Origin of the sequence: Ornithinimicrobium cryptoxanthini, assembly GCF_023923205.1 — a bacterium.
Taxonomy (GTDB): domain Bacteria; phylum Actinomycetota; class Actinomycetes; order Actinomycetales; family Dermatophilaceae; genus Ornithinicoccus; species Ornithinicoccus cryptoxanthini.
Genome location: NZ_CP099490.1, coordinates 285320 through 342990 on the forward strand (window position 1 = coordinate 285320; position 57671 = coordinate 342990).

General features: G+C 69.8%; 52 protein-coding genes (2 of these 52 running past the window's edge). 31 read left to right on the forward strand and 21 right to left on the reverse strand.

Annotated elements, in window-relative coordinates; genetic code table 11:
- The 5 genes from def to NF557_RS01365 all read right to left on the reverse strand — a co-directional run.
- Positions 1–217, reverse strand: partial view of a peptide deformylase gene (gene def, locus NF557_RS01345; RefSeq protein WP_252621309.1) — the start only. The gene continues 353 nt to the left of window position 1, outside the view; only the first 217 of its 570 coding nucleotides appear in the window; it begins with the start codon at positions 215–217; its stop codon lies beyond the left edge, outside the window.
- 84 nt (positions 218–301) lie between these two features.
- Positions 302–991, reverse strand: coding sequence for a PH domain-containing protein (locus tag NF557_RS01350; RefSeq protein WP_252621310.1), 690 nt, complete (start codon positions 989–991; stop codon positions 302–304).
- A gap of 55 nt (positions 992–1046) precedes the next feature.
- Complete coding sequence (locus tag NF557_RS01355) at positions 1047–1214, reverse strand: hypothetical protein (protein WP_252621311.1); 168 nt, start codon at positions 1212–1214, stop codon at positions 1047–1049.
- Positions 1215–1400: 186 nt separating this feature from the next.
- Complete coding sequence (locus NF557_RS01360; protein WP_252621312.1) at positions 1401–2060, reverse strand: response regulator; 660 nt, start codon at positions 2058–2060, stop codon at positions 1401–1403.
- Positions 2057–3214 (reverse strand): sensor histidine kinase, encoded by a 1158-nt coding sequence (locus NF557_RS01365; RefSeq protein WP_252621313.1) that lies wholly within the window; start codon positions 3212–3214, stop codon positions 2057–2059. The genes NF557_RS01360 and NF557_RS01365 overlap by 4 nt, the downstream gene beginning before the upstream one ends.
- A gap of 204 nt (positions 3215–3418) precedes the next feature.
- Here NF557_RS01365 and NF557_RS01370 point away from each other — a divergent pair, with 204 nt between their 5' ends.
- The 9 genes from NF557_RS01370 (at position 3419) to NF557_RS01410 (ending at position 10758) form a co-directional block, all read left to right on the forward strand.
- The gene (locus tag NF557_RS01370; RefSeq protein WP_252621314.1) at positions 3419–4114 is read left to right on the forward strand and encodes a hypothetical protein; all 696 of its coding nucleotides are present in this window, start codon (positions 3419–3421) and stop codon (positions 4112–4114) included.
- Positions 4115–4171: 57 nt separating this feature from the next.
- Positions 4172–4675, forward strand: coding sequence for an RNA polymerase sigma factor (locus NF557_RS01375; RefSeq protein ID WP_252621315.1), 504 nt, complete (start codon positions 4172–4174; stop codon positions 4673–4675).
- On the forward strand, positions 4668–5678 hold the full coding sequence (locus NF557_RS01380; protein ID WP_252621316.1) for a hypothetical protein: 1011 nt from the start codon (positions 4668–4670) through the stop codon (positions 5676–5678). The genes NF557_RS01375 and NF557_RS01380 overlap by 8 nt, the downstream gene beginning before the upstream one ends.
- Before the next feature lie 196 nt (positions 5679–5874).
- Positions 5875–6513: a DedA family protein gene (locus NF557_RS01385; RefSeq protein WP_252621317.1), complete on the forward strand. Its 639-nt coding sequence runs from the start codon at positions 5875–5877 to the stop codon at positions 6511–6513.
- Complete coding sequence (locus NF557_RS01390; RefSeq protein ID WP_252621318.1) at positions 6506–7150, forward strand: TrmH family RNA methyltransferase; 645 nt, start codon at positions 6506–6508, stop codon at positions 7148–7150. The genes NF557_RS01385 and NF557_RS01390 overlap by 8 nt, the downstream gene beginning before the upstream one ends.
- A gap of 71 nt (positions 7151–7221) precedes the next feature.
- Entirely contained in the window at positions 7222–8250 is a 1029-nt protein-coding gene (gene fbaA / locus NF557_RS01395) for a class II fructose-bisphosphate aldolase (protein ID WP_252621319.1), read from the forward strand.
- Between the two features lie 20 nt (positions 8251–8270).
- Positions 8271–8678 carry a DUF3151 domain-containing protein gene (locus NF557_RS01400; RefSeq protein WP_252624297.1) on the forward strand — a complete coding sequence of 136 codons (408 nt, stop codon included), beginning with the start codon at positions 8271–8273 and terminating at the stop codon, positions 8676–8678.
- Between the two features lie 10 nt (positions 8679–8688).
- Positions 8689–9636 (forward strand): DMT family transporter, encoded by a 948-nt coding sequence (locus NF557_RS01405; protein WP_252621320.1) that lies wholly within the window; start codon positions 8689–8691, stop codon positions 9634–9636.
- Between the two features lie 144 nt (positions 9637–9780).
- The gene (locus NF557_RS01410) at positions 9781–10758 is read left to right on the forward strand and encodes a helix-turn-helix domain-containing protein (protein WP_252621321.1); all 978 of its coding nucleotides are present in this window, start codon (positions 9781–9783) and stop codon (positions 10756–10758) included.
- 217 nt (positions 10759–10975) lie between these two features.
- On the opposite strand, the gene NF557_RS01415 is transcribed toward NF557_RS01410, so the two are convergent.
- Positions 10976–12061 carry an IS630 family transposase gene (locus NF557_RS01415; protein ID WP_252621322.1) on the reverse strand — a complete coding sequence of 362 codons (1086 nt, stop codon included), beginning with the start codon at positions 12059–12061 and terminating at the stop codon, positions 10976–10978.
- 316 nt (positions 12062–12377) lie between these two features.
- Here NF557_RS01415 and NF557_RS01420 point away from each other — a divergent pair, with 316 nt between their 5' ends.
- Entirely contained in the window at positions 12378–12932 is a 555-nt protein-coding gene (locus NF557_RS01420; protein WP_252621323.1) for a hypothetical protein, read from the forward strand.
- A gap of 108 nt (positions 12933–13040) precedes the next feature.
- Here the strand turns inward: NF557_RS01420 and NF557_RS01425 are convergent, their stop codons facing one another.
- The gene (locus NF557_RS01425) at positions 13041–15125 is read right to left on the reverse strand and encodes a hypothetical protein (protein ID WP_252621324.1); all 2085 of its coding nucleotides are present in this window, start codon (positions 15123–15125) and stop codon (positions 13041–13043) included.
- Positions 15122–15652, reverse strand: a complete 531-nt coding sequence (locus tag NF557_RS01430; RefSeq protein ID WP_252621325.1) for a SigE family RNA polymerase sigma factor — start codon at positions 15650–15652, stop codon at positions 15122–15124. Before NF557_RS01430 ends, NF557_RS01425 begins: the two co-directional genes overlap by 4 nt.
- 121 nt (positions 15653–15773) lie before the next feature.
- Between NF557_RS01430 and NF557_RS01435 the strand changes: the two genes are divergently transcribed.
- The 4 genes from NF557_RS01435 to NF557_RS01450 are packed head-to-tail and all read left to right on the forward strand — an operon-like array spanning position 15774 to position 20518.
- Complete coding sequence (locus tag NF557_RS01435; RefSeq protein WP_252624300.1) at positions 15774–17069, forward strand: adenylosuccinate synthase; 1296 nt, start codon at positions 15774–15776, stop codon at positions 17067–17069.
- A 43-nt stretch (positions 17070–17112) separates the two neighbouring features.
- Entirely contained in the window at positions 17113–17661 is a 549-nt protein-coding gene (locus tag NF557_RS01440; RefSeq protein WP_252621326.1) for a pyridoxamine 5'-phosphate oxidase family protein, read from the forward strand.
- 8 nt (positions 17662–17669) lie between these two features.
- Complete coding sequence (gene lhpI, locus NF557_RS01445; protein WP_252621327.1) at positions 17670–18635, forward strand: bifunctional Delta(1)-pyrroline-2-carboxylate/Delta(1)-piperideine-2-carboxylate reductase; 966 nt, start codon at positions 17670–17672, stop codon at positions 18633–18635.
- Complete coding sequence (locus tag NF557_RS01450) at positions 18632–20518, forward strand: helix-turn-helix domain-containing protein (RefSeq protein WP_252621328.1); 1887 nt, start codon at positions 18632–18634, stop codon at positions 20516–20518. Before lhpI ends, NF557_RS01450 begins: the two co-directional genes overlap by 4 nt.
- 133 nt (positions 20519–20651) lie before the next feature.
- Here the strand turns inward: NF557_RS01450 and NF557_RS01455 are convergent, their stop codons facing one another.
- The 5 genes from NF557_RS01455 to NF557_RS01475 all read right to left on the reverse strand — a co-directional run bounded on the left by NF557_RS01455 (position 20652) and on the right by NF557_RS01475 (position 25479).
- A complete protein-coding gene (locus tag NF557_RS01455; RefSeq protein WP_252621329.1) occupies positions 20652–21716 on the reverse strand; it encodes a branched-chain amino acid ABC transporter permease in 1065 nt (354 codons plus the stop codon).
- On the reverse strand, positions 21713–22582 hold the full coding sequence (locus NF557_RS01460) for a branched-chain amino acid ABC transporter permease (RefSeq protein WP_252621330.1): 870 nt from the start codon (positions 22580–22582) through the stop codon (positions 21713–21715). The genes NF557_RS01455 and NF557_RS01460 overlap by 4 nt, the downstream gene beginning before the upstream one ends.
- A gap of 69 nt (positions 22583–22651) precedes the next feature.
- The gene (locus NF557_RS01465) at positions 22652–23914 is read right to left on the reverse strand and encodes an ABC transporter substrate-binding protein (RefSeq protein WP_252621331.1); all 1263 of its coding nucleotides are present in this window, start codon (positions 23912–23914) and stop codon (positions 22652–22654) included.
- 70 nt (positions 23915–23984) lie between these two features.
- A complete protein-coding gene (locus NF557_RS01470; RefSeq protein WP_252621332.1) occupies positions 23985–24680 on the reverse strand; it encodes an ABC transporter ATP-binding protein in 696 nt (231 codons plus the stop codon).
- Positions 24673–25479, reverse strand: coding sequence for an ABC transporter ATP-binding protein (locus tag NF557_RS01475; protein ID WP_252621333.1), 807 nt, complete (start codon positions 25477–25479; stop codon positions 24673–24675). Before NF557_RS01475 ends, NF557_RS01470 begins: the two co-directional genes overlap by 8 nt.
- 190 nt (positions 25480–25669) lie before the next feature.
- On the opposite strand from NF557_RS01475, the gene NF557_RS01480 reads away from it, so the two are divergent.
- Entirely contained in the window at positions 25670–26407 is a 738-nt protein-coding gene (locus NF557_RS01480) for a 3-hydroxybutyrate dehydrogenase (RefSeq protein WP_252621334.1), read from the forward strand.
- Between the two features lie 257 nt (positions 26408–26664).
- Positions 26665–27651, forward strand: a complete 987-nt coding sequence (locus NF557_RS01485) for a VOC family protein (RefSeq protein WP_252621335.1) — start codon at positions 26665–26667, stop codon at positions 27649–27651.
- A 29-nt stretch (positions 27652–27680) separates the two neighbouring features.
- Here the strand turns inward: NF557_RS01485 and purL are convergent, their stop codons facing one another.
- From purL to purD, 3 genes are read right to left on the reverse strand one after another with little or no spacing between them, the layout of a single operon-like run.
- Positions 27681–31688 carry a phosphoribosylformylglycinamidine synthase gene (gene purL, locus NF557_RS01490; RefSeq protein WP_252621336.1) on the reverse strand — a complete coding sequence of 1336 codons (4008 nt, stop codon included), beginning with the start codon at positions 31686–31688 and terminating at the stop codon, positions 27681–27683.
- A gap of 39 nt (positions 31689–31727) precedes the next feature.
- Positions 31728–32789 carry a phosphoribosylaminoimidazolesuccinocarboxamide synthase gene (locus NF557_RS01495; protein WP_252621337.1) on the reverse strand — a complete coding sequence of 354 codons (1062 nt, stop codon included), beginning with the start codon at positions 32787–32789 and terminating at the stop codon, positions 31728–31730.
- Positions 32786–34060 (reverse strand): phosphoribosylamine--glycine ligase, encoded by a 1275-nt coding sequence (gene purD / locus NF557_RS01500; protein WP_252621338.1) that lies wholly within the window; start codon positions 34058–34060, stop codon positions 32786–32788. Before purD ends, NF557_RS01495 begins: the two co-directional genes overlap by 4 nt.
- A gap of 323 nt (positions 34061–34383) precedes the next feature.
- Here purD and NF557_RS01505 point away from each other — a divergent pair, with 323 nt between their 5' ends.
- The 7 genes from NF557_RS01505 to NF557_RS01535 all read left to right on the forward strand — a co-directional run bounded on the left by NF557_RS01505 (position 34384) and on the right by NF557_RS01535 (position 43043).
- Entirely contained in the window at positions 34384–35379 is a 996-nt protein-coding gene (locus NF557_RS01505; protein ID WP_252621339.1) for a helix-turn-helix transcriptional regulator, read from the forward strand.
- A 107-nt stretch (positions 35380–35486) separates the two neighbouring features.
- The gene (locus NF557_RS01510; RefSeq protein ID WP_252621340.1) at positions 35487–37772 is read left to right on the forward strand and encodes a HelD family protein; all 2286 of its coding nucleotides are present in this window, start codon (positions 35487–35489) and stop codon (positions 37770–37772) included.
- Positions 37773–37865: 93 nt separating this feature from the next.
- A complete protein-coding gene (locus tag NF557_RS01515; RefSeq protein ID WP_252621341.1) occupies positions 37866–40355 on the forward strand; it encodes a DNA polymerase III subunit gamma and tau in 2490 nt (829 codons plus the stop codon).
- A gap of 28 nt (positions 40356–40383) precedes the next feature.
- Positions 40384–41061 carry a lysophospholipid acyltransferase family protein gene (locus tag NF557_RS01520; protein ID WP_252621342.1) on the forward strand — a complete coding sequence of 226 codons (678 nt, stop codon included), beginning with the start codon at positions 40384–40386 and terminating at the stop codon, positions 41059–41061.
- Positions 41058–41729, forward strand: a complete 672-nt coding sequence (locus NF557_RS01525) for an HAD-IA family hydrolase (protein ID WP_252621343.1) — start codon at positions 41058–41060, stop codon at positions 41727–41729. Before NF557_RS01520 ends, NF557_RS01525 begins: the two co-directional genes overlap by 4 nt.
- 50 nt (positions 41730–41779) lie before the next feature.
- Positions 41780–42379, forward strand: coding sequence for a recombination mediator RecR (recR, locus tag NF557_RS01530; protein WP_252621344.1), 600 nt, complete (start codon positions 41780–41782; stop codon positions 42377–42379).
- 40 nt (positions 42380–42419) lie between these two features.
- On the forward strand, positions 42420–43043 hold the full coding sequence (locus NF557_RS01535) for a DUF5063 domain-containing protein (RefSeq protein WP_252621345.1): 624 nt from the start codon (positions 42420–42422) through the stop codon (positions 43041–43043).
- Here the strand turns inward: NF557_RS01535 and NF557_RS01540 are convergent.
- Both NF557_RS01540 and NF557_RS01545 read right to left on the reverse strand, forming a co-directional pair.
- Positions 43040–44446 carry a sodium:proton antiporter gene (locus tag NF557_RS01540; RefSeq protein ID WP_252621346.1) on the reverse strand — a complete coding sequence of 469 codons (1407 nt, stop codon included), beginning with the start codon at positions 44444–44446 and terminating at the stop codon, positions 43040–43042. The genes NF557_RS01535 and NF557_RS01540 overlap by 4 nt on opposite strands.
- A gap of 93 nt (positions 44447–44539) precedes the next feature.
- Complete coding sequence (locus NF557_RS01545) at positions 44540–45127, reverse strand: 4'-phosphopantetheinyl transferase family protein (protein ID WP_252621347.1); 588 nt, start codon at positions 45125–45127, stop codon at positions 44540–44542.
- Between the two features lie 51 nt (positions 45128–45178).
- Between NF557_RS01545 and NF557_RS01550 the strand changes: the two genes are divergently transcribed.
- The 6 genes from NF557_RS01550 (at position 45179) to NF557_RS01575 (ending at position 54164) form a co-directional block, all read left to right on the forward strand.
- Positions 45179–47854: an AMP-binding protein gene (locus tag NF557_RS01550; protein WP_252621348.1), complete on the forward strand. Its 2676-nt coding sequence runs from the start codon at positions 45179–45181 to the stop codon at positions 47852–47854.
- 5 nt (positions 47855–47859) lie between these two features.
- Complete coding sequence (locus NF557_RS01555; RefSeq protein ID WP_252621349.1) at positions 47860–48891, forward strand: iron ABC transporter substrate-binding protein; 1032 nt, start codon at positions 47860–47862, stop codon at positions 48889–48891.
- On the forward strand, positions 48875–50392 hold the full coding sequence (locus NF557_RS01560) for an ABC transporter permease (protein ID WP_252621350.1): 1518 nt from the start codon (positions 48875–48877) through the stop codon (positions 50390–50392). The genes NF557_RS01555 and NF557_RS01560 overlap by 17 nt, the downstream gene beginning before the upstream one ends.
- Positions 50389–51462 (forward strand): ABC transporter ATP-binding protein, encoded by a 1074-nt coding sequence (locus NF557_RS01565; RefSeq protein WP_252621351.1) that lies wholly within the window; start codon positions 50389–50391, stop codon positions 51460–51462. Before NF557_RS01560 ends, NF557_RS01565 begins: the two co-directional genes overlap by 4 nt.
- A gap of 90 nt (positions 51463–51552) precedes the next feature.
- Positions 51553–53508 (forward strand): sensor histidine kinase, encoded by a 1956-nt coding sequence (locus tag NF557_RS01570; RefSeq protein ID WP_252621352.1) that lies wholly within the window; start codon positions 51553–51555, stop codon positions 53506–53508.
- Complete coding sequence (locus NF557_RS01575; protein WP_252621353.1) at positions 53505–54164, forward strand: response regulator; 660 nt, start codon at positions 53505–53507, stop codon at positions 54162–54164. Before NF557_RS01570 ends, NF557_RS01575 begins: the two co-directional genes overlap by 4 nt.
- Positions 54165–54174: 10 nt before the next feature.
- Here the strand turns inward: NF557_RS01575 and focA are convergent, their stop codons facing one another.
- Positions 54175–55044, reverse strand: a complete 870-nt coding sequence (gene focA, locus NF557_RS01580; RefSeq protein ID WP_252621354.1) for a formate transporter FocA — start codon at positions 55042–55044, stop codon at positions 54175–54177.
- A 278-nt stretch (positions 55045–55322) separates the two neighbouring features.
- Between focA and NF557_RS17925 the strand changes: the two genes are divergently transcribed.
- Positions 55323–55610 carry a hypothetical protein gene (locus NF557_RS17925; RefSeq protein WP_483414319.1) on the forward strand — a complete coding sequence of 96 codons (288 nt, stop codon included), beginning with the start codon at positions 55323–55325 and terminating at the stop codon, positions 55608–55610.
- 170 nt (positions 55611–55780) lie between these two features.
- On the forward strand, positions 55781–56302 hold the full coding sequence (locus NF557_RS01585; RefSeq protein ID WP_252621355.1) for a tyrosine-type recombinase/integrase: 522 nt from the start codon (positions 55781–55783) through the stop codon (positions 56300–56302).
- A gap of 142 nt (positions 56303–56444) precedes the next feature.
- On the opposite strand, the gene NF557_RS01590 is transcribed toward NF557_RS01585, so the two are convergent.
- Together NF557_RS01590 and NF557_RS01595 are read right to left on the reverse strand one after the other, a co-directional pair.
- Positions 56445–57476, reverse strand: a complete 1032-nt coding sequence (locus NF557_RS01590; protein ID WP_252621356.1) for an ArsO family NAD(P)H-dependent flavin-containing monooxygenase — start codon at positions 57474–57476, stop codon at positions 56445–56447.
- Positions 57473–57671, reverse strand: partial view of an arsenate-mycothiol transferase ArsC gene (locus NF557_RS01595; RefSeq protein WP_252621357.1) — the final stretch only. Its footprint extends 221 nt past the window's final position; 199 of the gene's 420 nt are visible here — the last part of the coding sequence; the start codon falls outside the window, past its right edge — the gene reads right to left on this strand; the stop codon is at positions 57473–57475. The genes NF557_RS01590 and NF557_RS01595 overlap by 4 nt, the downstream gene beginning before the upstream one ends.

The following is a 57671-nucleotide window of genomic DNA, read 5'->3' on the forward strand; positions in this document are numbered from 1 at the left end:
CGCGCACGTTTGGCCCGTCTGGGACGGGACAGTCATAGACAAAGATGCGCAGGCGCACGCCGACCTGGTTCGCGGCCAGCCCCACGCCGTCGGCGGCCTCCATGGTGTGGAACATGTCCGCCACGAGCTCGCGCACCTCGTCGGTCACCTCGCGCACCTTCTTGGTGGGTTGGTGCAGGGCGCGGTGGCCGATGACGGTGATGTCGCGGACGGTCACGGTGGTTTGACTCCTCTGGTCCAAGGACGGACCTGTGCGGGACGGCGGTGCGGGTCGATCCTAAGCCGAGGAGCGGCTGCAGCTTTAGTCGCGCGGCATCCGGGGGATCGGCCCGGTGATGTCCGAGTCGTCCCAGTAGCCGACCGGGGCATAACTGGGCTCGTCGTCGTGCGAGACCTCCCAGGCGGCCTCGTCGTGGCCCGATGGCTGACTGCGCTCGTCCTGATAGCCGCCCGCACGGTCGGCGCGGCCGCCCTCAGGGCCGATGTCCTCGTCAGGGTCCCGCCCCTCGGGACCGAAGATCGTGTCGCAGATCCGCCGATAGGTCTCATCAGGCTCCGGCACCCAGTTGATCTCACGCATCGCCTGGTCCTGGCCGGCTGACTCCATGATGAACTGCCCATAGCCGAAGATCCGCCCGAACGGTGACCTCGCATAGTTCATGTCGGTCACCTTGCGCAGCGGCATCATCGCCACCTTGTGCGTGATCAGGCCATACGTCATCAGCAGCCGCTTGTCGGTGGCGACGAACCACTCGTTGCGCCACTCCAGCAGCTTCCACGCCAGACGCAGCACCAACGCGAACCAGAGCCACCACGCCACGAGCGCCAGGACGCTCGCTTCCGGTGGTGCGTTGGAGGCGAGCCAGACCGCGAGCGCCAGGCCGACGACGGCGGAGAAGACCGGCTCGATCATCTTGGCCCAGTGGTGCCGGATCGCGACGACGACCCGCTCATCACCTAGGACATAGCGGTCCAGGATGCGGCTGTGCACACGCCCGCTCAGCACCGGTCTCACCGGCCCTGGGAACCGTGGGTCATGGCCATGGTCACTCCATGAGCGAGGAGAAGAACCGCCCGATGTTGCGGAAGCCCTCGGCGATGATGTCCCACGTTGCCTGCACGATGTCCGCAGCGCGGTCCGGACTGGTGATGATGGCGTAGATGATGAACCCGAAGAGCAGCCAGGTCAGGATCTGCTTGATGTTCCTCGGCATCTCATCTCCTCAGGTTGTGGACGCGACGCAGTCACGGGTCGTGCAGCATCATGGCAGAGCCCGGACCGCTGCTGGCTGTGCCACGCCGCGCGATGGGCGGCCAGCGTGAAGTCCGCCGTGTCCCTGATGGGGGGGTCTGCCTCGGCCAGGTGGCGCAGCAGACAGGACGGGAGCGCCGTCACCGCTTCAGTCGGCCTCACCCGCGCGGACCAGGCCGGACTGATAGGCCAGCACCGCGATCTGCAGCCGGTCGCGCAGGTCGAGCTTGGTCAGCAACCGGGAGACATAGGTCTTGACGGTGGCCTCGCTGAGGAAGAGCCGCGCGCCGATCTCTGCGTTGGACAGGCCCCGGGCGACCAGACGCGCCACCTCCAGCTCGCGCTCGGTCAGGCCGGCCATCGCCTCGGGCGGCCCACCAGCGGGCGGACGCGAGGTGAACTGCCCGAGCAGCCGCGCGATCAGCGCCGGGGCCAGCATCGACTCACCCCGGGCGACCACCCGCACCGCGTGCACCAGATCATCGGGCGTGACGTCCTTGAGCAGGAAGCCGGCGGCCCCGGCGCGGACCGCCTGATAGACGAACTCGTCCTGGTCAAAGGTGGTGAGCACCAGCACCTTGGGCACCGGCCCGACCAGCTGGCCGATCCGCCGGGTCGCCTCGACCCCGTCGAGCCGCGGCATCCGGATGTCCATCAGCACGACGTCGGGGCGCAGCTCGCGCACGGCCTCGACCGCCTCGAGCCCGTCACCTGCCTCGCCGAGAACGTCAAACCCGGCCCGCTCCAGGATGAGCCGGAAGCCCATCCGCACCAGCTCCTGGTCGTCCACGACGATGACCGACGTCATGCTCGCTCCAGCGGCAGCACCGCGCGCACCGTGAAGACACCACCGGTCGTGTCCGTCTCCACCTGCCCGCCGAAGAGCGCCACCCGCTCGCGCATCCCGAGCAGTCCATGGCCCGGCGTGTCGTCCGACCCCCGCGAGGGCCCGGCGTCGCTCACCTCGATCTCCAGCGCGCCGGGCAGGAACGCCATCGCCACCTGCGCACGGGTCGCCTCGGAGTGGCGGCGCACGTTGGTCAGGGCCTCCTGGACGACGCGGTATGCCGTGAGGTCCAGACCGGCGGGCAGTGGCGGTCGCTCGCCGGTGACCTCGAGGTCGACGTGCAGCCCCGCGTCGCGTGCGGAGGTGACGAGGTCGGGCAGTGCTGCGATGCCCGGCTGCGGAGCGAGGTCGTGGCCGAGGTCGGGATCGCGCAGCATCGTCACCACCCGGCGCATCTCGACGAGCGCCCCCGATCCGGTCGAGCGGATGGTGGCCAGGGCGCGACGCGCGAACTCGGGATCCTCCTCCACCACCTGCTCGGCCGCGCCGGCCTGCACGACGATCACGCCGACCGAGTGGGCCACGATGTCGTGCAGCTCGCGGGCGATCCGGGCCCGTTCGTCGGAGATCGCCCGCAGCGCCGCCTCGCGCGAGGTCGTCTCGGCCAGGTGGGCGCGCACCGCCTCGGCGGCAGCGCGGTCGGCCGAGACGCGCAGACCGTGCCCGGTGAGCCAGACCAGGGTGAGGGCGCTCCAGTGGAAGATGAGCTCGCTGGGCTCGGCGAGGAGCGGCACAAAGAGGTCAGCGAAGGTGATGAAGCCAGCCACTGCCGCCGTCCCCACCCAGCGATAGGAACCCTGGCCGTGCCGGGCGATCGTGAAGGTGAGCACGAGCAGGGGCACCAGCTGCCCAAAGAAGAGCAGGTGCATGTGCTCGGCGCCCACGGCCGCGCCCAGCGCGGGCCAGACCAGGACGCCGGTCAGAGCCACCCACGGACGGGCGCGCCGCTGGCTGAGGAAGGCAGCAAACAGGACGACGCCGACCGAGCTGACGGTGCGTGACCCCTCGCCCATGACTGACTCGAACGGCGCCCAGATCTCGAGCAGGCCGACGCCCGCGAGCAGCACGGCGACACAGATGTCGACCACCCACTGCCGCCGACGCTGACGCTCCACGGCCTCAACCTAGAGGTTCCCGCACCGCGCCGTCATCACTCTTGAGTCGTCCCCGGTCATCCTGCAGTCGCTGCCGGTCTCTGTCACGAGCGACGTCGGGAGCCACAGGTCAGTCCGGGCGGCCGACCCGCAGCGACCCGCGCCGCTCCTAGCGTCGGGCCAGGTCGACCACCTGGGTCGTCCCAGACCGCAAGGAGCAACACTATGAAACCCGCCCAGCTCACCCGCACCGCCGTCGCCATCTCACTGGTCGTGGGCGCCGCCCTGATCGTCGTCAGCGTCCTGCTGATGCCCGACTTCTCCGGTGGGCACCGCGAACGCCTGGAGGCCATCGCCGCAGCCCAGGGCACTGCCACGATCTCCGCGCTGAGCTTCACCGCCTCTCAGCTCTTCCTGGCCGTGGGCCTGGTCGGGGTCGCCCACCTGGTCCGGTCCCGCGTGCCGCTGCTCGCCACCCTCGGCGGGGTGCTCGCGGTCCTCGGAACCTTCGGCCACGCGGTCTATGGCGGTGTGAACGTCCTGATGCTGGCGATGGCCCAGGACCTGGCCGCCCTCGACGCCCACGCGGCAGTCCTCGCCCGTGGCGAGGGGGGCATCGGGATCCCGTTCATGGCGGCCGGGCTGCTCGGCACCGTCCTCGGCTTCATCCTCCTCGGCGTCGCTGTCTGGCGCGGTGGCCTGGGCCCACGCTGGGTCGGGCCGGCCATGCTCGTCTGGGTGGTCGTGGAGTTCGTCGGGTCCGGCTTCTCGCAGTGGGCGGGCTATGCCTCCGGTGCCCTCTATGCGGTGATCTTCGGGGCGCTGGCCCACGCCGTCTGGCAGTCCTCGATCAGCCACTGGCAGACGGCGGCCGAGGTGGGCGTCGACACAGGGAGCAGGTCGGAGCGGGTCGGCGTCTAGGCAGGCGCCGCAGGTGTCCTAGGCTCCAGGGAACCAACTGCGAGGCTGGCGGGTGTCATGGGCATGGGACTGGAGCAGGACGCTGCGCTCGGGGACTACTACCCCCTGGCCTACCGGCGTCTGATCGGCACGCTGCAGGTGATGGGTGTGCCGGCCGCCGACGCGGGCGAGGTCGCGCAGGAGGCGTTCGTCCGGCTCATCCCGCGCTGGGACACGATCCGCACCTATGAGAGCCCCGACGGCTGGCTGCGCACGGTCGCCTGGCGGGTCTGGCTCAACCGGCGGCGAAAGCACGCGCGGGTGTCGCTCGTCGACGAGGTGCCCGAGCCCGCCCAGGTGCCCGGCATCAGCCGCGAGGACCGGACCAGCCTGCTGGCGGCGCTGGAAGAGCTCCCCGAGGGGCACCGCGAGGTTGTCGTGCTGCACTACCTCGTCGACCTGCCCGTCGCGCGCATCGCTGACGAGCTCGGCGTCGCGCCCGGCACGGTCAAGTCCCGCCTCTCCCGCGCCAGGTCCGCCCTGGCCGCCACACTCGCACCCCTGGAGGTCGACGATGTCTGAGCGAGACGACGCCGACGAGCTGATCACCACCGTCCTGCGCGAGGAGGCAGATCGCCTGGGCGCCGGCATACCCCCGCCGTTGGAGGACCTCCAGCACAGCGCGACCAGACGGCGTCAGAGTCGCTGGGTTGCCGCCGGACTGGGTGGCTTTGCCGCAGCGTTGATGGTCGGTGCGCTGGTCTGGGCCTATCTGCCGTCCGCGGAGGACACGTCTGTTGCCCCGGCTGGCGGGCCGATCACTGACACCTTCGACGTCCCGACCTATGCGTGGGACGAGGGCGGCGGCGACGCCGCTCAGGTGTCCGGCACCCTGGCGTTCACCGACGCGGGCTGTCCGCTGCTGGTCGAGGGCGAGCGGGCCACGGCGCTGATGCTGCCCAACGCGACCGGCGTGACCTATGACAACGGGGTGCGCGGCGTGGTGGACGGCAAGGGCCGCGTCTATGCGACCGAGGGCCAGACGATGGAGTATGCCGGGGGCTGGCAGCAGCCGGCCGCCGGCGAGTTCGCGCAGAGCTGGGCAGCGTTGTGCGGTGACACGCCCGCCCGCGACATCGTCTATGTCAACGACGTCGCGGCGCACGAGACCCTGAGCGAGGTGCCGCCAAGGCCGGCTGATGACCTGCCGACGGCTCCCGCCACCGCGCAGGAGCTCGGGTGGTTCGAGGTGCCGACCTTCCCGTTCGACGCCGACGGTCCGCGGGAGGACGCGCTGATCGAGGGGGTCGTGGAGTTCACCGACGAGGGGTGTCCCTATGTCGAGACCGATGGGTTCCGCACCGGTCTGGTCTTCCCCAACGCAGAGGGTTTTGACAACCCGGACGTGGAGGAGCCACGCATGGTCTATGCCTATTTCGACAGCGGCACCAGCGGCATGATGGCCATGGAGGGCGAGGCGATTTCGTATGGCGGTGGGGGCGGCGCGGCCGACGACGAGCGCTGGACCTCGGTGTGTGCGCAGTCGCCCGTCGACGGGATCTTTATCGTGCAGGACACTCTCTAGGCGTGGGTCGCCACCCACCAAATCGCCACCCACCAACCTGTGCACGGAAAACTCACCTGTGGGCCAGATATTTCCCGCTCACAAGTGCGTTAACCGTGCCCAGCCGGACAGGGAGGGCGGGGTCGCCGAGGTTTGTTTGCGAGAATGACCCGGCACAGTCACTGACGAGGGCGGGCCCCTCGAGCGAGGAGCCTTGATGAGCGGCGAAGAGCTGACCGGTGTCGCCGGGTGGGCCGTCAACCTGATGGAGACCCTCGGCGGCCCCGGGGCGGGTCTGGCGATCGCCGCGGAGAACCTCTTTCCGCCGATCCCCAGCGAGGTGATCCTGCCGCTGGCCGGCTTCACCGCGAGCCGTGGCTCGTTCACCCTCGCCGAGGCCCTGATCTGGACCACGGCTGGTTCGGTGATCGGGGCGCTCGCGCTCTATGCGTTGGGCGTGGCACTGGGGCGCGACCGGATGCGGGCGATCTGGGACAGGCTGCCGCTGGTCAAGATGAGCGACCTGGACAAGACCGAGGCGTGGTTCGAGCGGCACGGCAGGAAGGCCGTCTTCTTTGGCCGGATGATCCCGATCTTCCGCAGCCTGATCTCGATCCCGGCCGGCGTGGAGCGCATGCCCGTGCACATCTTTGGTCTGCTCACCCTGGCGGGCAGCGCCATCTGGAACACGATCTTTGTGCTGGCCGGCTACTACCTGGGCGAGAACTGGCACCGGGTCGAGCCCTATGCCGACACGTTCCAGAAGGTCGTCATCGTCGTGGTGGTCGCACTGGTCGTGTGGTGGGTGGTGCGCCGGGCGCTGGAGAACAACCGGGCCCGCAGCGCCGGTGTCTGAGTCGGGCGAGGCCCCGGAAGTCGGCGTCGGGCCCCTGGAGCGGCCGTGGCCGACCGGGCCGGACGGCAGCCTCCCTCAGCACCTGGACCCAGAGCTGCTTCGCGAGGGGGACCGCCGCAACGTCGTCGACGGCTACCGCTACTGGCGGCACGAGGCGATCGTGGCCGACCTGGACACCCGGCGGCACGGCTTCCACGTGGCCGTCGAGAACTGGGGCCACGACTTCAACATCGGCTCCGTGATCCGCACCGCCAACGCGTTCAACGCCGAGGCCTTCCACATCGTCGGACGACGTCGCTGGAACAGGCGCGGCGCCATGGTCACCGACCGCTATCAGCACGAGCACCACCACCGTGACGTGCAGCACCTGCTCGACTGGGCGGCCACCCAGGACGACGGGCGCGGCATCCCGGTGATCGGGCTGGACAACGTGCCGGGGGCGGTGCCGCTGGAGAGCTACCGGCTGCCGCAGCGGTGCGTGCTGCTCCTCGGCCAGGAGGGGCCGGGCCTCAGCCCTGAGGCGGTCGCCGGCTGCGAAGCGCTCCTGGAGATCACCCAGCACGGCTCGACCCGCTCGATCAATGCGGGCGCCGCCGCCGCGATCGTGATGTACCACTGGGCCCTGCAGCACGCCTGAGCCCACGGCATACCCATGTGGAACGATGGACGGCAAGGACGCTCACCGCCCCCTTACCCAGGAGGACCCCCATGCCCATCGCGACCCCCGAGGTCTACGCCGACATGATCGACCGGGCGCAGGCCGAGAACTTCGCCTACCCGGCCATCAACGTCACCTCCAGCCAGACGCTCAACGCCGCCATCAAGGGCTTCGCCGACGCCGGCAGTGACGGCATCATCCAGGTCTCGACCGGTGGTGCGGAGTACTTCTCCGGCCAGGCCGTGAAGGACATGGTGACCGGGTCGCTGGCGTTCAGCGCCTTCGCCCACGAGGTCGCCAAGAAGTATGACGTGAACATCGCCCTGCACACCGACCACTGCCCCAAGGACAAGCTGGACGGCTTCGTGCGCCCCCTGATCGCGGCGTCGCTCGAGCGGGTCAAGGGCGGCGGGCTGCCCTACTTCCAGTCGCACATGTGGGACGGGTCCGCAACGCCCCTGGACGAGAACCTGCAGATCGCCGTGGAGCTGTTCGACCTGTGCCAGCAGGCGCGCATCATCCTCGAGGTCGAGATCGGCGTCGTCGGTGGCGAAGAAGACGGGGTCGCCAACGAGATCAACGACAAGCTCTACACCACCCCCCAGGACGCGATCGCCACGATGAAGGCGCTCGGCCCCCGCGAGGAGGGGCGCTACCTGACCGCCCTGACCTTCGGCAACGTGCACGGCGTCTACAAGCCGGGCAACGTCAAGCTGCGCCCGGAGATCCTCAAGGCCGCCCAGGCCGCCGCGGCCAAGGAGCTGGGCCTGGACGAGGGGTCGCTGCCGTTCGACCTGGTCTTCCACGGCGGGTCCGGCTCCAGCGCGCAGGAGATCTCCGACGCGGTGGACTACGGCGTGGTGAAGATGAACGTCGACACGGACACGCAGTACGCCTTCACCCGTCCGGTCGCCGGTTTCATGATGAGCAACTACGACGGCGTGCTCAAGGTCGACGGCGAGGTCGGCAACAAGAAGCTCTATGACCCGCGCACCTGGGGCAAGGAGGCCGAGGCCAGCATGACGGCCCGGGTGGTCGAGGCCTGCGAGAACCTGCGCTCGGCGGGGAAGCACCAGTGACCCTCGGCAGCGGAGCCGTCATGGGCGGCGGCAACCTGATGGGCATCCCCGAGACGCTGCTGCCCGAGGACGGTGCGGCGGCCCGCCTGGCGGAGGGCGTCGACCCCCGCGAGGTGGCCGCCGGACAACCCACGTCGAGTATGGCGTGGGCCGTGCTGGCCGAGACCGCCCTGGGCCAGGGTGCCGACCTGGAGGCGTATGCCTTCGCGCGCACCGGCTATCACCGCGGTCTCGACTCCCTGCGCCGGTCGGGGTGGAAGGGCCAGGGGCCGGTTCCGTGGAGCCATGAGCCCAACCGCGGGTTCCTGCGCGCACTGGCCGCGCTGGCCAAGGCTGCCGGTCGCATCGGCGAGGTCGACGAGGAGGCGCGCTGCGCCAACTTCCTGCGTGACTCCTCGGCCGAGGCGGCCCGCGAGCTCGGTCTCTGAGCCGATCTCGGTGAGCAGGTCGCTGGTGCGGGACCGCACGTGGCTGGTGGCCGTCGCGGCCTCCCTGTGGGGACTCTCGGCGCTGTGGCGCGAGCCGCTGGCCCGGGACTACCCCGCGCTCGCGATCGTCTTCTGGGAGCACCTTCTGCTGACCCTGCTGGTCAGTCCGTGGCTGGTGGGCGCGGTCCGGGCGGTGTGGCTCGCGAGCACCCGGACCAAGGTGAGCGTGCTGGTGATCGGGGCCGGCTCCTCAGCCTTGGCGACCACATTGTTCACCGCGGCCTTCCGGCTCGGTGACCCGATCACACCGCAGGTGCTGCAGAAGCTCCAGCCGCTCATCGCGCTGCTGCTGGCGGCGCTGATCCTGGGGGAGCGGCTGCGAGCCCGGTTTGCCGTGTTCGCCCTGCCGGCGATTGTCGGGGCCTGGCTGCTGGCCTTCGCCGACCCGCTCGGGGTGAGCGTGTCCAGCGCCGCCGCGGCGGGGCTGGCGGTCGGTGCTGCCGCGTTGTGGGCCGCTGGCACCGTGCTCGGCCGGGCGGCGAGTGCCGAACTGCGTTTCGCGGACATCACGGCGCTGCGCTTCGGCGTCGGTCTGCTGACGCTCGTGGTGCTGAGCGCGGTGACCTCGACGCCGCTGGCCATCGGGCTCGATGCCGCCCCCAACATCCTGCTGCTCGCGATCTTCCCGGGGCTGCTCGCCCTGCTCCTCTACTATCGCGCCCTGGGGCACACCCCGGCCTCGCGCGCCACGCTGGCCGAGCTGGCCTTCCCCCTGACAGCGGCGCTCGTCGGCGTGGTCGCCCTCGGCGCCTCACTGGAAGTCTCGCAGTGGACCGGTTTCGTGATCGTGCTGGCGTCGGTCGTGGGCCTGGCCGTCCATGAGCAGCGATCCGGGCGACCTGCCGTCGACACACCTGGCCCCGCGGCATACTCCCTCGGGCATGGAGGCGGCCGGTAGCCTCCGTCGCAGACGGCGGCTCCGGCCGCATCCCCCGTGTCAAGGCTCCGTGTCCCCGTGACGTTGTGCCTGACAAGACATATCTTGCCGCACGATTTCCGCTAAACCTGGCACTATGTGGCCAGTGGCCTTAACCTGCCATCTATGAACGCTCAACAATCCGTGGGACAGCTGGACGACGACACGCAGGTGCTCTTCCGGCACATCCTGCGGGGCGAGCCGGCCACGATCGAGGGGCATGCCGCCGAGCTCGGGTGGACCCGCACCAAGGCGGCGCGGCACCTGGCCGAGCTCGAGGCCTTGCGCCTGATCCACCTGACCGAGGGTGCGCTGGTCCGGGCGGAGGACCCGCGGCTGACGCTGGGCCGCCTGCTGGACGTAGAGGAGGCCGAGCTGGCCGAACGGCGCCAGGAGCTGCTGGGTGTGCGCCAGTCGATCGGCACCTATGAGGCCGACTACCAACGTGGCCTGCAGCTCGGCGGCAACCCGACGCCGGCGTGGCAGCGGATCCCGGCGTCCGAGGTGCCCGAGGCGATCGAGCGGCTCGCGCGCACCTCGGAGGGCGTCCTGCGCCAGGTGGCGTCAACGCTGGCTCGCGGCCCGGGACACCTGGAGAGAGTCAAGCGGCTGCGCGCCGAGGTGATGGCCAGCGGTCGTGAGCAGCAGTCCATCTTTCCGTTGAGCGTCCTCGACGACCCGAGCTGGCGGGTGCTGGCCGAGGCGCGGGCGTTGGCCGGCGAGCGGCAGCGCTTCCTTGAGGACGTGCCGCTGGACTTCATCATCTTCGGAGACCGCGGGGTGCTCCTCTCGGAGGACGACGATCCGGTCGAGGCGCCTGACATGCTGCTGGTGCACTCGCAGAACGTGCGGTCGACGTTCGTGGCCCTGTTTGAGGAACTGTGGCGCAGGGCTGCTCCCTTCCACGACGGAGGTGCCGCCGCGGCAGACGTGCGGGTGCTGGAGCTGTTGGGACTCGGCTTCAAGGACGAGGCCATCGCCCGCCACGTCGGTCTGAGCCTGCGGACCGTGCGACGTCGCATCTCGGCCCTGATGGACGAGCACGGGGTCGACACCCGGTTCCAGCTCGGCATGGCCGCCTGCCGACGTGGCTTACTGGACTAGGGGGACTCCCGGTGCGGGGAGTCGCCCTGAGCAGGAGGCCTGGGGTCCGTTGTGGGGCTTCACGTATGCCGGGGTGCGAGGGTGGGAGCGCGGCACCCGCGCCAGGTGTCACGAGTCCTTGTCACCGAACTATCTTGCAGCAACTCATGCATTTCGTGATGTGGAGAGCAAGACTGAGACTGGCGTCACATCGAGGCCTCAGGTCAGCCGCCACATCCTAGTGGCTCGTGTTTGAAGTAGTCTGACGGTTGGCTTTCTTGAGGATCTCGTCGGCGGTCTTTGTCCAGACGAAGGGGTGGCAGCGGTCGTTCCAGCCGTCGACGAAGGCGCGGATCTTGGCGTTGAGGTCTTTAACTGATCTGAAGGTGCCGCGGTGGATCGCCTGGCGCTCGATGATGCCGAACCAGACTTCGACGAGGTTGAGCCAGGAGCCCGAGGTCGGGGTGAAGTGGACGTGGATGCGGGGGTTCTTGGCTAACCAGTCGCGGACCTCGACGCGCTTGTGGGCGGCGTAGTTGTCCATTACCAGGTGCAGTTCCTGGCCTGTGCCGTCGTCGGGGTAGGCGCGGGCAACCTGCTTGAGGAAGGCGAGGAACTCCTGGTGGCGGTGCCGGGGCTTGCAGGCGCCGGTGACCTTGCCGGTGGCGATCTCCAGCGCCGCAAACAGCGTCGTGGTGCCGTTGCGCTTGTAGTCGTGGGTGCGTCGCTCGGGCAGTCCGGGTTGCATCGGCAGCATCGGGGCGGTCCGGTCCAGGGCCTGGATCTGGGACTTCTCGTCCACGCACAGCACGATCGCGTTCTCCGGAGGTGCCAGGTAGAGCCCGACGACGTCGGTGACCTTGGCGACCAGCTCGGGGTCGGTGGAGAACTTGAACGTCTCGCTCCGCCACGGCGCGACACCGTAGTCGCGCCACGCCTTGGCCACCGTTCCGTTGCTGATGCCCAGGTGCCGGCCCAGCAGCCGGGAGGACCAGTGCGTCACCCCGTACTTCTTCGGTGGCGGCTTGAGCGTCTGCGCGACGATCTCGCGGTGGTCGATGGTCCGCGGCCGGCCCGACCGGGCTTCGTCGTCCAGCCCGACGATCCCCTGGGCCGTGTACCTGTTGCGCCAGTCGATCACCGTCGGCCGAGAGACCCCTACCTTCGCCGAGATCGAGGTGTTCGACTCCCCGTCCGCGGCCAGCAGCACGATCCGTGCCCGTTGGGCCAGGCCCGCCCGAGCAGAGGAGGACCGAGTCAACCGGCCCAGTTCCTCGCGGTCACCATCACGCAACCCCAGCGCCGGGGCAGGTCGATTCGCCATACCCCATCGTCGCAGCCGAGCAACTGTAAATCAACTAACTACACGCTCCACTAGTTCGAAGCGGACGTCTCGGCTCAGCGGAAAGTTCGACTCCTGTCAAGATGCAAATTTACGATTCACGTCGCATGTGCTTGTTTGTGGAACGTCGCGGCGATAGTCTTCGAGGTGCGATCGGAGAGGCGACCTCGAATGAGAGAGGGGTGAGCGCGAGTTGGTCCGCGCGGCCGTGCCTACAGTGCGACTACTACGGATAACCCTGCCTGCCTGGGTTGCAGTGACGGTGATCCTATTTTCCTCATGCTCGTCTCAGCCTGACGTGGAACAAAGAACAGGTTCACACGAGCGCTGGGAACGGAATCTAGCGGAACTTGCCGAGGCCGCAGGAATCACTGATCCGCCCGTTGTCGAGCCAATCCGGACGATTTCGCCCGAAGAATCGAAAGGCGTTGTTGATCGATGCCTTGTGGAACGCGGCTGGACGCTCAATTCAGACGAATCTTTCTCCATGCACAAGTCGCAACGTGAGCAATTTCAATTGGATCGATACGTTTGTATTGCATCCTATCCGATAGGAGGTCATTTCCTTGAGTCCTATCAAGCCGAGCAGTGGGAGGCGCTCTACGAATATTGGACTCACGTCTTTATCCCTTGTTTGCGGACCGCTGGATTTGAGGTGGCCGATGCGCCTACGCGTGAAACCTTTCTCGCCGCCCCAGAACGTTGGCACCCAGTCGACGATCAGGCTCTGCGCAGACAATTGACTGCCGCCGAGGCCGACGGTCGGATCGAGTCCTCCAACGTATTCCTGGCAGATGTCTGCCCGGTGAGTCCGGGCGAAGAAGTGCTCTACGGATTCTCCGGCGCGCCGTAGTTCCCGCCAAACGCACGAGTCAGAAGGCAACGAACGCTCGTGTCGTGAGACAAGACGATGTTGGCCGCGTGTCAAGGGTCATCTACTCCTGTTCAGCGCCACAGGCCCTCAGGATGTGGCCACCGGAGCGAGGGACGGGTCGGCCCAGGCGTCGAGGATGACGTAGTCGCCGAAGTGGTGCAGGAAGGCCCCGTGCGCCAACATCTGGCGCCACAGCTCGGCGTCGGCGGCCCCAGCACCGGTGCAGTCCGGCTCGGTGGGCAGGACTGCGGTGAGCCGCCAGGGGGCGTTGTCCGGACCGACCTGCGAGAACCACGCGGGTCCCCGAAGGGGCTCGGTGCACCCGACGTCGACAGTCACGACCCCCTCCTCGAGAGACAGCCGTGCGGTGTGCTCCGGCTGCAGGTCGCGGACGTCGGAGACCCCGACGTCCTGCACCGCCACGTCCCCGCGGACCTCCACCAGACCAGCGGCCAGATCGTCGAGGGTGACCGGCGCGGTCGGGCCGCCTTGGGGATCGTCGACACCATCGGCGAGCAGGGCGAGGCCCACGGGCTCCAGCTGCGTGTCGTCAGCGCCTCCGGCGATCACCAGGATCTCGCCGTCGGTGCTCATCCGTGGCTCGCTGGTCAGGATCTGCACCCACTCGTCGGTATACACCGGGACCGGGCAGTCGGAACCCGGGTCCGGATCGTCCACCCACTGCGGCTCCCCGGTCGCCACGAAGACCCCGTCACGCAGATGCCCCGGCACGCTGACGTCGACCGAGCACTCCCGCACGTGCACCGCCGAGCCGTCGAAGGTGAGCCCGTAGTCGCTCCAGGGCTGGTCCACCACACCAGAGTCGTCGATGACCTGGACCATCAGCCAGTGCCGGTTCACCGCCGTCGCGTCGGTCAGTGGCGTCAACTCGCCGGTGGGTGCCCAGCCGCCCTCGGACATCAGCACCACGGTGGGTGTGCCGACGACCAGAGGTATGTCGTCACGGTAGGACGGCGTCTCCGCGCCGGTCTCGTCGTCGGTCGGGCCCGCAGACCCGTCGTCGGGTGGTTCGCTGGTCGGTGTCGCGTCGACCGGTGGCGTGGGCTGCTCCAGGAGCGACTCCGGGATCGTGCCGCTGATGATCATGGTGCCGTCGTCGAAGCCGACGGTCGGCCCGCTGCGCAGCAGGGCCACCACCGCGGGCGAGGGCTCAGCCGGGGGCAGGTAGCTGTCACTGCCCTCGGCGCAGGCCGAGAACTGCGCAGGTGCGCCCACGAGCAGGACATCGTCCGAGCGCAGCGAGCTCTGCATCTCCAGCGGGCAGGTCCCCGGGTCACCAATGAGCTCGATCTCATAGCCCTGTGCACTTTGCGCGGCACCCGGGCGGTCCTCCAGCAGGAGCTCGTGGATGCTGTCTAGCCGCGTGCCGTCACCTCCGCCGCCCGTGAGGAGCGCGAAGTCCCGACCCAGGGCGATGGGGGTGATGCCGGTCCGGGCGGGAACGTCCGCCCAGGTCCCGCCGAAGTCATCAACCAGTCCAAGGGTCAGCGCCACGTGGACGCGGGGCTCGTCGCTCGTGCCGTCGAGGCCGGTGACGAGGAGCGTCTCGCCGTCCAGGCTGAGCAGCGGGCTCTGCATGAGGGCGCTCGTCCAATTCGTCATCGCAGCGTCCCGCTGCTCGCAGTCGGGGCCGTCGGCGGTGCTGAAACTCCACTCCGAGGCGGAGAGCTGTCCATCCACCGAGACGGTGCCTGAGGATCTGGCTGACTCACAGTTGGTGATCGTGAGGATGACCTGGTCCTCCTCGACCACGAGGCGCTCTCCGTCAGGGCCGTGCCACGTGCCCTGCAGGTCCTCCAGCGTTGCGGGCGTGGAGGTGCCGCTGAGCTGTGCCGGAGGTTCGGTCTCCGCGCGGTGGAACATCGCCAGGTAGGGCTCACCCCGGGAGCCGGGGTCGGCTGCCTCGGTCGGGCCGGGCGTCGTGTCCGCAGGTGGCGGCGGCGCGGCGTCACCGCCGGCCAGTCCTTGCGCCCAGACGATGCCGAGGATGCCAGCGGCAGCCGCTGCGGCGCCCAGTCCGCCGAGCCACGCACGGCCCCGGCTCCGCTGGCGCCGACCAGCCGTCCAGAGCTGCTCGGCAGTCAGCTCCTCGCGGGGGTCGGGCTCCTCGACACCGAGGTCGAGCAGGTCGCGGATCTCGTCGTCGCTCATGGTCTCTCCTCCGATCTGACCAGCGCCTCGGCGGCCTCCGGGAGGAGCTCCCGCAGCCGTTTGAGCGCGGCGTGCGCCTGGCTCTTGACCGTGCCGTTGCTGACCCCCAGGGTCTGCGCGATCTGGGTCTCGCTCAGGTCGTCGTAGTAGCGCAGGACCAGCACCGCGCGCTGCTTGTCGGTGAGCTCCCCGAGGGCGCGACGCACGTCCAGGCCGGTCACGACCCGAGCGGGGTCGACCGGCTCGGACCCACCCAGCGGCCGCGCCGACTCAGCGATCTCACGAACCGGCACCTCGCGCCTGGTGCGCCGCCAGCGCGAGATGTTGTCGTGGAACATGATCCGGCGCACATAGGCGTCGGGGCTGCCCTCACCGACCCGCTCCCACCGCGCGGCGAGCTTGATGAGGGCGTCCTGCAGGAGGTCCTGGGCCGTGTGCGGATCCCCGGTGATCAGCATGGCCGAGCGCAGCAGCGCACCGCGCCGCGCGTTGACATAGGCGACGAACTCTGCTTCAGGATCGGTCATCAGCACCTCCTACCCCTCCAACGCGGTCGGGACCTCCCATGGTTGGCACCTGTCGGCATACTGCCCGATGTCAGTGACCGATAACCTGAACCCTGACATTCTCGACAACAAGGTGGGCAGCATGCCGGCAGTGGTCCTGGTAGGAGCCCAGTGGGGCGATGAGGGCAAGGGCAAGGCGACCGACCTGCTCGGCAGCCGCGTCGACTACGTCGTGAAGTTCAACGGCGGCAACAACGCCGGGCACACGGTGGTGATCGGCGACCAGAAGTATGCGCTGCACCTGCTGCCCTCTGGCATCCTCAGCCCCGGGGTCGTGCCAGTGATCGCCAACGGTGTCGTCGTCGACCTGAGTGTGCTGATCGAGGAGCTCGATGGCCTCGAGGCGCGTGGCGTCGACACCTCCCGCCTCCGGCTCAGCGCCAACGCGCACGTGATCCCGCCCTACAACCGCACGCTGGACAAGGTGACTGAGCGCTTCCTCGGCAGCCGCAAGCTCGGGACGACCGGCCGCGGGATCGGCCCGACCTATGCCGACAAGATGAACCGCGTCGGCATCCGCGTGCAGGACCTGTATGACGAGTCCATCCTCCGCCAGAAGGTCACCGCCGCGCTGGACACCAAGAACCAGCTGCTGCTCAAGATCTACAACCGGCGCGCCGTCGAGGTGGAGGAGGTCATGGAGGAGCTGCTGCGGCACGCCGAGCGGATCCGCCCGATGGTCTGCGACACCGCGCTGGAGCTCAACGAGGCCCTGGACGCGGGCAAGACGGTGCTGTTCGAGGCGGGCCAGGCGACGTTGCTCGACGTCGACCACGGCACCTATCCGTTCGTCACGTCGTCCAACGCCACCTCGGGTGGGGCCTGCACCGGCTCCGGTGTGGCGCCGACCCGGATCGACAGCGTGATCGGCATCCTCAAGGCCTACACGAGCCGGGTCGGGGAGGGCCCGTTCCCGACCGAGCTGCACGACGACATGGGCGAGTTCCTGCGCAAGACGGGCGCGGAGTACGGCACGACCACCGGTCGCCCGCGCCGCTGTGGCTGGGTCGATGCGGTGATGGGTCGCTATGCCCAGCGGATCAACGGGGTCACCGACTTCGTCATCACCAAGCTCGACATCCTGACCGGCCTGGAGAAGGTGCCGGTCTGTGTCGCCTACGAGGTGCAGGGCATCCGCCACGACTCGATGCCGGTCAACCAGTCCGACTTCCACCACGCCACGCCGATCTATGAGGAGCTGCCCGGCTGGTGGGAGGAGATCAGTCACTGCCGCACCTTCGAGGAGCTGCCGGTCAACGCGCAGAACTATGTGCTGCGGCTGGAGGAGCTGATCGGGGCGCGCGTCTCGGCCATCGGTGTCGGCCCGGGCCGGGAGGAGACGATCCAGCGGTTCGACCTGCTGGGCGGGGACGTCTGAGCCTCGGTCGGCGGGTGTCAGAGCTCGGGTCTACCGTGAGGTGATGGAGCCAGAGCAGTCGGTGAGTCCCTACGTCGGTCGTCCCGAGATGCCTGAGGGGTATGGCGTCCCGGAGACCTCCGAGGGTCTGTTGAGCTGGGCCGAGATCGAGACCCGCCTCGAGCGCGCGAAGCACTACTGGCTCAGCAGCGTGCGGCCCGACGGGACGCCGCACTCGGTGCCCCGTTGGGGCGTCTGGCTCGAGGGTCGGTTCTGGTATGACGGTGCTCCCACCACCCGGCACACGCGCAACGTGGAGCAGAACCCGGCCGTCACGCTGACCCTGGAGAGCGGGACCGAGGCCGTCATCGTCGAGGGCGGGTCGGTGGCCACCCGGGCCGAGGCGGACGGGCTCGGGGCACGCCTGGCCGAGGCCTTCGGGAAATATCACGACCTGGACTACTCGCCCGGTCCTGACTCGTGGTCGGGAGAGGACGGCGGCGGCCTGCGCGTCATCACACCCCGCCGCGTGCTGGCGTGGTTCGACTTCCCCAAGGACGTCACGCGCTTCAAATTCGCGGGGGTTGAGGCCAACGGCACGCCGGATGGTTGAGTGTGGGCATGGAGTTCGTCGATGCCCACACGATCCGCCAAGTCCTGGACCCCTCGGCCCTGGTCGCGGCCCTGCGGGAAGCGTTCGCCGCACCGGACACAGCCGTTGTGCCCGAGCGTGCCCACCACCGGATCGACGACGCCCTGGACGCCACCCTGCTGGTGATGCCCGCGTGGCAGCGGGGCGCCTGGCTGGGAGTCAAGGTCGTCGGTCACTTCCCGCAGAACCGCGCGCAGGGGCTGCCCGGTCTCTACGGTTCCTATCTGCTCAGCAGCGCGAGGACCGGCCAGCCCGTCGCGGTGCTTGACGGCACCGAGCTCACGCGCTGGCGCACCGCCGCGGCCAGCGCCCTGGCCGCGGACTACCTGGCGCCGGCCGAGGTGCGCGAGCACCTGCTGATCGGTGCCGGCAACGTGGCTTCGGCGATCCCGTCCTGCTATGCCGGGGTCCGTGACGTCGGGCTGACACGGGTCTGGAGCCGCTCCCCGGAGGGAGCGCAGACCCTCGTGGAACAGCTGCGTGGAGCGGGCGTTGCCGCCGAGGTCGCACCTGACCTGCGCGAGGCCGTGCGGACCGCCGACGTGATCACCGCCGCCACCTCCGCCACTAGTCCGCTCGTGCTCGCGCAGGACGTGCGCCCCGGCGCCCACGTGGACCTCATCGGGGCGTTCACCCCGGCAATGGTGGAGGCGGACGAGGCGCTGGTTACCTCGGCGAGCCTCTTCGTCGACGTGCGCGAGGCGCTGCACGAGGCCGGTGACCTGACCGGCCCCCTGGCCCGCGGCATACTGCAGGAGTCTGACGTCGTGGCCACCCTCACGGACCTGGCTGGCGGGGCCCATCCGGGTCGACGCGAGGACAGTGAGGTGACCGTCTTCAAGTCGGTGGGCACAGCACTGGAGGACCTCGTGGCGGCGGGGCTCGTCTGGCAGGCGCGGACCGCGGCTCGGGCGGCCGACCATGAGGCGTCATGACTGAGCAGGACCTCGCTGAGCACTTCCTCGCGCTGCTGGCTGACGACCGCCCGCTGAGCGACTACGAGGAGCTGCGCAAGGGGGCAGGACCAGACGAGCAGGCCGCGGCAGACCGGGTCCACGCCCTCGCGCTGCGGGCGAGAGGCCTGCGCGAGCAGGACCGGCGCCGAGAGGCCGAGCTGAGCGCCCTGTTCGACACGGTCGCCGACCTGGCGGCGCTGAAGGACCTCGACGACGTGCTCGAGGCGATCGTGCGTCGGGTCCGCACGCTGCTCGGCTGCGACGTCTCCTATCTCTCGCTCAACGACGACGAGCTGGGCGCGACCTACATGAGGGTCACGCAGGGCATCCACACCGAGGAGTTCCGCAACGTGCGGCTCGGTTTTGGTGAGGGGCTGGGCGGGCTGGTGGCCCAGACGGCGCGGCCCTACATGACCGACGACTACTTCGCCGACGAGCGGTTCAACCACACCCGACCCATCGACAGCGCGGTCGACGGGGAGGAGCTCCGGGCGATCCTGGGCGTGCCGCTGCTGCTCGGGCGCACGGTGATCGGGGTGCTGTATGCCGCCAACCACGACGCGCGTCCGTTCAGTCGGGCGGACGTCGGGCTGCTCACCAGCTTTGCCGGTCACGCCGCGGTGGCGCTGGACAACGCCCGGCGGATCCGCGAGACGCAGGCCGCACTCGCTGACCTGAAGCAGACCAGTGAGCTGCTCCAGCGCAACGTCGAGGGCGTCCAGCTGGCCAGTGTGGCGCACGAGCGGCTCACCGGCGTCGTCCTGCAGGGAGGGTCACTGGACGACATGGTCCATGAGCTGCACCAGGTGCTGCAGGAGCCGGTCCACGTCATCGACGCGCACGGCGCGACGCTGGCCAGCAGCGCTCCCGACGACCCGCCGGCCGGGCCGGAGCTGGAGCTGGTGTCGATCGCCTTCGGTGACAGCGGGACCCATGTCGAGGGCGGGGTGAGCATCGCGCCCGTCTTTGCCGGCGGGACACCGCTGGCGGCGGTGCTGACCCGCAGCGAGCTGGACGACGTGTCCCGCCGGATCCTGGAACGCGCCGCGACGACGGCGGCGCTGATCATGGTGGTGCAGCGCAGCGTCTCCGAGGCGCAGACACGGCGGCGTGCGGACCTGCTCGTGGACCTGCTCGTGGGTCGGTCCGGGGCTGGGTCGCTGACCGCGCGGGCGAGCCTGCTGGGGACGGACCTGGCCCAGCCGCATGCGGTGCTGGTCGTGGACGGCGCCGACGCACAGCTCAAGCAGTCGGCGGTGGACCTGACGACCAACACCAACGGTCTCAGCGCTGACGTGGGGGAGCGCCTCGTGCTCGTCCTCCCGGACGTCGTTCCGCTCGAGGCCGGTCGCCGGCTCGCGCGCCGGGCCACCAGTGCGTCGAACGTCCCGGTGGGCCGGGCCGTGCCGACGGTGGGCGCTGCTGGTCCGGTCACGGGGGTGGACGGGGTCCGGGCGGCATATGAAGAGTCCTCCCGGTGCCTGGACGCCCTGCTGGCCCTCGGTCGCCGCGGCGACGTCGCCGACGCCGCGACGCTGGGCTTCGTCGGTCTGCTGATGGGGCGGCACGATCCGGGCGAGCACGTCCATGCCCGGCTTGGCGCGTTGCTCGACTACGACGAGGAGAGGGGCACCGAGCTGGTGCAGACGCTGGCGCTGTGGCTGGCTGAGGACCGGCACCTGGCCCGCACCGGCGAGCGGCTGCACGTCCACCCCAACACGGTCACCCAGCGCCTCGACCGGATCGGACGACTGCTCGGTGACGGGTGGCAGAGCCCGGAGAACCTGCTTGAGCTCGGGCTGGCGCTGCGGTTGCGCAGCGTGCTCCCGCACTCGCACGGCGCGCCGACGGACGGCTCGTGAGGCCCGAAGACGCCTGATAGCCCGATGGCGGCCCATGGCCACCAGGCGCAGAGATGGCCCGCAGACGCAGAGATGGCCCGGACCGACTGGTCCGGGCCATCTCTGCGCCTTGCTGAGCGAGTCTGCGGTCGAGCTAGGGCTGGTGCTCCTCGTCGGCGATGCCGACATCATCTCCCTCGACCTCTCGACCCTTTCGTCGGGCCAGGAAGTCGGCGACGGTGCCCCAGATGCCGCGGCGGAAGAGCAGGACCACCACGACAAAGACGGTGCCGGTGATGATGCCGATCCCCTCGAAGCCGGAGGAGGCGAGCTGGTCCTCGAGGACGACGATGACGATCGCGCCGAGGATGCCGCCCCACAGGGTGCCGATGCCGCCGAGCACGGTGATCAGCACGACCTTGCCGGAGGTGTTCCAGATGACCTCCTGCAGTGACACGAAGCCGTGGCTGATGGCGAACAGGCCACCGGCCAGCCCGGCGAGCCCGGCCGAGATGACGAAGACCGTGATGCGATAGCCCTCGACGTTGTAGCCCAGTGCCCGTGCCCGGGGGGCGTTGTCGCGGGTGGCGACGAGGACCCGGCCGAACGGTGAGTGCACGACCCGCCACGCGATCCACATGCCGAGGATGATCATCGGCAGGGCGGCGTAGTAGAACCAGAACGAGTCGGTCTCGACCGCCTCGATGCCGAAGAAGTTGGTCGGCACCGACTGCAGCCCGTTCTCACCACCCGTCACGTCGTTCCACTGGTTGGCGATGAAGTAGATCATCTGCGCAAAGGCCAGGGTGACCATGGCGAAGTAGATGCCGGTGCTGCGGACCGAGAGGTAGCCGATCGGCAGGGCGAGCAGCATGGCGGCCACCGCGCCAACCAGCACGGCCAGCGGGAAGGGCAGCCCGTAGTTGATGGCCACGAGGCCGGTGACGTAGGCCGAGCCGCCCCAGAAGGCCGCGTGCCCGAAGGACAACAGCCCACCGAAGCCGAGCAGCAGGTCCAGGGCGACCGCGAAGAGGGCCCAGGCCGCGATGTCCATGGCGACCGGAGGATAGATGATCCGGGGCAGCGCCAGGGCCAGCACCAGGCCCGCGGCGAGCAGCGCCAGGTGGCGCCAGGAGCGACCTGTTGCGTGGGTGACCCGCTCGACCCCCGAGGGCCCGGGGGCCGTGGTCGCGTCGGAGTGGGCAGTGTGGGTGCTCATGCGGACTCCTCGCGGCCGAACAGCCCGTTGGGCTTGAACAGGATGACCAGGGCCATCAGGACAAAGATCGCGACCTGGGAGAAGGTCGGCGCGTAGGCCTGCCCGAACGCCTCGACCAGCCCCACCAGGAAGCCGGCGACGACCGCGCCCACGATGGACCCGAGCCCGCCGATGACGACGACGGCAAACAGGATGATGATGAAGCTGCTGCCCATGTCTGCGGTGATCGCGCGCATCGGTGCGGCCAGGACTCCGGCCAGGCCCGCCAGGGCGATGCCGAAGCCGAAGACCGGGGTGACCCAGCGGCCGACGTCGATGCCGAGGGCCCGGGTCAGCTCGGAGCGCTCGGTGGCGGCGCGCACGATCATGCCCAGTCGGGTGCGGGTCATCAGCATCCAGACGGCGAGACAGACGAGCAGCGAGGCAACAAACACAAAGACGTGGTAGGTCGGCAGCCGCAGGCTGCCCATGATGATCTGCCCGGTCAGCACGTCAGGGATGGTGTAGGGCAGGCCAGACACGCCATACTGCCGCTTGATCAGGTCGACCAGGAAGAGCGAGAGGCCGAAGGTCAGCAGGAAGTTGTAGAGCGGATCTAGCTGCAGGAGCCACCGGACCAGGCCGCGCTCGAGGATCACCCCAAAGATGAACAGCAGGATCGGCACCACGATGAGGGCCGCCCAGAAGTTCAGGCCGATCACATCGAGCAGCACGGCGGCGACCACGGCTCCGAGCATGTAGCAGGCTCCGTGGGCGAAGTTCACCACGCCCAGCACGCCGAAGATGATGGCGAGCCCGAGAGCGGCGATGGCATAGAAGCTGCCGGTCGCCAGTCCCTGGATCGTGTACTGCAACACCGAGTTCATGCGTTTTGTCCTCGCAGTTGGGTGGACAGCCCCGGGGGCCGGCTCGTGGCCGGCCCCCGGAGCCAGTGGTCAGTCGCCGAGGTTGCAGCCGGCGGCGATGGAGTCCTCGACCGGGCGGAAGGCCTCAGCAGCCGGGATGGTGCTGACGATCTCCTCGTAGTCCCACTCCTCCGTGACGTCCGCAGCGTCCTTGACCTTGGCCAGGTAGACGTCGTGGATCACGCGGTGGTCCTCGGCGCGGAACTTGCCGTCGCGCAGGAAGACGTCGTCGACCTCCTTGCCCTCAAGGTGTCCGACCACGGTGTCAGCGTCGTCGCTGCCCTCCTGCTGGACGGCCTCGAGGTACTGCTTGGCGGCGGAGTAGTTGGCGGCGTGCGCGAAGGACGGACGGCCGCCGGTCTCCTCCATGAACTCGTCGGCCCAGGCGCGCGACTCGTCGTCCATGTCCCAGTACCAGGCGTCGGTGAAGGTGACGCCCTTGAACGGCTCGACACCCAGGCTGTGGATGTCGGTGATGAACATCAGGCCCACTGCAAGGCTGATGCCCTGGTCGGCGAGGCCGGCCTGGCCGTACTGCTTGACCAGGTTGATCAGGTCACCGCCGGCCTGCATTGTGCCGATGACGTCCGGCTTCTCAGCGGCTGCCTTGGTCAGGAAGGTGGCGAAGTTGTCGTTCGGGAACGGGGTGGCGATGTGCCCACCGACGGTGCCGCCCGCGGCCTCGATGGCAGCGGTGAACGACTTGTCCATGTCCTGACCGAAGGCGTAGTCCGGGTAGATGATCTGCCAGTTGGTGTCGCCGTTCTCGGTGACGGTCTTGCCGGTGCCGTTGGCCAGTTGGTAGGTGTCGTAGGCGTAGTGGAACGTGTAGGGGTTGCACTGTGCGCCAGTGAGCTCGGTGGTCGCTGCTCCGATGTTGAAGTGCAGCTTCTTGTGCGAGTTGGCCTGGTCCGCGACGGCGAGGGCGGCCGAGGAGGTCGGCACGTCCAGGATGATGTCGGCGCCCTGACGCTCATACATCTCCTGGGCCTTGGTGTTGGCGACGTCCGGCTTGTTCTGGTGGTCGGCGTCGATGACCTCGATCTCGGGGATCACGGCGTCGTCGCCGTACTCCTCCTCGTAGTCCGCGACCGCCATCTCCACGGCTATGACGCTGTTGGGCCCGGACAGGTCCTTGTAGACACCTGACTGGTCGTTGAGGACGCCGATGACGACCTTGCCGTCGGTGAACTCTCCCTCGCCGTCGCCGCCGGGTCCGGCGTTGCCGCAGGCCGACAGGAGCAGGGCGCTGGCTGACACGACCGCGGTCGCGACGAGCTTCTTGTGGGTCATTTGCTTGATCTCTCCTTTGAGGGGTGCCGCCGTGGTGGAGGCGTGGTGGAGTTGGGGACAGTGGTGGGGGCTACATGCCGAGGTAGGTGAGCAGCTCGTCCTGGCGCTGGGTGAACTCGCTGTTGTCCAGGTTGGCCGCGACCGCACCCTCGGCGAGGACGTAGTGGCGGTCGGCGACTGTCGAGGCGAACTTCACGTTCTGCTCGACCAGTAGGACCGTCGTGCCCTGCTCCTTGACGCGCAGCAGGATGTCGCGGATCTGCTGGACGATGACGGGTGCCAGGCCCTCACTCGGCTCGTCCATCAGCAGGAGTCGCGCGCCGGTGAGCAGCACCCGCGCCACGGCGAGCATCTGCTGCTCACCGCCAGAGAGGGTGGTGCCGGGTGCCCTGCGGCGGTCGGCCAGGACAGGAAAGGCTTCGTAGACCTCGCTGAGGGACCAGGCGGAGTCGGGGTGGGTCACCGTGGGAAGGGTGAGGTTCTCCTCCACGGTCAGGGAGGCATAGATCCCGCGGTCGTCCTGCACCCAGCCCAGTCCCTGTCGGGCGCGCTTGTGCGACGCGAGGGTGGTGATCTCCGCACCGTTCAGCGTGATGCTGCCCCGGACGTCGCGGTGCAGACCCATGATCGAGCGGAGCAGCGTCGTCTTGCCGGCGCCGTTGCGGCCCACCAGCGTGACGACCTCACCCTCGTCGACCCGAAGGTCCACGCCATGGAGTGCCTGGGCCTCGCCATAGAAGGCCTGCAGGCCGGTGATCTCAAGCATTGCTCTCCTCGCCGAGATAGGCGTTGATCACGCGCTGGTCGGCGCGGACGGTCTCGTAGGTGCCGCGGGCCAGCACCTCACCGGCCATGAGCACGGTGACGTGGTGGGCGAGGCTGCCGACAACATGCATGTTGTGGTCGACGAAGACGACGGTGCGGCCCTTGGCAATCTGCTGGACCAGCTCGATAGTGCGGTCGACGTCCTCGCGCCCCATGCCGGCCGTCGGCTCGTCGAGCAGCAGCACCGTCGGGTCCAACGAGATGACCAGGGCCATCTCCAGGGCCCGCTTCTGCCCGTAGGCGAGCTCTCCCGCAGGCCGGTCGGCGAGGGCGGACAGGCCCACCTCGTCGACCAGCTGGTCGGCGCGCTCGCGATACTGACGCAGCTGCTTGTCCGAGCGCCAGAAGCGCATCCCGCCGCCGGCCATGCCCTGCAGTCCCAGCTCCACGTGCTCGCGGGGAGTCAGGTTGTCAAACAGGCTGGTGATCTGGAAGGAGCGGGCCACGCCCTCATGGGCGATCTGCTCGGGCTCGCGGCCCGTGATGTCCTTGCCGTGCACGGTGATCGTGCCCGAGGTCGGCTTGATGTAGCCGGTCAGCAGGTTGAACAGGGTCGTCTTGCCGGCGCCGTTGGGGCCGACCAGCGCGTGGATCTGACCCTCGACGACGTCCAGGTCCACGTTGTTGACGGCGCGGAAGCCCCGGAAGTCCTTGCTGAGGCCCTTGGCCGACAGCGCCACGGTCTGACCCGTGCTGCGCTCACCCTGCTGCGGGGCGTCGTGGTGTTCTGCGGCGTTCATGGTTCCACAACCTAGGCGCGAACCCGGCGGCGGCCGATGTGAGGAATCCACACAAATCGCGGTCAAGGCATGTTGGCTCCACACATAGACCAGGGGTGGGGTTGCCACGGAGGATGCGGCGTAGTGGATGAGAGCCCGCAACTGGCGCCCCTGTCCCGTCAGACCAGCCAATGATTGAGGAGCGAGGACGATGACGATGCGGACGGTGCTGGTCACCGGCGGGGCCAGCGGGATCGGTGAGGCCATCGCACGGCGGGGGGCCCGGGAAGGTCACCGAGTGATCGTGGCCGACCGGGACAAGGGCGGTGCAGACCGGGTCGCGGGCGAGATCGGCGGCGAGGCATGGCACGTGGACCTGTCGGACACGGCCGCGCTCGGTGAGCTGCGCCTGGAGTGCGACGTCCTGGTGAACAACGCCGGGGTGCAGCGGGTTGCACCGATCCACGAGTTCGACCCCGAGGACTTTCGGCTCATCCACCGACTCATGCTCGAGGCGCCGTTCCTGCTCGTCCGGGCTGCGCTGCCGCACATGTATGCCCAGGGCTGGGGGCGGGTCATCAACATCTCCTCGGCCCACGGCCTGCGGGCCTCGGCCTTCAAGTCGGCCTATGTCTCGGCCAAGCACGGGCTGGAGGGTCTGTCCAAGGTCACCGCGCTCGAGGGCGCTCCGCACGGGGTGACGTCCAACTGCATCAACCCTGGCTATGTGCGCACTCCGTTGGTCGAGCAGCAGATCGCCGACCAGTCGGCCACCCACGGGATCCCCGAGAGCGAGGTGGTCGAGAAGATCATGCTGACGCGCTCGGCCATCAAGCGACTGTGCGAGCCCGACGAAGTGGCGGCGCTGGCGGCGTTCCTGATGACGGATGACGCCGGCATGGTCACCGGGACCTCGCACACCATGGACGGTGGCTGGACCGCCCAGTAGGGCACCCTCGCGACAATATGCCCTGCCCCACCAGAGGGGGCAGAGTAGTTGCGCACGGGGTGTCCCTGCCCCACCAGGAGGGGCAGAGTAGGTGCGCACCGGTTGTCCTTGCCCCACCAGAGGGGGCAGGGCATATCCTGCGGCAGGTGGGGCCCCTGCGGCCTTTGTCTGCGCCTGACTGCCTGTCTGCGCCGTCGACCTTCCCCGTTATCCACAGGCCGTCAGGGCGGCGCGCGCCGACCGGGCACACTCGTGCGATGCGCACGCCCAGAGCACAGGTTGTCAGGGGAGCCGGGCCACTGCGTCCGACCCTGGCGCGAGAGCTGCTGCAGGCGCGTGCCCGGCTCGAGACAGCCACGGGGGTCGTGGAGACGATCGCTCTGGTCATGCGCCGGCTCCGGCACGACGAGGGCCTGAGTCAACGGGCCTATGCACTCCGGCGTGGTTGGTCGAAGTCCTTCCAGGCGCGCCTGGAGTCGTGCGCGCAAAATCTGATGCTGCGTGACGTCGTGGACGCGCTGACCGGCACAGGCTTCGTCCTGGCCCTGCTCCCGGACGGAGATCCGTCGGTCGGCGCTGTCGATGGCTGGAGCACCCCCGAGCTGATCGCACGGGACCGCGGCGGTCGGCGATTCCCGGCTGCTCGTGAGGTGCAACGGGCGACACGGCCCCCGACCTGGTGGTGGTGGAAGCACAGCACCAACAGCATGGTGGGCCAGCCGGAGTGGACCACTGCGGTGGAGGCGCACGTCAGGGGAGTGACCGCTACGGTGATGACGATGAACGAGATCCGAGTCCGACCAAAGCTCGCGGTCGAGGGTGCTGAGCGCGCGATCGAGTTCTATCAAGAGGTGCTCGGGGCGAGACTGCAGAGTCGGCACACCATGGGTGAGGCAGTGGTCTTCGCCCAGCTGGAGCTCCCGAGCGGAGACGTGCTGCAGGTCAAGGATGCCGACCACGTCGATCGCGCACCCGGGCCAGACGGCGCAGGGGTCATCATCGACGTCCTCTGCGACGATCCGGACACGGTCGTGGCCGCCGCCGTCGAGCGGGGGGCCGAGGTCATCTTCGAGGTTGCCGACCAGCCGTATGGCGCGCGCCAGGGCCGGATCCGCGACCCCTTCGGGCATCAGTGGATCGTGGGCACGGAGCTGACCAAGAGCGACGCCGAGGTCCAGGCAGCCCTGGACGACTGGGCCGCCGCTGAGGGGACGTCTCGGAAGGGCGCTGAGGGGAACGCCTGAGGAAGGCGAGGGGAACTCCTGACCGCAGGTCAGTCCACCCAGACACGGGCGTTGCGGAACATCCGGAGCCAGGGGCTGGCCTCGTCGATGTTGCCCGGTGTCCACGACAGCTGCGCGTTGCGCTGCACCCGCTCGGGGTGCGGCATCATCGCGGTGAAGCGTCCGTCCGGGGTCGTCACCGCTGTCAGCCCGCCAGGGGAGCCGTTCGGGTTGGCTGGATAGGTCGTAGCAGGTTGGCCGTGGTTGTCGACATAGCGGGCCGCCGCCAGCACCGCCTGCTCGTCGCCGCGGGCCGCGAAGTTTGCGCGGCCCTCACCGTGCGCGACCGCGATCGGGATCCGCGAGCCGGCCATCCCGGTGAAGAACAGCGACGGGCTGTCGAGCACCTCGACGGCGCTGAGGCGGGCTTCATACTGCTCGCTGCGGTTGCGGGTGAACCGCGGCCAGGCCTCGGCGCCGGGGATGAGGTCGGCCAGCGCCGCAAACATCTGACACCCGTTGCAGATGCCCAGCGCGAAGGTGTCCGGCCGGGTGAAGAACGTCCCGAAGGCGTCGGTCAGCGAAGCGTTGAACAGGATCGAGCGGGCCCAGCCCTCCCCGGCGCCGAGCGTGTCGCCATAGGAGAAGCCGCCGCACGCGACCAGGCCCACGACGTCGGCCAGGTCAAAGCGGCCGGCCTGCAGGTCGGTCATGTGCACGTCGAAGGTGTCGAAGCCGGCCCGGTCGAAGGCGAAGGCGGTCTCGACGTGGGAGTTGACCCCTTGTTCACGCAGGATCGCCACCGCAGGTCGCACCCCCGCGTTGAGGTAGGGCGCGGTGATGTCATCAGCCGGGTCGAACGTGGTCCGCAGCGGCAGACCCGGGTCACCGTCGGCGCCGAAGGCCTCGTGCTCCTCGGCGGCTGACTCGGGGTTGTCGCGCAGGGTCGAGATGCGCCAGGAGACCTCGTCCCAGGCCTGCGCGAGGTCGCGCACCGTCTCGTCGAGCCTGCTCGTGCCGACGCTGATGCGCACGCGTCTGTCGCTGCGGACCTGACCCACCTGGTGGGTGAGCTCACCCAGGCCGTGCTCGGCGAGCACCGCGACGGCCTGCTCGGCGCACCCTTCGGAGACCCCCAGGAGCACACCGAGCTCCTCGGCAAAAAGCGCGGCCACGTCCGGGACCGTGGCGTCCAGGCCCACCGCCCCCGCAAAGGCCATCTCGCACAGGGTCGCCCACAGCCCGCCATCGGACCGGTCGTGGTAGGCCGTGACGAGGCCGGCCTCGCGCAGCGCACCGAGGGCTGCGGCCAGGTTGGTCATCTGCTGCGGGTCGTCCAGGTCGGGGACGCTCCCGCCAAACTCGCCGCGGACCTGCGCCAGGATCGAGCCGCCGAGGCGGTTCCGTCCCGCGCCGAGGTCGATGAGGATCAGCTCGTCACCCGGGTGGACCTGTGGCGTGAGGGTGCCACGCACATCGGGCAGCGAGGCGAACGCCGTGGTCACGAGGGAGACCGGCGAGATGACCTGCTTGCGGATCTCGCCGCCGCCGATGTCAGCGCTCGCGGATGGCTCGGTCCAGGTCGTGCGCATCGACAGCGAGTCCTTGCCGACGGGGACCCCGATGCCGAGGGCCGGGCACAGCTCCATGGCGACGGCGTGCACCGTGTCATAGAGCGCAGCGTCCTCACCAGGCTCGCCGCAGGCGGCCATCCAGTTGAGCGAGAGCTTGACCTCGCGCAGCGTGACAGGGGCTGCGAGCAGGTTGGTCAGCGCCTCACCGACGGCCATCCGACCCGAGGCCGGTGCGTCCACGGACGCCAGCGGCGTGCGCTCGCCGGAGGCCATCGCCTGACCGGACAGGCTGAGGTGGTCCGAGAGAGTCACCGCGACGTCGGCCACCGGCACCTGCCAGGGACCGACCATCTGGTCACGGTGGCTGAGCCCGCCGACCGTGCGGTCACCGATGGTGATTAGGAACCTCTTGGACGCCACGCTCGGGTGGCGCAGCACGGAGTAGGCCGCGTCGCGCAGCGTGGAATCGTCCAGGCCGGCCAGCTCCAGGTCGGGGGCGGAACGCTGGAGCCGTTGCACGTCACGCGTCATCTTCGGTGGCTTGCCGAGCAGCACCTCCAAGGGCATGTCGACAGCTCGGTCGGCAGGTCTGCCCCCGGCGCGGTCGCCGTCCGTGGGTGATGGGGCCACGTCGGAGATGTCCGACAGCACCAGCTGACCGCCGTCCTGCGCCACTCCGACGACGGCAAAGGGACAGCGCTCGCGCTCGCACAGCGCCGCGAAGTCGGCCAGCGACTCCGGCGCGATCGCCAGGACATAACGCTCCTGGCTCTCGTTGGACCAGATCTCCTTGGGCGCCAGCCCGGACTCCTCCAGTGGGACGGCGCCGAGGTCGAAGCGAGCACCCAGCCCGGCGTCGTCCACGAGCTCGGGGAAGGCGTTGGACAGGCCGCCGGCTCCGACGTCGTGGATGGCCAGGATCGGGTTCTGCTCGCCGAGCGACCAGCAGTGGTTGATGACCTCCTGCGCCCTTCGCTCCATCTCAGGATTGCCGCGCTGGACCGAGTCGAAGTCCAGCTCGGCCGCGTTGTCGCCGGCGGCCATCGAAGAGGCGGCGCCGCCGCCCATGCCGATGCGCATGCCCGGTCCGCCGATCTGGATCAGCAGCGACCCGGCCGGGAAGAGCACCTTCTGGGTCTGTGACGCGCTGATCGAGCCCAGTCCACCGGCGCTCATGATCGGCTTGTGATAGCCGCGGCGCACGCCGTCGACCGTCTGTTCATAGACGCGGAAGAACCCGCCGAGGGCCGGTCGGCCGAACTCGTTGTTGAAGGCCGCAGCGCCGAGCGGGCCGTCGATCATGATCTCGAGCGGGGTGGCGAGGTGGCCGGGTGCGCCATAGGCCTGTGCCTCCCACGGCTCGGCGGTGCCGGGCAGGTGCAGGTTGGAGACGACGAACCCGTTGAGGCCGGCCTTGGGGGCCGAGCCCCGTCCGGTCGCGCCCTCGTCGCGGATCTCGCCGCCCGCGCCAGTCGCGGCGCCGGGGAAGGGGGAGATCGCCGTCGGGTGGTTGTGTGTCTCGACCTTCATCAGGACGTGGACGTCCTCCTGCCGCTCGGCGTAGCGGCTGGGGCGGGCCAGCGCCGCCGGCCCCTCGAGGCTGCCCTCGGGCAGCCAGCGGGTCACCGGGCCGCCCGCCATCACCGAGGCGTTGTCCTTGTAGGCCACGATCGTGCCCTGCGGGTTGAGGGCCTCGGTGTGGCGGATCATCCCGAAGAGGCTGCTGGGCTGGGGCACGCCGTCGATGATGAACTCGGAGTTGAAGATCTTGTGCCGGCAGTGCTCGGAGTTGGCCTGGGCAAACATGGTCAGCTCGACGTCGGTGGGGTTGCGGCCCAGCCCGGTGAAGGCCTCGACCAGATAGTCGATCTCATCCGGTGCGAGGGCCAGGCCGTAGGCGGCATCCGCCTCGACGAGGGCCGCTCGCCCGCGGCCCAGCACGTCGACGTGCTCCATCGGCGCGGCCTCGCGCTCGGTGAACAGCGCGGCGGCGTCGTCCTGGCTGGGCAGGGCACTCTCGGTCATCCGGTCGTGCAGGAGCACGGCGCAGGCCGCCCACTCCTGCTCCGTGAGGTCCTCGGGGCCGTCAAGCGTGAGTCGGTGCTCGGTGACCCGCTCGACGCGGTGGATGTCGATGCCGCAGTTGTGCACGATGTCGGTGGCCTTGCTGGCCCACGGAGAGATCGTGCCGAGGCGGGGCGTGACGACGATGAGTGCCTCACCGCCCGCGACCTGACGGCCCTGGCGCTGTGTCCCGGACCCGCCGGGAGCTGCTGGAGCAGGCTCTCCATAGGTCAGCAGTGCCGCCAGCCTGGCCGCCGACTCCTCGCTGAGGCGGGACTGCGTGGCCACCCAGTGCTCATAGCGTGCCGTGAGCCCGGTGACGCGGGGGACGGCGGCCTGCAGGGCGCTCAGCAGCGCCCTGGCCCGGAACTCAGACAGGGCGGCGCCGCCCGGGATGGCGGTCAACGCATAGTTCTGCACGGCGGGCGGACTCCTCGGACGTCGCTGCTGGCTCGGGCGTTAGGGCTGGACGGTCGGGCCGGACGAAGCGGCGTCAGGCACCGCGGGATTGGGCGTGGTGGGGTCGGACGCCGCGGGGTCGGGCGCGAACGTCCGCCCGGTCAGTGTCTCGTAGGCCTCGACATAGCGTGCCCGGGTCAGCTCGACCACCTCGTCCGGCAAGGGTGGTGGTGCCTGGTTGCTCGAGCGGTCCCAGCCGCTGTCGGCGGAGAGCAGCCAGTCGCGCAGCACCTGCTTGTCATAGGACGTCTGCGGATGGCCCGGCTCCCACTGCGAGGCGCGCCAGAAGCGGCTGCTGTCAGGGGTCAGGACCTCGTCTGCCAGGACGACCTGGATGGCGTCGGGGTCGACTGTCGTCCAGTCGATCTCCTCCTCGGCGTCCGCTGTCGGGAGGCCGAGGGAGACCGGGTCCACGCCATACTCCACCTTGGTGTCGGCGATCAGGATCCCCCGGTCGGCGGCGATCTCGTTGCCCCTGGCCAGGATCGCGATGGTCAGGTCGCGCACGCGGGCCGCGAGCGCCGGGCCCAGCTCGTCCTCCACGTCCTCGAACCGCATCGGCTCGTCATGCTGACCGAAAGGAGCCTTGGTCGTCGGTGTGAAGATCGGCTCGGCCAGCCGGGACCCGTCGACCAGACCCGCAGGGAGCTCGACCCCACAGACCGATCCGGTCTCGCGGTAGTCACTCAGCCCGCTGCCGGTCAGATAGGCACGGGCGATGCACTCGACCGGCAGCATCCGCAGCCGTCGCACGTTCAGGGCCCGCCCGGCCACCTGCGCCGGCACGGCCGTGTCGATCACATGGTGGGGGACCAGGTCGGCGAGCTGGTCGAACCACCACAGGGACAGCTGGGTGAGCACTGCGCCCTTGTCCGGGATGGGGCTGTCGATGACGTGGTCGAACGCGGATATCCGGTCCGAGGCGACCAGCAGCAGTCGTGAGCGGTCGACCAGCCCGGTCTCCGGGTCGATCGGGGCAAAGAGCTCACGGACCTTGCCCGAATAGAGCGGCAGGTAGCCCGGGAGCTCACCGGGCAGCCCGGCCTCGGCGTCGTGGCTCACAGGACCGTCCCGGCCACGGCGCGCTCACAGATGTCGGTGCGGTGCTGGCCGCCCTCCAGCGTGATGACGCCGATGCCGGCGTAGGCGCGCTCGCGGGCGGTCGCCAGGTCGGGGCCGGTGCCGACCACTGACAGGACCCGACCACCGGAGGCGATCGGTCCCTCGAGCGTGGCGGCCGTGCCGGCGTGCAGCACCTGGACGTCGGCCAGGGCGGCGCACTCCTCGAGACCGGCGATGGCTCCGCCGGTCACGACGGCAGCCGGATAGCCCTGCGCCGCCAGGACGACAGCGACGGCGGCGTGGGGGTGGAAGCTCACCTCGGGCAGCTCGCTGAGCCGGCCGTGGGCGGCGGCGTCCAGCAGCTGGCCCAGCGGGGTGCGCAGCCGGGCCAGGACCACCTGGGTCTCCGGGTCGCCGAACCGGGCGTTGAACTCGATCACCCGCAGCCCGCGGGAGGTCAGGGCCAGCCCGACATAGAGCACCCCCACGAACGGGGTGCCGCGCCGGCGCATCTCATCGATGGTGGGCTGCGCGATCCTGGTGATGACATCCTCGGCCAGGCCGTCTGGTGCCCACGGCAGCGGGCTGTAGGCACCCATGCCGCCGGTGTTGGGCCCGGTGTCGCCGTCGCCGATCCGCTTGAAGTCCTGCGCAGGGGCCAGCGCACGGACCTCGGTGCCGTCGCTGATGCAGAAGAGCGAGATCTCGGGGCCGTCGAGGAAGTCCTCGATCACCACGACGCCGTCGGGCTTGGCCAGGCAGGCCAGCGCGTGCGTGACAGCCTCGGTGTAGTCGTCGGTGACGACCACACCCTTGCCCGCGGCGAGCCCGTCATCCTTGACGACGTAGGGGGCCCCGGTGGCGTCGAGGGCTGAGATGACCTCGTCCTCGGTGGAGCACACGTGGGCCAGGGCGGTCGGCACGCCGGCGGCGGCCATGACCTCCTTGGCGAACGCCTTGCTGCCCTCGAGGGCAGCCGCTGCCGCGCTCGGCCCGAAGCAGGCGATGCCGCGGGCCCGGATCGCGTCCGCGACCCCGGCGACCAGGGGTGCCTCTGGGCCGACGACCACAAGGTCGACGTCCAGGTCCTGCGCCAGCTTGGACATGGCGGCAGGGTCGGTGACCGGCCCGCAGTCGGGCAGGCACTGCGCCACGAGGTCGATGCCGGGATTGCCGGGAGCGGCCAGGACCGCGTCGACGGTGGGGTCGGTGGCGAGTGCACGGACGATGGCGTGCTCGCGCGCGCCGGAGCCTAGGACGAGAACCCTCACGAGATGACCCTAAGCCCAGCGGCGGGCGCCGGCCGAAGACGGCCTCCAGAATGGGGCGTGGCCCACCTGGGAAGCAGGGGGGTAGCTCCCAGGTAGGCCACGCTGTGGGGCAGGTGTCTGACTGCCTCGGGGGGAAAACAGTCGACTCGCACATCCCCACCCGGCTGAGCCGGTAGCCACACCCTGACACGCGGACGGAGCAGATGTCACGCTGAGGCCTGACGGTTTATAGTCATTGACGGATATCCGACACCACGCCTTGCGCTGTCAAGCACTGGTTGGTCTCCCCGCAACAGCCGGACACCACGCACGAAAGGCACCGTATGCAGCGTCTCGAGACCGCGGACGACGGCCAGTTTGAGGACTATCTGACGGGGTGCTACCTGACGATGCTGCGGTTGGGGACCCCGACGCGAGAGGGTCTGCTGCACGCCGGGTTGGACCATCAGGACATCGACCAGGCCACGGCAATCCTGGCCAGCAGACACCTGATCAGCCCGCTCGGTGACGGGACCTGGGAGATCGTCCCGCCCGAGACAGCGTTGCCGCGACTGGCGGGAGCGCTGGAGGCCCGTGCCCGATCGACCCGCGCCACCGCCGGCGAGCTGGGAGCGATGTGGCGGCAGTCGATGACCGACCCGGCCGAGGCCACGCTGATGGGCGTCGAGATGCTCCGGTCGATCGACCAGGTCGTGCACGCGGCACACGCCCTGGTCGCCTCGGCCGAGGTGCGGATCCGCCAGTTCATGGACGACTCACCGGCCTCCCTGAGGTTGATCCGGGACGACCCGCTGGTGCTCGGACGTCCCCAGATCCCGCTCTCGGCCATCACCCTCGTGGTGGACGTGGCGCTGTTCGTCCACGACGACGTGTTGGCGACCCTGGAGGCCGCGGCGGGGGCGGGTGTGCGGATCGCGGTGGCGGACGGACTCCCGTTCAGCGGACTCATCGTGGATGACAAGACCGCGTTGGTCGACCTCTCCCGCCACGACGCGCGGGCAGACGGCTCGTTCGTGGTGCGCCGGCTGCCGGCCGTCGCGGCGTTGGCGGCCATGTGCGACATCGCCTTCGAGCTCTCGACGCCGATGGGCCCCACGCTGGCGATCAGGTCCGGTGAGGCTGAGGGTGCGCCGTTGGAGGAGCGGGACCGACGCGTCCTGAGCCTGCTGGCCAGCGGTGCGACGGACCAGCAGATCTCGCGCAGCCTGGGGGTCTCGACCCGGACGGTGGAGCGCAGGGTCGCCTACCTGATGCAGGGGCTGGCTGCGGCGACCCGATTCCAGGCAGGGGTCCAGGCTGCCCGGCGCGGCTGGATCTGACGTCGGCAGTCCTGCGGTCAGACTTCCCACCCCACCGATCGGATGTGGACGGTCCCACCGGGCAGGTAGGCTAGTCCGACCCGCGACGGCCCGAAAACCCGTGACCCATGCCGTCCGGTGGAGGGGATGGAGCCCACTTGAGCGCACTCAACGAGGACGTCGTCGCCCGCGAGATCGCAGCGGAACAGGCGCACGTTGACCGCGTCTACGGCGAGTTGGCCAAGGCGGTGGAGCGCGTCCAGCTCGTGCATGCGGAGGGCATGGCCCGGGGGCAGACCGATCGTGCTGGCACCGGTGACCCCCGTGAGGAGGAGATGGCGGGCCTCTATGAGCGCGACGCCCTCGTCTTCACCGCGTCACGCCGACAGGCCTCGCTGCAGCACCAGCACGAGGGTCTCGTCTTCGGCCGGCTCGACCTCGACCACGCGGCAGAGGGGCAGCCCGCGGACCGTGAGGTGCGCTACGTCGGACGACTTGGGGTGCGCGACGACGACTACGAACCTCTGGTGATCGACTGGCGTGCCCCGGCGGCCGCCCCGTTCTATCGAGCGACCCCGGTGGACCCGCAGGGGGTCCTGCGCCGCCGCGTGCTGCGCAGCCAGGGCGAGCTGGTCGTCGGCATGGAGGACGACCTGATGGTCGCAGAGGCCCCGGACGACCTGGTCGTGGTCGGGGACGGCGCACTGATCGCCGCTCTGACGCGCGCTCGCGGACAGCGGATGCGCGACATCGTCGCCACGATCCAGCAGCACCAGGACGAGGCGATCCGCGCGAGCGCCCGCGGTGTCACCGAGATCACGGGCGGCCCGGGCACCGGCAAGACGGTCGTGGCCCTGCACCGGGCCGCCTACCTGCTCTATTCGGACCGGCGCCGCTTCGAGTCCGGGGGTGTCCTGGTCGTCGGCCCGTCCGCCGCCTACACGGCCTATATCGAGCGGGTGCTGCCCGGGCTCGGCGAGGACTCGGTCGTGCTCCGCTCGGTCGGGGACCTGGTCGGAGGCATCACGGCCACCCGCAACGACCCGCCCGATGCCGCCGCCATCAAGGGGTCGCTGCGGATCCGGGCGGTGCTCGGCCGGCTGCTGCGCGAGCCCGCTCCGGACACCCCGGAGCTGTTGCGCGCCTTCGTCGGCGGCCACGCCATCCGGCTCGACAAGCCCGTGCTCGACCGGGTGCGTCGGGCCGTGCACCGCCGTCACCAGCGCAACAACTCCTATGAGGTCGCCCTGCGCGAGCTGGCTGAGGCCGCCTGGACGCAGGTGCGCGGGCACGACCCCGAGCCGGTGCGTGACGGTGACCGCGAGCAGTTCCTCGACAAGTTCGAGGACTCGGGCGACGTCGAGGCGTTCGCCCGGGAGTGGGCTCGTCCCATCGATCCCCGCGAGGCACTCCTGTGGCTGGCCGACCCGGCGACCGCGACCCGGCTCGCCGGTGACCTGGTCGGTCAGGAGAGCGCCGACATATTCTCTGCGTCGTTGCGCACCGCGCTGGAGACCGGCACCTGGAGCGTGTCCGACGTCGCGCTGGTCGACGAGCTCGCGGCGCGGCTGGGGGCCATGGTGGACCTGCCCTCGGAGGAGCGGGGCTTCTATGAGGTCGAGGAGCTGGACGACGCCTCGCAGTATGGCGTGGCGGCGCTGCGGGTGGGCACGGACCGTGACCAGGCGGTCGGGGCGGGCAGCCTGCCGTCCGATGGCTCGGGCGAGCGGATCTCGCACGACCCCCGGGATCGCCTCATGGCGGGGCGGGTGACCGCTGCGGACGAGTATGCCCACGTGCTCGTCGACGAGGCCCAGGACCTGTCGCCCATGCAGTGGCGGATGCTCGGTCGTCGGGGGCGTTGGGCGTCCTGGACGGTCGTCGGCGACGCCGCGCAGAGCTCGTGGCCGGATGCCGAGGAGTCCCTGGTGGCCCGCGAGGAGGCGTTCGGCAGCTCGGTCCGACGCCACTTCCACATGCGGACCAACTATCGCAATGCCCGCGAGATCTTTGAGTATGCCGAGCGGCTGATCCGCAGGTATGTCCCCGATGCCGACATCCCGGATGCGGTGCGGGACACCGGGGTCGAGCCGCGCGAGGTGCCGGTGGCCGCAGAGGGTGTCGCCGTCGCCGAGGCGGTCGCGGCAGCGGTGGAGGAGCTGTCCGAGGAGGTCGCCGGGTCGATCGCGGTCATCGCGCCACAGCGGTGGACCCCGGACCTGGCGGGCGTGGTCGGTCGTCACGACGGTCGGGTCGTGCTGATCGACCCGCTGTCCTCCAAGGGCCTGGAGTGGGACGCGACGGTCGTCGTCGACCCCGAGGCCATCATCGAGGAGTCGCCAGGCGGACCCCGGGTGCTGTATGTCGTGCTGACCCGCGCCGCCCACCGGATGACCGTGCTGCAGGTCGGCTGAGGACGAGCACTCGCTGGTCCGGCGAGGGCGGGCGGGCAGATCCGACCTGTGGGCAACTCCGTCAGTGACGGTCCGGACGGTTAGGGTCATTTCGTGAGCACCGCCCTCTATCGTCGCTACCGACCGGAGACCTTCGCCGATGTCATCGGGCAGGAGCACGTCACCGAGCCGTTGATGCAGGCGCTGCGGTCCGGACGGGTCAACCACGCCTATCTGTTCAGTGGGCCACGCGGCTGCGGCAAGACGACCAGCGCCCGCATCCTGGCGCGCTGCCTCAACTGCGAGCAGGGCCCCACGCCGGACCCGTGCGGGGTGTGTGAGTCGTGCGTGGCGCTGGCCCGCGGCGGCCCGGGGTCGGTCGATGTCATCGAGATCGACGCGGCCAGCCACGGCGGCGTCGATGACGCGCGTGACCTGCGCGAACGGGCGGCGTTCGGTCCGGCCATGGCGCGCTACAAGGTCTACATCATCGACGAGGCGCACATGGTCACCTCGCACGGCTTCAACGCCCTGCTCAAGGTGGTCGAGGAGCCGCCCGAGCACGTGAAGTTCATCTTTGCCACCACCGAGCCGGACAAGGTGCTCTCCACGATCCGCTCCCGCACGCACCACTACCCGTTCCACCTGGTGCCGCCCCAACGCCTCACGGCCTATCTGGAGCAGCTCAGTGAGTCCGAAGGGGTCCGGCTCGAGCCGGGCGTGCTGTCGTTCGTCACGCGTGCCGGTGGTGGCTCGGTGCGTGACTCGCTGTCGGTGCTGGACCAGCTGATCTCGGGCGCCGACGAGCGTGGGCTGACCTATGAGGGCGCCGCTGCCCTGCTCGGTTTCACCGACGTGGAGCTGCTCGATTCGGTGGTCGATGCCGTCGGCGCCCAGGACGCGGCTGCCGTCTTCCGCCAGGTCGACAAGGTGATGGAGTCCGGCCACGACCCGCGCCGCTTCGTCGAGGATCTGTTGGAGCGCTATCGCGACCTCATCGTCGTGGCGGCGGTGGGCGAGCGGGCCGGCGGGCTGCTGCGCGGCATGCCGGAGGACCAGGTCGAGCGGCTGCGCCAGCAGGCGTCGGTCTATGGCCCGAGCACGCTGACCCGCTGTGCCGACGTGGTCTCCCGTGGCCTCTCGGAGATGACGGGGGCGGTGTCCTACCGGCTGCACCTGGAGCTGATCTGCGCCCGGCTGCTGCTGCCCGCGGCCGCCGGAGAGGAGGGGTATGCCGCGCGTCTCGACCGCATCGAGCGCCGGCTGGCTGCAGGCCCGGGGCCGGCGACGCAGGCCGGGGCTCCCGCGGCCGCTGGTCCTCCGGCACAAGCAGGGCCTTCCGCCCCGGCGCGTCCGCCCGCGCAGTCGCGGCCTCCCACCAGTGCGCCCGCCGCCGCACCGACTGCCCCGGTGCCGACTCCGTCTGCGCGGACCACTCCGGACGAACAGCTCACCCACTCGGAGGGATCGCCTGCGCAGCCGACGCAAGCCGCCTTCGCGGAGCAGCCCGACGTCGCTCCTGCGGAGCATCCGGACGCCGCTCCCGCCGAGCCGCAGGTGGGCTCCCTCCAGCAGGGCGCGCCCGGGTCGTTGGACACCGACGCGGTGCGCCGGTCCTGGCCGGAGGTGCTCGACGCGGTCAAGGAGATCCGTCGAGTCACCTGGACGCTGGTCTCGGTCAACAGCACTGTCCTGGACTTCGACGGTCGTCGGGTGCTGCTGGGGCTGAGCAGCGAGGGCCTGGCGACGACGTTCAACCAGGGCGTCCACGCTGAGGTGGTCCGGCAGGCGCTGGTCGAGGCGATCGGCCTCGACGCGCGGGTCGAGGGCACTGCGGCCCCAGGAGGGGCCTCGGCGCCGTCCGCCCGGACACGCGGAGGCGCGGATGGAGGACCACCTCAGTCCCCACGTCCAGCAGCCCAGCAGGCGGGCACCTCGGAGGGCGACCTCCCCACCGCTGCTGAGCAGCTCGGGGTCACGGACAACCGCGCCGCGGGCAGCCAGACCGGGGACAACCGGAGTGGGGACAACCGCGCCGGTGGACAGGGTGACAGTCGCCCGGACGGGCGAGCGCGCCGTGGGGCCACGACCAGCGGGGCGCCGCCAGCGCAGGAGTGGTCCGAGTCGTCACGGGAGGCGCCGCCGCCCTGGGCGGTCGAGGAGCCGGGGGAGACCCCGGATCAGAGGGGATCGACGAGCGAGCAGCCGCGGGTCAGTCCTGCCGATCAGCTGAGCGCGGACCGACCGAGCACCGACCAGCAGAGTGCCGACCAGCAAAGTGCTGGCCACCAGAGCGCCGACCACCAGAGTGCCAACCACCAGAGTGCCGGCGAGCAGGGCCCGCCACCACCGCAGAGCTCGCCACCGCCACCATCGGAGCGCGCGCCGCGGCAGGAGGCCGCAGAGCGAGCCCCGGTGCGCCCGACCCCGACGCAACCTGAGGCCGCACCTACCTCTGCGCCCGAGCCGCCACGTCGGCCCGGTGGCGACATCCCGCGGGAGGATGACGAGGACCTGGAGAGCTCCGGAGCGGTGGGATTGCCGGTGATCGAGAGCGTCCTCGGGGGTACCGTGATCGCTGTCGACGACGACCCGACCCACTGATGGATCGACGGACCCTGCTGGAGGACCCATGCTCTATCGCGCGCTGCGGGTAGTAGTCCGTCCCACCGCCCTGGCGATCTGGCGACCGGAGATCATCGGGACGGACCACGTGCCCGCGGACGGACCAGTCATCCTGGCCAGCAACCACCTGTCGTTCGCTGACAGCCTGGTCATCCCGCTCACCTCGCCCAGGCAGGTGGCGTTCCTGGCCAAGGACGACTACTGGACCGGGACGGGTCTCAAGGGACTGGTCACGCGCCAGTTCTTCACCGCGATCGGCAGCATCCCGGTCGACCGCGACGACACGCGTGCGGCGCAGCTCTCCCTGGACCTGGCCCTGGCCCACCTGCGCGAGGGCGGTGCCTTCGGCATCTATCCCGAGGGCACCCGCTCCCGCGACGGGCGTCTGTATCGCGGTCGCACCGGGGTGGCGTGGCTGGCGTTGACCGCCGGCTGCCCGGTGGTCCCCGTGGCACTGACCGACACCGACAAGCTGCAGCCCGTCGGGGCGACCCTCCCGCGCCGGATCAGGTTCCGCGTCGAGTTCGGCCGGCCGATCGACTTCACCGGCCGTTTTGACGGTGTGCCGGCGGGCCGGGCCCGCCGGGCGGTGACCGACGAGATCATGGCCGCGATCCACGCCATGTCGGGTCAGGAGCTCGCGGACGGCTACAACGAGCGCGCTCCCGAGCAGCCCACGGCATGAGCAGTGCGCAGCCACCTGGGCCCGCCGGCCAGCCCAGGCACCGCGTGGTGCTGTTTGACTTCGACGGCACCCTGGCCGACACCATCCCGTTGATTGTGGCCTCCTTCCAGCACACGGTCAGTCACCAGTTCGGCGAGGTGGTCAGCGAGCAGGAGGCCCGGTCCTGGATCGGCCGCACCCTGGTCGACACCTTCGCCGAGCGCTATCCCGGTCAGGCCGAGGCCATGGTCAAGACCTACCGTGACTGGAACCTGGCCCACCACGACGACCTGATCCGTGCGGTCGAAGGCATCTCTCAGGTCCTCGACGGCCTCCTGGTGGCCGGCTGTCGCCTCGGAGTGGTCTCGTCCAAGAGCGAGCACACGGTCCGGCGCGGGTTGCAGGCCGTGGGACTGCGCCACGACTTCGACATCATCGTCGGGCTGGAGGCCACCGCGCGGCACAAGCCGCACCCGGACCCGCTGCTGCATGCCGCGGAGGCCCTGAAGGTCGATCCGGCGGTCTGCGCCTATGTGGGTGACGCGACCGTCGACATCCGCGCCGCGCGGGCCGCCGGGATGCGACCGGTCGGTGTCACCTGGGGAGCAGGGACAACTGCCGAGCTGCGCGCCGAGGGCCCCGCGGCCGTGGCCGACACGGCAGGCGAGCTGCTCGGCATACTCACCTAATGGGTGCGCCTGGCGGGATTCTCAGGCAGACCGCCTAGAGTCGGGTCACTGTGTATGAAGGTGTGGTCCAGGACCTGATTGACGAGCTCGGCCGGCTTCCCGGCATCGGGCCCAAGAGCGCGCAACGAATCGCGTTCCACCTGCTGGCGGCGGACCCCGACGACGTCACACGGCTGGTCTCGGCGCTGACCGAGGTCCAGGACAAGGTGCGGTTCTGCGAGGTCTGCGGCAATGTCGCAGAGGCCGAACGCTGCCGGATCTGCGCCGACCCGCGCCGCGACCCGGCGCTCATCTGTGTCGTGGAGGAGCCCAAGGATGTCGTCGCCATCGAGCGGACCCGTGAGTTCCGGGGCCGCTACCACGTGCTCGGCGGGGCGATCAGCCCGATCGATGGCGTGGGCCCCAATGACCTGCGGATCCGTGAGCTGATGACCCGCCTGGCTGATGGCACCGTCACCGAGGTGATCATCGCCACCGACCCCAACCTTGAGGGGGAGGCGACCGCCACCTACCTGGCTCGCCTGCTGGGGACGCTCGGCATCAGCATCAGTCGGCTGGCCTCCGGCCTGCCCGTCGGCGGAGACCTGGAGTATGCCGATGAGGTCACCCTCGGTCGTGCCTTCGAGGGTCGTAGGCTGATCGAGGCGTGAGCAAGTGTCATCCACTGGGAGTCACCTACCGGGAGGGGCCGTGAGCGAGTTGGTGGACCCGGACCTCGCTGCTCTGGCCGAGGAGATCGCCCACGAGGCCACTACCTTCCTGGTCACCGTGCGCGAGCTGGCTGCCGGTGGCGCGCCCGACACCGCCCTGCCGCTCCTGCTGCTCGCCTGCACCCAGGTGCAGACAGCGGGCGCCAGACTCGGCGCGATGGTCGATGTGGTGCCGCACGAGCAGTTCGAGACCGACTCCGGTCCCGATGCCAACCTCGACGGGGTGCGACAGGGCCTGCACGCCCTGCTCGCCGGCGTCGATGAGTATGTCGAGGTCGAGGACCCGGTCCTGTCCGGCGAGGTGATCCCCGGCTGCCTGTCGGACGACCTCACCCAGGCCGCCGCTGACCTGGGCCACGGGCTCGCGCACCACCGGGCGGGCCGCACCCAGGAAGCGCTGTGGTGGTGGCAGTTCAGCTATCTGTCGGTCTGGGGCGAGCGCCTGGCCTCGGCGACGCGGGCGCTGCACAGCCTGCTGGCGCACGTCCGGCTCGACGCGGACGAGGAGCTGGTGATGGAAGCCAAGATGGCTGCGCTCCACGCTGAGCCTGAGGTCGTCTCAGGCCCGGACAGCGACCCTGAGTCAGAGCCGACACGGGTCTAGCGCTGGGCGTCAGCTGCCTTGACCGGGTGCACGTGCGAGCGTGCGACCAGCACCGCACGGATGACCATCGCCGCTGCCATCAGCCAGCCCACGACGTGCGCCCACAGTGGGTCGGCGATAAAGATCAGGGCCACCGCGACCAGGATCGGCACCAGGTAGATGAGGGCCTGGAGCACGTAGGCGCCGAAGGTCGGCATCCGGACCCCGGCGCCGTCCGCCACAGCCTTGACCATGAAGTTCGGGCCGTTGCCGATGTAGGTGACGGCACCGAAGAAGACCGCGCCCAGACTGATGGCCACGAGGTAGGGCTCGTAGACGCCGGCCACTGCTGGTTCGCCGCCGAGCTCTCGCGCCATCTCGAAGAAGGTCACGTAGGTCGGTGCGTTGTCCAGCACCGAGGACAGCCCACCGGTGAAGAAATAGAAGGTGACCTCGTTCAGCGGCAGGCTCGGGGCCGCCTGCGCGAGGTACTTCAACGCCGGGATCATGGTCAAGAAGATGCCGATGAAGATCGCGGCGACCTCCAGGATGGGGCCCCACTTGAACTTGTTGTCGACGAACCGGGCGACCTTGTCACCGGTGAGGTAGGAGATGGCCGCCACCGAGAGCATGATGATCTCGCGCAGCGGCACCCAGTCCATGAAGGCCGCCTGCCCCTCCTCGATCGCGCCGATATCGATCGAAGGTGCCAGAGCCACTGCGCCGACGATGACGGCCAGGTAGGCGAAGTTGATGATGCCCTTGACGCCCATCCTGGTGGTCCGTGATCGGTCCATCGTCAGGGCCTCAGGGCGCTCCTGCGAGTGGTACTTGCAGTCCAGGGCGTAGTAGGTGAGCAGCAGCAGCAGGTTGACGAACAGCCACATGGGCCACAGGCCGAACGTCCACGTGAACGGGACACCACGCAACATGCCCAGGAACAGTGGCGGGTCGCCGAGGGGGGTGAGCAGGCCTCCGCAGTTGGCCACGATGAAGATGGCGAACACCACGGTGTGGACACGGTACTTGCGCTGCTGGTTGGTGTTCAGCAGTGGACGGATGAGCAACATCGCCGCGCCGGTCGTCCCGATAAAGGAGGCGATCAGCCCGCCGAAGGCCAGGAACAGCGTGTTGTTGCGGGGGCTGGCCGCGATGTCACCCTTGAGGAAGATGCCGCCAGAGACCACAAACAGGGCCAGGAGCAGCGAGATGAACTGCGCGTACTCGATCAGCGCATGGACCACTGCAGAGCTGTCGCCACCGAGGATGAACCAGAGCGCCACCGGGACGCCGAGCACGAGGGCCACCAACAGCTGGACCCGCTGATGCTCCCAGTGGTGAGCCGCAGCCGGGATGAGCGGCGCGAGAGCGATGCAGAGCAGCATCGTGACAAAAGGCAGAATGCTCCACCACTGGACTTCCATGTCCGCTCCGTTCTGTGACCTCGCTGCCCGCCACCCTAATCACGCCTAGTGGCTTCCGCGAGGGACTCTGGGTGTTCCGCGCACCAGAGCGGCTCAGATCGGTGGCACGCGCGGGTGCTGCTGCACTCGTGGTGGGGCCGTCGTCCCGCAGACGGTCAGCGCCGCGAGATAGCCGGCCAGCGGCACGTCGACCGGGCCCGACCACGTCACGTCCGAGTCGGTGGTGGGCCGATCGGGAGCGCCGGCCTTGAGCCGTGACTCGCCGCTGACCCAGGTCCACCCATCCGTGGTGCCGTCCAGATCCGCGAGACGCTGCACGTCGACACCGACCGGATGGGTCCGGCAGAGCGCGACCACCACGACGAGCCCCGAGTGCGCGACCGACACCCAGGGTGGGAGGTCTCGGGTCGACGGCAGGGGTCCCCTGGCCCGGGGGCTGCCGTGCTGCTCCCCGCAGTCCGCGCAGGTGCGGTCCAGCAGGACCTGCGAGGGCGGGCAGCCGAGGTCAGCGGCGACGGCAGTCCGCAGGAGGGCAGCGCCCACCATCGACCGGCCCTGGTCGGCGGGGCGGTCCAGCGCCGACACCCGGGCCCGCTCGATGTCGTCGAGCAGAGGCAGCAGGCCGCGGTCGGCCTGGAGCAGGGAGCCCCACCACAGCTGGACCTCTGCGCCCTCCGCCACAATTACCTCTCATTTGTCTGACGTATCTAGGTCAGGTTAGCCTTACCAACTGTGACGACGCAGGTCCGCTCCCTACCGCCCGTCCTGGGCCGTTCTGGCCTGCGCTCCCTGACTCAACCAACCCTGGCTGAACCCACCCTGCTCGACACGGCAGACCCGGCAGACCCGCAGGCGCCTGCCCTGGTCGGACCAGACGGCGCCACCCTCACCCACGGCGAGCTGCGCGAGCACGTGGCCGACCTGGCCCGTCAGCTGCCTGACCCGGCCGAGGGGCGGGCGTTGGTGCACCTGCCCATGCGCAACGACCTGGCCAGCGTGACGGCATACCTGGCCGTGCTCGAGTCCGGACACTGCGCCCTGGTCACCTCGGACGACCCCAACCGCACGGCGCCGATTCTGACGGCCTACCCGCCTGACGTGACTGCGACCGGTGACCCGACCGCACCGTTTGCGGTCCGCCCGGGCGGACCCGCCCACCTGCTGCACCCTGACGTGGTCCTGCTGCTGAGCACATCCGGCAGCACCGGGTCGCCCAAGCTGGTCCGCCTCTCCCGGGGCAACGTGCGCAGCAATGCCAGGGCGATCGCCGCCGCGCTCGCGCTGCGACCCACCGACCGGGGCATCACCAGCCTGCCGTTGCACTACTGCTTCGGGTTGTCCGTGCTGCACTCGCACCTCGTCTCCGGTGGGTCCGTGGCGGTCACCGACCACTCCGTGCTGGACCGTGGTTTCTGGGAGTGCGTCGACGAGCAGCAGGTCACAACCCTCGCCGTGGTCCCCCACTCGGTCGAGCTGCTCGCCGGGACGGGGGAGCTGGCCCGCCCGCACCCCTCGCTGCGCCTGGTCGCCCAGGCCGGAGGTCGTATGCCGAAGGGCCGGGTCCGCGAGATCGCCGCCCTCGGGCGTCGGCAGGGTTTTGACCTGGCCGTGATGTATGGCCAGACCGAGGCGACCGCCCGGATCTGCGTGCTGGACCCAGCACTGACGCAGGCCCACCCGGACGCGGTGGGTCACCCGGTGCCGGGGACCACGTTGCACCTGGACGCCGCAGTGCCCGATGCCGTCGACGGAGCAGGCGAGGTCGTGGTGCGCGGCCCCGGCGTGATGATGGGTTATGCCGAGCACCGTGATGACCTGGCGCTGGGGGCGATGCTGACCGAACTGCGCACCGGTGACCTGGGCCGGGTCGACGAGGCCGGCATCCTGCGGATCGTTGGCCGGCGCTCCGGCTTCATCAAGGTGTTGGGACTGCGCATCGACCTGGCGGTGGTGGAGTCAGCGCTTGAGGCCGAGGGCCTGGACGTGTGCGTCACGGGGGACGACTCCGGGCTGCGGGTCGCGGTCGCACCGACCGCTGAGACCACACCGACCGGTGAGGAGGGGTCTCGGCTGGCCGCCCGGGCTCGTCGGATCGCCGCCGAGACCTCCGGCGTGGGGGTTGCCGCGGTCACCGCCCTCGCCGTCCCGCTCGCGCGACTGGAGAACGGCAAGGTGGACCGCGCCGGCTGCGACGCCCTGGTCCGTGCCGGAGTGCCGGACGAGTGCGAGGACACCCGACGCGGCGTCGCCGTGGCCTTCGGCGCCTCCCCGACCCTGGAGGTGCGGGTCGCTGGCGTGCTCGGCGAGGTGCTGGCCCGCGACGAGATCGACCTGGGTGCCAGCTTCGTCGAGCTCGGGGGCGACTCGCTGACGCACGTGCAGGCCTCGATCCGGCTCGAGGAGGTGCTCGGCCCGCTGCCCACGGGGTGGCACAGGCGGCCCCTGCGGCAGCTGGTGGAAGCGGGTCGCCGCGGCGCGTCCGACGGCGCACCGGTGACGCGCCGCACCGTCGAGACCTCCGTGCTGCTGCGCGCGGTCGCCGTGGTGATGATCTGCGGATCACACGCTGACCTGTTCCGGCTGCTCGGCGGTGCGCACACGCTCCTCGCGGTCGCCGGCTTCAACGCCGCCCGCTTCGGCCTGTCCGCGCCGCGCATCCCCACGCGGTGGCGCGGCACCCTGCGGATGTTGATCGGGGTAGCGGTCCCCACGATGGTGGTTGCCCTTTTCGGGATGGTGACCCACGACCGCTATGGCTGGGGCAACGTGCTGATGGCCAACTGGGTGGCCGGCGACGTCACCTACGGCAAGCACAACGAGCTGTGGTTCATCGATGCGCTGGTCGCCAGCCTGATCGTGCTGACCCTCCTGCTGTCGGTGCCTCCGCTGGCCCGGGCCTGGCGCGAGACCCCCTGGCGGGTCGCCATACTCATCGCTGTCCTGGGCCTGGTCCCACGCTTCGCCATCCTCAGCGTCGGCGACGGGGTGCTGCGCGGCATCATGCCGACCACGTTCTGGCTGTTCGCGATCGGCGCTGCAGTGGCGCACGCCGACACCCGGCGGCGCCGCCTGGTCACCCTCGGTCTGGCCGTCGTCGGCGGCATCACGTTCTTCCCCGACGACCCGGTCCGCAACCTGACGATCCTCGCCGGGATCGCGGTGCTGACCCTGGTGCCCGAGGTGCGCCTCCCGGCCAGTTGGGTCGGCCCGATCAGCGTGCTGGCCGCGGCCTCGCTCTACATCTACCTCATCCAGTTCCAGATTCTCGGCTGGGTGCCGACCGCGCTCGGGGCGACTCTGGCCGCCCTCGCCGCCGGGTGCCTGCTGTGGTGGCTGGCCGCGCGCCCGGTGCGCCGGCTGCAGGATCTTGTGCCCGTCGCACCCTCCGTCCGTCCCCGTCGAAAGTGAACCCCGTGCCCATCTCCCGCCCGACCCGTCGATCCCTGCTGGCCGGTCTGCTGATCGTGCCGCTGGCGCTGACCGCCTGCAGCGGTGGGGAGGACTACGTCCCGGATCCGGAGGCGTTGCAGATCTACTCCTCCCAGCACCAGGAGATCACGCAGGCCTGGGCCGATAGCTTCACCGAACAGACCGGCATAGAGACCCAGGTGAGGCGCGGTCAGGACTCCTCGATGGGCCACATGATCGTAGAGGAGGGCGAGGCCTCCCCGGCCGACGTCTTCCTCACGGAGAACTCCCCGGCGATGACGGTCGTGGATCGCGCCGGCCTGCTGGCCCCGGTGGACCAGGCCGCCACCGACCAGGTGCCGGAGCAGCTGGTGCCCTCCTCCGGCCACTGGATGCCGATCGCCGCGCGCTCGACGGTGCTGATCTACAACCCCTCGGAGATCTCAGAGGCCGAGCTCCCCCAGTCGATGATGGACCTGGCCGACCCTGAGTGGGCCGGCCGCTGGGGCGCGGCCCCCGGTGGCGCCGACTTCCAGGCCATCGTCGCGGGCATGCTCGCCGACCGTGGTGAGGAGCCGACCCGTGCCTGGCTCGAGGCGCTGGAGGCCAACGCGGAGGTCTACCAGAACAACATTGCCACGATGAAGGCGGTCAACGCCGGTGAGGTCCCGGTCGGGATCATGTACCACTACTACTGGTATCGCGACCAGGCCGGCGACCGGTCCGGCAGCGGCAACACCCAGCTGCACTACTTCGGCAACCAGGACACGGGCGCCTTCGTCAGCCTGTCCGCCGGCGGTGTCGTGGCCTCGTCAGACATGCCGGAGGAGGCGCAGCAGTTCCTCGCCTATGTCACCAGCCCGGAGGGGCAGCAGGTGCTCGCGGACAGCGGGTCGATGGAGTATGCCGTGGGCACCGGTGTCGAGTCGGATCCGGCCCTGCCGCCGCTGGACACGCTGGACGCCCCGCCGGTCGACCCGGCCACCCTGAACTCTGACCAGGTCATCCAACTGATGACGGATGCCGGCATCCTCTAGAGGCTGGGGCACGGCCCTCGCGGCGGCCCTCGTCGCGGCGCTGACCGTCCTGCCGCTGCTCGTCGTCGGTCTGCAGGCCGGCTCGGCGGGGTGGACCGAGGCGGCGGACTACCTGCTGCGGCCACGGATCGGCGAGCTGCTCAGCAACACCGCCCGCCTGATGCTGGTCACCGTCCCCTCGACGGTCGTCGTCGGGGTGCTGGCGGCCTGGCTGGTCGAGCGCACCGACCTGCCGGGGGCGTCGTCGTGGCGCACGCTGCTCCTGGCCCCGCTCGCGGTCCCGGCCTTCGTCAGCGCCTACGCCTGGATCAGCCTGGCCCCGTGGATGACGGGCTTCCTCGGTGCCGCGCTGGTGACCACGCTGGCCTACTTCCCGTTCGTCTTCCTGCCGGTCGCGGCGCTGCTGCGGGCGCTGGACGGCACCGACGAGGAGGCCGCGCGCTCACTGGGGCTCTCCCCGGTCCGCGCGGTCGTGCGCACCGTCCTGCCCCGGCTGCGCCCGGCGATCAGTGGTGGCGCTCTCCTGGTGGCACTGCACCTGCTGGCCGAGTTCGGCGTGCTGGAGATGATGCGGTTCCAGACGTTCACCACGGCGATCATGCAGCAGTATGCCGTCGGGTTCAGCGACACCGCCGGCAGCCTGTTGGCCTCGGTGCTGGTCCTGCTCTGCCTCCTGGTCCTGACCGTCGAGGTCGTCGCCCGGGGGCGGCGACGGGTCGCCCGCGTCGGGGGTGGCGCCCACCGTCGCGCCCAGCCGATCGCGCTGGGTCGCTGGGCTGCTCCTGCGCTCGCGTTCCTGACGGCCGTGGTCACGCTGGCCGTGCTGGTCCCGGTGGGCATGGTGGCGCGCTGGTTGCTGGCCGGTTCCGGGTCGGCCTGGGGCGCGGACCTGCTGACCGTCAGCGCGGCCACCATCGGGCTGGCGGTGCTCGGCGGAGTGGTGGCCACGATGCTGGCGCTGCCCGGAGCCTGGTTGCTCAACCGGGGCCGCTCGGCAGTGTCGGTGCTGTTGGAGCGGCTGACTTTCATCGCCAGCGCCCTGCCGGGGGTAGTGGTCGCCCTCGCGCTCGTGACGCTCGCGGTCAACTGGGCCCGGCCCGTCTATCAGACCGTCGCGCTGCTCGTGCTGGCCTACGCCATCCTCTTCCTGCCCCGGGCGATGGTCTCGCTGCGCTCCGGGCTGGCTGCGGCGCCACCGGAGCTGACCGAGGTTGCCCGGTCCCTGGGCGCGAGCGGGATGGGTGCCTTCCTGCGGGTCGTGCTGCCGCAGGCGGCGCCGTCCGTGCTGACCGGCTTCGTGCTGGTGGCGCTCGCGATCAGCACCGAGCTGACCGCGACCCTGATCCTGGCACCGACCGGCACCGACACGCTCGCCCTGGCCTTCTGGAGTGCCAGCAGTGTGCTGGACTACACAGGCGCCGCGCCGTATGCCGCGGTGATGGTGCTCCTGTCGGTCCCGCTCACCCTGTTGTTGCGCCGTCAGATACTGGGGGGACGATGAGCGACATCCAGATCCGTGACGTGTCGGTGGGCTACGGTGCCACTCCGGTCCTCGACGACATCAACCTGACCGTGCGGGGTGGGTCCACCACGGCGGTGCTGGGCGGCTCCGGCAGTGGCAAGACCACGCTGTTGCGGGTGATCGCCGGGTTCCTGCGTCCCAGCCGAGGGGAGGTCGTGGTTGACGGCCGCGTGGTGGCCGGACCGGGAGTCTGGGTGTCCCCCGAGAAGCGCGGCATCGGTTATGTGCGCCAGGAGGGCGGGCTGTTCCCGCACCTGAGCGTGGCCGGCAACATCGCCTTCGGTCTGCCGTGGCCGCGGCGTCGGCACCGGGAGCGGGTGCTGGAGCTGCTCGACCTGGTCGACCTGCCCGCTGCACTGGCCGACCGACATCCTGATCAGCTCTCCGGTGGCCAGCAGCAACGGGTGGCGCTGGCGCGTGCCCTGGCACCGGGCCCGGACCTGGTGCTGCTGGACGAGCCCTTCTCCTCCCTCGACACGGCGTTGCGGGCGAGCACCCGGGAGGCGACGAGCCGTGCCTTGCGGACGGCCGGCGCCACCGCCATCCTGGTCACCCACGACCAGGGCGAGGCGCTCTCCTTCGCTGATGAGGTGGCCATCCTGCGTGGTGGCGCGTTCCGCCAGATCGCGCCACCCCGGGTGATCTACGGCGAGCCCGTCGACGCGCTGGTGGCCGCCTTCCTCGGTGATGCGGTGCTGGTGCCTGGGACGGCCGACACGGGTGCGGTGCGCTGTGCCCTCGGGCGTCTGCCCGTGCGCGGTTTCGTCGCGCACGGTGAGGTGGAGGTGATGCTGCGGCCCGAGCAGATCGTGCTGACCGACCCCGGGCAGGGGATGGTGGACGCGGTGGTGCGCAGCCTTGCCTACTTCGGGCACGATGCGGTGGTGGAGCTCGATGTCGAGACAGGGGTGTCAGCCGACGGTGCGCAGCACGGCGTGCGGGCCCGGGTCGCCGGGTTGGCACCTCCGTCGCCCGGCCAGCGGGTGGGTCTGTCTGTGGTCGGCCCGGTGCGCGTCTATCCCAGGGCGGACGTGAGCCACCTCAGCTGACCACCGGTGTGGCCGGCACCGTCCCAGGGAGGAGTGGTCACCGACCCTGGACGGGTGCCCCGGAGGTGTGCTGCTCACTACGCTGCCGTCATGCAGACCATGTCGACGCGGGCATCGTGGTGGATGACCGCCGCGAGCTATGTGTGGGTGTGGGGCGTGACCTCGGTGACCTGGCCAGACCGTCCGTGGCTCTGCCTTGGTGTGTCGCTGTGGTTCGGGCTGGCAGCCTGGGTCGTCACGCGCGCGCCCTGGCCTGGAGTCGTGCTCACGGCGGTCGGACTCGTGGGGTTGGGGTTGCTCGGGATCGGGCCGGAGGCGCCGGTCCCGATGGGCCCGCTGTTCATCGCCGCCGCACTGCTCGGCTACCAGCGCCCGCCGATCTGGAGCGTGTGGTCGGTCCCCATCCTGGTGGGGGTGACCGCGACGTTCGGCCACTGGGAGCTGCAGAGCATCGTCTTTGGCACGGTCCTGCTCTTCATCCCGTGGTGGTTCGGGGTGCAGGTCCGGGTGCGGGACGATCACCGTCGCCGCGCCGCAGAGGATGCACGGCGACTCGCCAAGGTGGACCCGGTGGTGCAGGCACAGCTGGCGGCGGCCACCGAGCGTGACGGGGTGGCCGCCTCGGCCTTCCGCGCGATCGACCAGGCTGTGGAGGAGATGACGGGCACCGCCCGGAGTGCGCGAGCGACGCTGGAGGCGGGAGCGATCGATGCCATCCACCGCAGCGGTGAGATGGCGACCCAGCGACTGCGCGACCTGCTGGTGGTCCTGCGTGAGGCTCCGCCTGCGGAGCGGCGGGGCGCTTTAGACGACGCCGAGGACGGCGCGACGGCACAACGGCAGGACCGAGCGAGTCGACATCAGCGCGCGGTTGACCTGGGGCTGGCGGCGCTGGTCCTCCTCGACGTCCTGGCGATGCCTCTGGTGATGTCGCTGCTCTCCGACGACGACGTGCCGGCGTGGCCGTCGGTCCCGTTCCTCCTGGTCGTCATCGTGCCGCTGATGGTCGCGGTGGGGGTGCGTGGGAGGTTCCCCGTGGCGGCACAGCTCGGTGCAGCGGGAGTCCTGCTCGTGGGCACGGCCGCCGGGGTGGCGGACCTGGGACGCGAGGGCCTGTGGCTGACGATCGTGGGGGTCGCCCTGTCGTGGTCGGCGGGACGTGCCGGCACCCAGCGGGTGCTGCTGGCCTGGTTGGCGTTCTCGGTGACCACGTGGGCCATGGTCTGGCTCGACATGGGCTACTACCTGTGGATCTATCTCGCCATGCACCTGTTGACCTTTGCGGCGGCAGCCATCTGGTCGGGGCACCACGCGGCAGAGACGGCCCATCTGTTGCAGGTGCTCGACCGCCAGTCTGAGATCGCTGATGCTGAGCACGCTGCTGTCTCCAGGGAACGCCTGCAGCTGGCACGCGACCTGCACGATGCGGCGAGCCACGCCGTGGGCACGATGATGATGCAGGCCAACGCGGCTCGGGTGCTGCTGGCTCGTGACCCGGACGGGGCCAGGGCAGCGTTGGACGCGGTCGTCGAGATTGGTGGCCAGGCGACCCAGGAGCTGCGGGTGATCTCCACGACAGCCGACGGCAGCGCCGGGGACTCAGCCACGGCGGCAGGATTGGGCGTGGGTCTGAGCGAACTGCTGGCACCGCACGTGGCGGCCGCACGACGCGCCGGTGTGCACGTCAGCACCAGCCTTGACCTGCGCAGCGTCCCGTCACCCCGGGACGCGCACCTGCTGGTGAGGGTGCTGCGCGAGGGGTTGGCCAACGCGGTGCGCCATGCCCCCGGCAGCGAGGTGGTGGTCAGAGTGAGCAGCAGCGCCGGCGAGTTGCAGATGGTGATCACCAACGGCCCGGCGCCGCCCGTTCCAGGGCAGGATGTGGCTGTGACGACAACGACGGGGTCGGGGCTGGGGCTGCGTGGTCTCCAGGAGCTGGTGGGTGAGGCGCGTGGCGAGCTGGTCGCGGGTGCCGCGGGAGCGGGTTATGAGCTGCGCGCCAGCTTCCCGGAGCACCGTGCCGCGAGCGAGACGGCGGTCTCGTGATCCGCATCGTCCTGGCCGACGACCAGGCCCTTCTGCGAGCCGGACTGCGCTCCGTGCTGACGACCGAGGAGGACTTCTCGGTCGTCGGGGAGGCCTCGGACGGTGCGGAGGCGGCACGGATCGCCCAGGCGCTGGACGCCGACATCGTCCTCATGGACATCCAGATGCCAGGCGTTGACGGGATCGAGGGGGTGGGCCGCATCGTGGACGGTGGGGTGCGTGCCAAGGTCTTGATGCTCACCATGTTTGACCTTGATGAATATGTCTATGGCGCCCTTCGCGCTGGCGCGTCCGGCTTCCTGCTCAAGTCTGCGCAGCCCGAGGAGATCAGCCGAGCCGTGCGGGAGGTGCACGAAGGCGCCATGCTGTTCTCACCGACCGTCACCCAGCGGCTGGTGCAGGCCTATGTCCGCAGACCCCCGGCCACCGACCAGGTGCCGGAGGCGCTCACCACCCTGACCGAGCGGGAGCTGGACGTGGTGGCCGGGATCGCCCGTGGTCTTTCCAACGCCGAGATCGGTGCCGAGCTCTACCTGGGGGAGACCACCGTGAAGGCCCACGTGAGTCACATCCTCAGCAAGCTGGGCCTGCGCGATCGGGTGCAGGTCGTGGTGCTGGCCTACGAGTCAGGGTTCGCGGGCAGCAGCGACGGATAGGGCGTTTGCCTCAGTCAGCCTGCGGCTTCACCCTCCGGCTTGGGAGGAAGTGGAAGATCGTCCAATAGAGGACGCCGATCATCACGCCCCCGCCGACGATGTTGCCCAGGGTGACCGGCAGCAGGTTGTCGACATAGAACGCCGACCAGGTCAGCTCGGAGAACGCGGACTGCTCGAGCCCGGTCATCGACCAGAAGTCCGACCCGGCGTTGTCCTTGATCAGGATCGCCAACGGGATCATGAACATGTTTGCGACCGAGTGCTCAAAACCGCTGGCGACGAAGAGTGCGATCGGCATGGTGACCGCCAGGATCTTGTCTGTCGTCGTCCGGCCGGAGTAGGCGGCCCACACGGCCAGGCACACCATCAGGTTGCACAGGACGCCGAGCACGAAGGCCTCGAAGAAGCTGTGACTCACCTTGTGCAGCGAGGTGTTGAGGACCACCGCCCCCCAGCCGCCATCTGCGTTCTCCCAGGTCTTGCCCAAGAAGATCAGGGTGACAATCGTCAGCGCGCCGAGGAAGTTCGCGAGATAGACGACCACCCAGTTGTTGAGCAGCTGGCGCCAGGTGATGCGTCCGCTCGCGCGGGCGGTCAGCGTGAGCGTCGAGCTGGTGAACAGCTCCGCTCCGGTGAGCACGACCAGGGCGAGACCGGTGGAGAAGACGACGCCACCGATCACCTTCGCCACGCCATACGGCAGCTCGGCGGCGCCGACCTGGCTGGTGGTGAAGAAGACGAAGCCTAGGGCGATGTAGCCGCCAGCGGTCAGTCCCAGGAGGAACGACTTCAGCAGGCCGCCCGTGGCCTTGGCGAACGCGGCATCCTCGGCCGCCGTCGCCATCTGGTCAGGGGTGAGGATGGAGTTTGAGTCCGACAACGCGGTGCCCTTTTCAGGTCGGAGGTGCTTGCTGCAGCGGTCACCACGGACCGACGCCCAACTACTACGGAGGATAGTAGCGCATCTGGGCGCAAGAGCGGAGGTGGCCCGAGTCACACGTGAGAACAGCGTTTCCGCATCACTGCGGACATCCGCATTTGTCGTCAAATCGACAGTGCCGATGTCCGGCTGCTTGGACCATGGCACGTTCAGGGCGGATCACAAACAAGAGTGGCCCCTGCCCGCATCACTGCAACGGCCGCTACCAGGCCTTCTACATGAGACCGGACCAGGGCTTCCACCGTGCGCCCTCGACGTTCGACACGCGCTCGGACGCCGAGGCCTGGTTGGCCCGTGAGCGGCGACCTCAAGCCACGCACCCGCGGGCTGTATGCCCGCCTGCTCGAGCGGTTCCTGCTGCCCGAGTTCGAGGACATGGCACTGCGAGACATCACCCCCGCCGTCGTCCGGGTCTGGCACGCCGGCCTCGACCCGCACCAGCCCACCCAACGTGCCCACGCCTACGGGCTGCTGCGCTCCATCCTGGCCACCGCCGTCGCCGATGAGATCCTCGCGGCCAACCCTTGCAAGATCCGCGGTGGCGGGACCACCACCCGCGCCCGCCGCGTCGAGCCGGCGACCCTAGACCAGCTCGCCACCCTGGTGCAGCAGATGCCGCCGCGGCTATCAGGCGCTGGTCCACCTCGGTGCCTGGTGCGGGCTGCGATTCGGGGAGATGGCCGAGCTGCGCCGCGCCGACCTCGACCTGAGCACCGGGGTCGTCCACATCCGCCGAGGCGTCGTCCGCGTCCAGGGGCAGGTGAGCGTGGGCACCCCCAAGTCCGCCGCCGGCATCCGCGACGTCGCCATCCCGCCCCACCTCATCCCGGTTCTGGGCGACCACCTGGTTGCCCACGGCGCACCCGGCCCCGACGCGCTGGCCTTCTCCTCCGTCACCGACCCCGACGTCCAGATCCACCCCAACACCCTCTACCGGCACTGGTACAGGGCCCGCGATGCCGCCGGCCGACCCGACCTGCGCATCCACGACCTGCGACACACCGGAGCCGTCCTCGCCGCGCGCACCGGCGCCACCCTCGCCGAACTGATGGCACGCATCGGCCACTCCACCCCCCAAGCCGCCCTGCGCTACCAACACGCCGCCCAAGGCCGCGACGCCCACATCGCCGCACAACTCTCCCAACTCGCCTCCGAGGTTGATCCCGTTGGACGGGCATCGCGCCCCGGACCTGCCTGAACAACTCGCAAAACCCCGGATCAGAGAGGCCCAAGCCGTGCCTGACTTCCTTGTCAGGAACTCGGCCTTCCTGCGGCCACTATCATCCGGCGGCTCGGCAGACTGCGGACGGATCGGCCTGCGCAGGGTGATCTGGGGGTGGCTAGCGCAGAGCTCGTTGTACGGCCTGTCTGGCCCACTGGCCGACCCCGATGAGGGTCGCTGAGGCCAGTCCGCACCAGTCGCCGTAGCCGACGAACCCGAGGGTCGGGCGGTTGGCGGCGACCGGCCCGTCCGTGCTAGGCAGTCCGTCGTCGCGGTGTAGCCCCAAGGGCGTCAGGTGGCTGAGCTGGGGGCGGAAGCCGGTACACCAGATGACAGCGTCCACGGGGCGGGTGGTGCCGTCGGACCAGGCGACCCCCTCGGCGGTGAACCGCTCGAACATCGGCACCCGGTGCAGGAGTCCAGCATCGCGAGCGGTGCGCACGGGGGGCACCGCCACGATGTCCCCCAGGCCGCCGATGCCCTCGCCAAGCCCGCGCGCCCTAAGGCTAGCGACCCGGAACAGTTCGCGGCCGTCCACCTCGTCTGGCAGAAACCGCGGGGGTTCGGTGGTGCACCACGTGACCTCCGCCTGGCCGCTCAGGTCGGCGGCGATTTGAGCGCCGGAGTTGCCACCCCCGACGACGACCACCCGTCGACCCGTGTAGGGCTCCCAGGATCTGTACTGCGCAGAGTGAAGTTGCTCGCCCGAGAACGTGGCGGCACCCGGATGCGTCGGGATGAAGGGCCGTGACCACGTGCCCGTGGCATTGAAGACAGCGTCGGCGTGCCAGGTGCCTTCCGAGGTGGTCACTCGGTAGCCGGCTCCCGGTGCCTCGACCGCGATGACCTTGACCCCGCGCCGGACTGGCATGGTGTACCGCTGCTCATACTGGGTGAGGTAGTCGACGACGTGCTCGGCATCGGGATAGCCGCCGGTCGGTGGCATCTGCCACCCTGGCAGCGAGGAGAAGGTGGCCGGTGAGAACAGCCTCAGCGAGTCCCAGGTGTGGCGCCAGGCTCCGCCGGGACGGTCCTGATCATCGAGAACGACGTACTCGACTCCTGCACGGCGCAGGTAGTACGCGGTCGCGAGACCTGCCTGTCCCCCGCCGACCACGAGGGCCTGCGATGCGAGGGTGCGGGTCGTCATACCCGCGGTCGTAGGGCCAGCTCGTCGGCGAGGGCCGAGACACGGGCCGCGATGTCGTCACGCACGAGCCGCATGCGTTCCATGCCGTGGATGCCGCGGTGCGACGGCTCGTCGGTGACCCAGCGCTGCACCGGTGTGGTCCCGGTGTCCAGCTGGACCTCCGGGCCGAGTAGTACGACGAGGTCTGCGCGGGCC

Coding starts and splice junctions, on each gene's coding strand:
- NF557_RS01585 (WP_252621355.1), top strand. CDS start 55,781: ATGGCCGAGCTGCGCCGCGCCGACCTCGACCTGAGCACCGGGGTCGTC.
- NF557_RS01440 (WP_252621326.1), top strand. CDS start 17,113: ATGGAGCCAGAGCAGTCGGTGAGTCCCTACGTCGGTCGTCCCGAGATG.
- NF557_RS01360 (WP_252621312.1), bottom strand. CDS start 2,060: ATGACGTCGGTCATCGTCGTGGACGACCAGGAGCTGGTGCGGATGGGC.
- NF557_RS01385 (WP_252621317.1), top strand. CDS start 5,875: ATGAGCGGCGAAGAGCTGACCGGTGTCGCCGGGTGGGCCGTCAACCTG.
- NF557_RS01410 (WP_252621321.1), top strand. CDS start 9,781: ATGAACGCTCAACAATCCGTGGGACAGCTGGACGACGACACGCAGGTG.
- NF557_RS01485 (WP_252621335.1), top strand. CDS start 26,665: ATGCGCACGCCCAGAGCACAGGTTGTCAGGGGAGCCGGGCCACTGCGT.
- NF557_RS01435 (WP_252624300.1), top strand. CDS start 15,774: ATGCCGGCAGTGGTCCTGGTAGGAGCCCAGTGGGGCGATGAGGGCAAG.
- NF557_RS01590 (WP_252621356.1), bottom strand. CDS start 57,476: ATGACGACCCGCACCCTCGCATCGCAGGCCCTCGTGGTCGGCGGGGGA.
- NF557_RS01415 (WP_252621322.1), bottom strand. CDS start 12,061: ATGGCGAATCGACCTGCCCCGGCGCTGGGGTTGCGTGATGGTGACCGC.
- NF557_RS01425 (WP_252621324.1), bottom strand. CDS start 15,125: ATGAGCGACGACGAGATCCGCGACCTGCTCGACCTCGGTGTCGAGGAG.
- lhpI (WP_252621327.1), top strand. CDS start 17,670: ATGGAGTTCGTCGATGCCCACACGATCCGCCAAGTCCTGGACCCCTCG.
- NF557_RS01480 (WP_252621334.1), top strand. CDS start 25,670: ATGACGATGCGGACGGTGCTGGTCACCGGCGGGGCCAGCGGGATCGGT.
- NF557_RS01570 (WP_252621352.1), top strand. CDS start 51,553: ATGCAGACCATGTCGACGCGGGCATCGTGGTGGATGACCGCCGCGAGC.
- NF557_RS01505 (WP_252621339.1), top strand. CDS start 34,384: ATGCAGCGTCTCGAGACCGCGGACGACGGCCAGTTTGAGGACTATCTG.
- NF557_RS01375 (WP_252621315.1), top strand. CDS start 4,172: ATGGGCATGGGACTGGAGCAGGACGCTGCGCTCGGGGACTACTACCCC.
- NF557_RS01460 (WP_252621330.1), bottom strand. CDS start 22,582: ATGAACTCGGTGTTGCAGTACACGATCCAGGGACTGGCGACCGGCAGC.
- NF557_RS01380 (WP_252621316.1), top strand. CDS start 4,668: ATGTCTGAGCGAGACGACGCCGACGAGCTGATCACCACCGTCCTGCGC.
- NF557_RS01470 (WP_252621332.1), bottom strand. CDS start 24,680: ATGCTTGAGATCACCGGCCTGCAGGCCTTCTATGGCGAGGCCCAGGCA.
- NF557_RS01450 (WP_252621328.1), top strand. CDS start 18,632: ATGACTGAGCAGGACCTCGCTGAGCACTTCCTCGCGCTGCTGGCTGAC.
- NF557_RS01520 (WP_252621342.1), top strand. CDS start 40,384: ATGCTCTATCGCGCGCTGCGGGTAGTAGTCCGTCCCACCGCCCTGGCG.
- NF557_RS01465 (WP_252621331.1), bottom strand. CDS start 23,914: ATGACCCACAAGAAGCTCGTCGCGACCGCGGTCGTGTCAGCCAGCGCC.
- NF557_RS01400 (WP_252624297.1), top strand. CDS start 8,271: ATGGGCGGCGGCAACCTGATGGGCATCCCCGAGACGCTGCTGCCCGAG.
- NF557_RS01455 (WP_252621329.1), bottom strand. CDS start 21,716: ATGAGCACCCACACTGCCCACTCCGACGCGACCACGGCCCCCGGGCCC.
- NF557_RS01560 (WP_252621350.1), top strand. CDS start 48,875: ATGCCGGCATCCTCTAGAGGCTGGGGCACGGCCCTCGCGGCGGCCCTC.
- NF557_RS01475 (WP_252621333.1), bottom strand. CDS start 25,479: ATGAACGCCGCAGAACACCACGACGCCCCGCAGCAGGGTGAGCGCAGC.
- NF557_RS01565 (WP_252621351.1), top strand. CDS start 50,389: ATGAGCGACATCCAGATCCGTGACGTGTCGGTGGGCTACGGTGCCACT.
- NF557_RS01355 (WP_252621311.1), bottom strand. CDS start 1,214: ATGCCGAGGAACATCAAGCAGATCCTGACCTGGCTGCTCTTCGGGTTC.
- NF557_RS01430 (WP_252621325.1), bottom strand. CDS start 15,652: ATGACCGATCCTGAAGCAGAGTTCGTCGCCTATGTCAACGCGCGGCGC.
- NF557_RS01510 (WP_252621340.1), top strand. CDS start 35,487: ATGCCGTCCGGTGGAGGGGATGGAGCCCACTTGAGCGCACTCAACGAG.
- fbaA (WP_252621319.1), top strand. CDS start 7,222: ATGCCCATCGCGACCCCCGAGGTCTACGCCGACATGATCGACCGGGCG.
- NF557_RS01525 (WP_252621343.1), top strand. CDS start 41,058: ATGAGCAGTGCGCAGCCACCTGGGCCCGCCGGCCAGCCCAGGCACCGC.
- NF557_RS01370 (WP_252621314.1), top strand. CDS start 3,419: ATGAAACCCGCCCAGCTCACCCGCACCGCCGTCGCCATCTCACTGGTC.
- NF557_RS01540 (WP_252621346.1), bottom strand. CDS start 44,446: ATGGAAGTCCAGTGGTGGAGCATTCTGCCTTTTGTCACGATGCTGCTC.
- NF557_RS17925 (WP_483414319.1), top strand. CDS start 55,323: ATGAGACCGGACCAGGGCTTCCACCGTGCGCCCTCGACGTTCGACACG.